This window comes from uncultured Flavobacterium sp., from assembly GCF_963975515.1.
Classification (GTDB): domain Bacteria; phylum Bacteroidota; class Bacteroidia; order Flavobacteriales; family Flavobacteriaceae; genus Flavobacterium.
In genome coordinates, this window is the sequence record NZ_CAXBGY010000017.1 from 1 (window position 1) to 40,976 (window position 40,976).

At 30.1% G+C, this 40,976-nt stretch carries 37 protein-coding genes; 21 read left to right on the top strand and 16 right to left on the bottom strand.

What is annotated here, in order from left to right:
• Positions 1-48: 48 nt before the first annotated feature.
• The 5 genes from AAC008_RS14230 to AAC008_RS14250 form a co-directional block, all read right to left on the bottom strand.
• Positions 49-624: a PhnA domain-containing protein gene (locus AAC008_RS14230; protein ID WP_339890115.1), complete on the bottom strand. Its 576-nt coding sequence runs from the start codon at positions 622-624 to the stop codon at positions 49-51.
• A 10-nt stretch (positions 625-634) separates the two neighbouring features.
• Complete coding sequence (locus AAC008_RS14235; RefSeq protein ID WP_339890117.1) at positions 635-1,132, bottom strand: DUF6646 family protein; 498 nt, start codon at positions 1,130-1,132, stop codon at positions 635-637.
• 47 nt (positions 1,133-1,179) lie between these two features.
• Positions 1,180-1,908, bottom strand: a complete 729-nt coding sequence (locus AAC008_RS14240) for a metallophosphoesterase family protein (protein WP_339890118.1) — start codon at positions 1,906-1,908, stop codon at positions 1,180-1,182.
• Positions 1,901-3,049 carry an ATP-binding protein gene (locus AAC008_RS14245; RefSeq protein WP_339890119.1) on the bottom strand — a complete coding sequence of 383 codons (1,149 nt, stop codon included), beginning with the start codon at positions 3,047-3,049 and terminating at the stop codon, positions 1,901-1,903. Before AAC008_RS14245 ends, AAC008_RS14240 begins: the two co-directional genes overlap by 8 nt.
• A gap of 88 nt (positions 3,050-3,137) precedes the next feature.
• Positions 3,138-4,007 (bottom strand): aldo/keto reductase, encoded by an 870-nt coding sequence (locus AAC008_RS14250; RefSeq protein ID WP_339890121.1) that lies wholly within the window; start codon positions 4,005-4,007, stop codon positions 3,138-3,140.
• A gap of 189 nt (positions 4,008-4,196) precedes the next feature.
• Here AAC008_RS14250 and AAC008_RS14255 point away from each other — a divergent pair, with 189 nt between their 5' ends.
• The 9 genes from AAC008_RS14255 to AAC008_RS14295 all read left to right on the top strand — a co-directional run bounded on the left by AAC008_RS14255 (position 4,197) and on the right by AAC008_RS14295 (position 13,616).
• A complete protein-coding gene (locus AAC008_RS14255) occupies positions 4,197-5,201 on the top strand; it encodes a MoxR family ATPase (protein ID WP_339890122.1) in 1,005 nt (334 codons plus the stop codon).
• An 80-nt stretch (positions 5,202-5,281) separates the two neighbouring features.
• Positions 5,282-6,145 (top strand): DUF58 domain-containing protein, encoded by an 864-nt coding sequence (locus AAC008_RS14260; protein ID WP_339890123.1) that lies wholly within the window; start codon positions 5,282-5,284, stop codon positions 6,143-6,145.
• Between the two features lie 46 nt (positions 6,146-6,191).
• A complete protein-coding gene (locus AAC008_RS14265; protein ID WP_339890125.1) occupies positions 6,192-7,802 on the top strand; it encodes a hypothetical protein in 1,611 nt (536 codons plus the stop codon).
• Positions 7,802-8,806 carry a VWA domain-containing protein gene (locus AAC008_RS14270; protein WP_339890127.1) on the top strand — a complete coding sequence of 335 codons (1,005 nt, stop codon included), beginning with the start codon at positions 7,802-7,804 and terminating at the stop codon, positions 8,804-8,806. Before AAC008_RS14265 ends, AAC008_RS14270 begins: the two co-directional genes overlap by 1 nt.
• A 1-nt stretch (position 8,807) precedes the next feature.
• Complete coding sequence (locus AAC008_RS14275) at positions 8,808-9,848, top strand: VWA domain-containing protein (protein WP_339890128.1); 1,041 nt, start codon at positions 8,808-8,810, stop codon at positions 9,846-9,848.
• Positions 9,841-10,536: a tetratricopeptide repeat protein gene (locus tag AAC008_RS14280; RefSeq protein WP_339890130.1), complete on the top strand. Its 696-nt coding sequence runs from the start codon at positions 9,841-9,843 to the stop codon at positions 10,534-10,536. Before AAC008_RS14275 ends, AAC008_RS14280 begins: the two co-directional genes overlap by 8 nt.
• Positions 10,537-10,590: 54 nt before the next feature.
• Complete coding sequence (locus AAC008_RS14285; RefSeq protein ID WP_339890132.1) at positions 10,591-12,372, top strand: BatD family protein; 1,782 nt, start codon at positions 10,591-10,593, stop codon at positions 12,370-12,372.
• 4 nt (positions 12,373-12,376) lie between these two features.
• Positions 12,377-13,144 carry a tetratricopeptide repeat protein gene (locus AAC008_RS14290; RefSeq protein WP_339890134.1) on the top strand — a complete coding sequence of 256 codons (768 nt, stop codon included), beginning with the start codon at positions 12,377-12,379 and terminating at the stop codon, positions 13,142-13,144.
• Positions 13,145-13,163: 19 nt separating this feature from the next.
• Entirely contained in the window at positions 13,164-13,616 is a 453-nt protein-coding gene (locus tag AAC008_RS14295; RefSeq protein WP_339890136.1) for a cytochrome c oxidase assembly factor Coa1 family protein, read from the top strand.
• Positions 13,617-13,639: 23 nt separating this feature from the next.
• On the opposite strand, the gene AAC008_RS14300 is transcribed toward AAC008_RS14295, so the two are convergent.
• A complete protein-coding gene (locus AAC008_RS14300; RefSeq protein WP_339890137.1) occupies positions 13,640-14,158 on the bottom strand; it encodes a CvpA family protein in 519 nt (172 codons plus the stop codon).
• Between the two features lie 151 nt (positions 14,159-14,309).
• Between AAC008_RS14300 and AAC008_RS14305 the strand changes: the two genes are divergently transcribed.
• The 5 genes from AAC008_RS14305 (at position 14,310) to AAC008_RS14325 (ending at position 20,065) form a co-directional block, all read left to right on the top strand.
• Positions 14,310-14,666 carry a hypothetical protein gene (locus tag AAC008_RS14305; RefSeq protein ID WP_339890139.1) on the top strand — a complete coding sequence of 119 codons (357 nt, stop codon included), beginning with the start codon at positions 14,310-14,312 and terminating at the stop codon, positions 14,664-14,666.
• Between the two features lie 97 nt (positions 14,667-14,763).
• Positions 14,764-15,783, top strand: coding sequence for a phenylalanine--tRNA ligase subunit alpha (pheS, locus tag AAC008_RS14310; RefSeq protein WP_339890141.1), 1,020 nt, complete (start codon positions 14,764-14,766; stop codon positions 15,781-15,783).
• A 54-nt stretch (positions 15,784-15,837) separates the two neighbouring features.
• Positions 15,838-16,245 carry a hypothetical protein gene (locus tag AAC008_RS14315; RefSeq protein WP_339890143.1) on the top strand — a complete coding sequence of 136 codons (408 nt, stop codon included), beginning with the start codon at positions 15,838-15,840 and terminating at the stop codon, positions 16,243-16,245.
• Between the two features lie 105 nt (positions 16,246-16,350).
• Positions 16,351-17,175 (top strand): hypothetical protein, encoded by an 825-nt coding sequence (locus AAC008_RS14320; protein WP_339890144.1) that lies wholly within the window; start codon positions 16,351-16,353, stop codon positions 17,173-17,175.
• Positions 17,176-17,275: 100 nt separating this feature from the next.
• Positions 17,276-20,065 carry a GH92 family glycosyl hydrolase gene (locus AAC008_RS14325; RefSeq protein WP_339890145.1) on the top strand — a complete coding sequence of 930 codons (2,790 nt, stop codon included), beginning with the start codon at positions 17,276-17,278 and terminating at the stop codon, positions 20,063-20,065.
• A gap of 70 nt (positions 20,066-20,135) precedes the next feature.
• On the opposite strand, the gene AAC008_RS14330 is transcribed toward AAC008_RS14325, so the two are convergent.
• The 3 genes from AAC008_RS14330 to AAC008_RS14340 form a co-directional block, all read right to left on the bottom strand.
• Positions 20,136-21,131 carry an NAD(P)H-dependent glycerol-3-phosphate dehydrogenase gene (locus tag AAC008_RS14330; RefSeq protein ID WP_339890146.1) on the bottom strand — a complete coding sequence of 332 codons (996 nt, stop codon included), beginning with the start codon at positions 21,129-21,131 and terminating at the stop codon, positions 20,136-20,138.
• Between the two features lie 283 nt (positions 21,132-21,414).
• Positions 21,415-22,593 carry an iron-containing alcohol dehydrogenase gene (locus AAC008_RS14335; RefSeq protein ID WP_339890148.1) on the bottom strand — a complete coding sequence of 393 codons (1,179 nt, stop codon included), beginning with the start codon at positions 22,591-22,593 and terminating at the stop codon, positions 21,415-21,417.
• A gap of 4 nt (positions 22,594-22,597) precedes the next feature.
• The gene (locus AAC008_RS14340) at positions 22,598-23,389 is read right to left on the bottom strand and encodes a type 1 glutamine amidotransferase domain-containing protein (RefSeq protein ID WP_339890149.1); all 792 of its coding nucleotides are present in this window, start codon (positions 23,387-23,389) and stop codon (positions 22,598-22,600) included.
• A gap of 87 nt (positions 23,390-23,476) precedes the next feature.
• On the opposite strand from AAC008_RS14340, the gene AAC008_RS14345 reads away from it, so the two are divergent.
• Entirely contained in the window at positions 23,477-24,376 is a 900-nt protein-coding gene (locus AAC008_RS14345) for a LysR family transcriptional regulator (protein WP_339890150.1), read from the top strand.
• Between the two features lies 1 nt (position 24,377).
• Here AAC008_RS14345 and nadD read toward each other — a convergent pair whose 3' ends face one another.
• The 5 genes from nadD to AAC008_RS14370 form a co-directional block, all read right to left on the bottom strand.
• Positions 24,378-24,959, bottom strand: coding sequence for a nicotinate (nicotinamide) nucleotide adenylyltransferase (gene nadD / locus AAC008_RS14350; protein ID WP_339890151.1), 582 nt, complete (start codon positions 24,957-24,959; stop codon positions 24,378-24,380).
• Between the two features lie 73 nt (positions 24,960-25,032).
• Positions 25,033-25,605, bottom strand: coding sequence for a guanylate kinase (gene gmk / locus AAC008_RS14355; RefSeq protein WP_339890152.1), 573 nt, complete (start codon positions 25,603-25,605; stop codon positions 25,033-25,035).
• 68 nt (positions 25,606-25,673) lie between these two features.
• Positions 25,674-26,534 carry a YicC/YloC family endoribonuclease gene (locus tag AAC008_RS14360; RefSeq protein ID WP_339890153.1) on the bottom strand — a complete coding sequence of 287 codons (861 nt, stop codon included), beginning with the start codon at positions 26,532-26,534 and terminating at the stop codon, positions 25,674-25,676.
• A gap of 59 nt (positions 26,535-26,593) precedes the next feature.
• Positions 26,594-27,484, bottom strand: coding sequence for a DMT family transporter (locus tag AAC008_RS14365; protein WP_339890154.1), 891 nt, complete (start codon positions 27,482-27,484; stop codon positions 26,594-26,596).
• Complete coding sequence (locus AAC008_RS14370; protein WP_339890156.1) at positions 27,477-27,833, bottom strand: ArsC/Spx/MgsR family protein; 357 nt, start codon at positions 27,831-27,833, stop codon at positions 27,477-27,479. The genes AAC008_RS14365 and AAC008_RS14370 overlap by 8 nt, the downstream gene beginning before the upstream one ends.
• A gap of 80 nt (positions 27,834-27,913) precedes the next feature.
• Here AAC008_RS14370 and AAC008_RS14375 point away from each other — a divergent pair, with 80 nt between their 5' ends.
• On the top strand, positions 27,914-29,059 hold the full coding sequence (locus AAC008_RS14375) for a cystathionine gamma-synthase (protein ID WP_339890157.1): 1,146 nt from the start codon (positions 27,914-27,916) through the stop codon (positions 29,057-29,059).
• Between the two features lie 25 nt (positions 29,060-29,084).
• Here the strand turns inward: AAC008_RS14375 and AAC008_RS14380 are convergent, their stop codons facing one another.
• Both AAC008_RS14380 and AAC008_RS14385 read right to left on the bottom strand, forming a co-directional pair.
• Complete coding sequence (locus AAC008_RS14380; RefSeq protein ID WP_339890159.1) at positions 29,085-30,053, bottom strand: DUF3078 domain-containing protein; 969 nt, start codon at positions 30,051-30,053, stop codon at positions 29,085-29,087.
• 2 nt (positions 30,054-30,055) lie between these two features.
• Positions 30,056-31,825, bottom strand: a complete 1,770-nt coding sequence (locus tag AAC008_RS14385; protein ID WP_339890160.1) for a 1-deoxy-D-xylulose-5-phosphate synthase — start codon at positions 31,823-31,825, stop codon at positions 30,056-30,058.
• 39 nt (positions 31,826-31,864) lie between these two features.
• Between AAC008_RS14385 and AAC008_RS14390 the strand changes: the two genes are divergently transcribed.
• From AAC008_RS14390 to pbpC, 5 genes are all read left to right on the top strand, one after another.
• Positions 31,865-32,305: a nucleoside deaminase gene (locus AAC008_RS14390; protein WP_339890161.1), complete on the top strand. Its 441-nt coding sequence runs from the start codon at positions 31,865-31,867 to the stop codon at positions 32,303-32,305.
• Between the two features lie 108 nt (positions 32,306-32,413).
• A complete protein-coding gene (locus AAC008_RS14395) occupies positions 32,414-37,909 on the top strand; it encodes an MG2 domain-containing protein (RefSeq protein WP_339890162.1) in 5,496 nt (1,831 codons plus the stop codon).
• A gap of 64 nt (positions 37,910-37,973) precedes the next feature.
• On the top strand, positions 37,974-38,222 hold the full coding sequence (locus AAC008_RS14400; protein WP_339890163.1) for a type II toxin-antitoxin system ParD family antitoxin: 249 nt from the start codon (positions 37,974-37,976) through the stop codon (positions 38,220-38,222).
• The gene (locus AAC008_RS14405; protein WP_339890164.1) at positions 38,215-38,514 is read left to right on the top strand and encodes a type II toxin-antitoxin system RelE/ParE family toxin; all 300 of its coding nucleotides are present in this window, start codon (positions 38,215-38,217) and stop codon (positions 38,512-38,514) included. Before AAC008_RS14400 ends, AAC008_RS14405 begins: the two co-directional genes overlap by 8 nt.
• 120 nt (positions 38,515-38,634) lie before the next feature.
• On the top strand, positions 38,635-40,923 hold the full coding sequence (gene pbpC / locus AAC008_RS14410) for a penicillin-binding protein 1C (protein WP_339890165.1): 2,289 nt from the start codon (positions 38,635-38,637) through the stop codon (positions 40,921-40,923).
• The last annotated feature ends 53 nt before the right edge of the window (positions 40,924-40,976 follow it).

Below are 40,976 nucleotides of genomic sequence, written 5' to 3' on the forward strand. Positions count from 1 at the left end.
CCCTAACTCAATTGAATTAGGGATTTTTTTATGGATATTAATTTGATATTATTTTGTCTTCTTTACATATTGTGTTAAAATAACAATGTGTTGGTTTTCAACTCTTCCTTCAATATGTTCTGGGTTGTCCCAAACCAATTTGATGTTGTGAACAGCTGCTCCACGTTTTGCAGTAAAATTAGCACCTTTCACATCTAAATCCTTGATTAAAACAACAGAATCACCATCATTTAGAATGTGTCCATTACTGTCTTTGTGAATTATTTTCTCTTCATCATCATCAGCTTCACCAGTAGCTTTTGCCCATTCTAAAGCATCTTCATCAAGATACATCATTTCTAACATATCTATGTTTTTTAACCTAGCGTGCATTCTCCAAGAAACGATTTGAACTGGAAGATTTTCATTCCACATGCTATCACTTAAACCTCTCCAATCATTTGAATCAGTTGTCTCAGGGTTTTCTATTTGGTCTTTTAATTTTTGAGAAATTAAAATGCAGTTTTCAGGAGTTTCTTCTGTTTTTGGTTCAATTAAATAAGCGACTAAATTCTCATCAGAACCACTAATTTCACATACAGAACCACTTCTGTCTTTTAATCTCTTTTCAGTAACTATGTCCATTATGTTTTTATTATTGTAAATTGAAACTAGCACCAATATTAAAAGTAAATTGATTGTTATATTTATCAAATCCTACTAAATCAGTTTTATAACTTGCAATTGGAAAACCTGCTTCAGAATAAACCCCAAATCCATCTGTAAAGAAATAACGTATACCAACATGACCACCAAAATTCCTTAACCCTAAACTTAATCCAGGGTATATGTCTACAGCATCGCTAATGTTTAATACATTTCCAATATTAGCATTAAAACGAACCTTAATGTCAGCTCTATCTTCAAAATCAGGTTTAACGTCAGCGATTTTTTCAGCATTTAATAAGTATACAGCTGCAAAACCAAAAGACATATTTTCTCCTAAGCCAAAATCAGTTGTGACGTTAACTCCTGTTCCGTTTTCTTGCATATTAGCACCTACTTGAAACTTTACGTCTCCTTTTCCTTTAAAAACTTGAGCGTTAGTAGTAAACGCAATTAAGATAATAATTAGAGTAGTGATTTTTTTCATTTGTTTTTTTATTTAAATAAATATAGTACAAAGATAACAAGTTAAATTTAATTACGACCGTTTTCATTAGTATACAAATCAACTAATGATTCACTTTGCCAAAATTCTTTAGAATCAACATCTAAAATAGTTAACGGACCAGTAAAAGCAGCACCAGTATCAATATTCCAAACACAAGCTTTATTAATTGGAATTGTTTGATTTATTTTTGTGGTTGGTGTGTGTCCAATGTATATTTCTTTATATAATTTTAATCGACTTGGATATAAATCACTATTAAAAGGAATATTTTCATCTAAAGCTAAAGCCATTTCCCATAAAGTTCTATCCCAATAAAATAAAGGTTTGAAAAACTCAAATTCAATTCCTTTCAAATTTGTAAATCCAGCATGAATAAATAATCTGTTTTTATCATCTAAATAATAAGGTTCTAAAGCTTCAAGGAAGTTAACATGAATTTGTTTAGTTGTTGAATCTATTGCTTCATAACCTTCAACAGTTGATCTTCCACCATGTAAAAACCATTCTTCTTTATAGGTGTTTGTTTTAAGGTAGTTTAACAATAAATCATCATGATTTCCTCTGATAAAATGACATTTTTGTTGTTGATTTAGTACGATTAAAAAATCTAAAACTTCAGGTGATTCACTCCAACCATCTACATAATCTCCTAAAAATATTAATGTATCATTTTGGGTAACATCTGCTCTTTCTAAAACTTGTTTTAAAGCTTTTAATCCACCATGAATGTCACCTATTACTAATTTTCTATTCATTTTTATTATATTTCATTTTTCTCAAAACGCGCAATGCTTCTTTAAAAGCGATGTAAACTTCGGGATTTTCATATTGTTTTAAAACTAATTTAGCATCTATTAACTTTTGTTTGGCTTCCTTAAAATCATTCAAATAACAAATCATTAAAATAGATGGAATATTTTCTACATCTCTTTTTTCTTGACTGTTTAATGAATTTTCATTTATCATTTTTTGAATCAAAACTAAAGTAGCATTATAAATGTGAAATAACATTTTTCGATTATATTGTGGTGGTTCAAACAAAAATTCGGAATCCATTTTGTAATAACCATTATCAAAAAAAGTGATTTTTAATTTTTCTAAAGGATAATAACTGGTTTTGTCATTCAGTCCTAATTGAACATATTCAGTTATTGTAAAAGACTCATTATCAAATGAAATACTGATTTCATCTAAAGCGGAATAAAACAATTTTACTTGCTCATTTACCAACTCAATATCAACTCTTGAATAATAAGTTTTATCTTTTATTTTCTTTTTATTTCCAGCCCAACAAACGACGAAAAGCTCTTTAAAAACTTTATATTCTGATGGTAAATCTTTGTGTGAAACATTTATAAAATGCAAAACACTTTCTAATGTATGTTCAATACTATTTCTCGAATTATTCTCAATGCTAATTACAGTTTCTGTATTTATTTTTGAAAAAGCTACTTTTTCATCAGTTGGCATTGTGTTGCTTCCAACTCTTATATAAGTTGAATTTGCTAGAATTGTATGAATGTTTTTCTTGAACTTTGAAACCTTTCCATTTGGCTTTATTGAAACTAAACCAACAACTTTATCAATTGGTAAATTAGGAAAAGGTACATTTTCATATTGAATTTTTGGAGGATTTTCTAAATAAGCATTTACCAGGTTTTGAATTCGACTATCATCAAAAAAATCATCACCAACAATTTCATTGGTTTCATCTTCAACTCCAACAACAATAAAGGAAGTGTTAGTAGGATTTGAATTAGATAAAGCACAAATATGTTTCAAAAATTTTGCTTTTCCTTCTTTAGAATGTAGGTTTAATTGACGCTTTTTGTCATAAAAACTGTTCTCATCATTGTGAGCTAGTAAATTTTTGACAAGTAAGCGTTTATTAATCATTTGAATTTAAGATTTAAGATTAACGAATTTTGATTGTAGAGTGTTGTATTTCTAAAATCAAAAATCTTTACTCTTCATTCATCAATCATTAAGGCACTCTATTTCCCATGCTTTCTGTCCAAATAGCAAACCAATCTTCTAAATCTAACTTTAAAGAAGATGCTTTATTTAATTGTGGAATTCTAGTCAAATTTGTTGTTCCAACTGCAGGAATAATATTGGAAGGATGTTGTAAAATCCAAGCTAATAAAATTAAATCTGAAGACACTTCGTATTTGCTGACTAAAGTTGTTAGTAATTTTTTTAACCTTCTTGTTTGTTCTGTATCTTCTTTAAACATTGAGCCTAATGGATTCCAAGCTAGTGGAGTTATATTATTTGATTGCATATAATCTAAACTTCCATCTAACATAGCTTCAAAATGCGTGGCCGAAAACTGAATTTGGTTAAATTCTACATTTACACTTTTTTGTAATAATTCTGTTTGAGAATTCGTAAAGTTTGAAACTCCAAAAGATAAAATTTTCCCTTGTGATTTTAACTGTTCAACTGCTTTTGCAACTTCATCAACTCGCATTAAAGGACTTGGTCTGTGTAATAAAAACACATCTAAATAATCTGATTGTAAATTTTTTAATGAATTTTCAGCACTCCAAATGATATATTCAGCACTATAATCATAATGTTTAATGCCATAAGCTCTACTTTCAGAAGGATATTTTATGCCACATTTTGAAATTAATTGGATAGATTTTCTGTCAATTTTTGATTGTGAAAACGCTTTTCCAAATGACGCTTCTGTTGTATAGCCACCATAAATATCTGCATGGTCAAAAGAAGTAATATTTTGTGCTAAAAAAGTATGTATTAAAGTGGTCATTTCTTGTGTATTTAGATTTTTATCCCAAACACCCCAATTCATAACTCCAGCTACTATTGAAGAAAGTTTAATGCTCATTTTTATTGATTTTTTTAATTTTTTCTTAAAAGTATAAAACTAAATCATAAATCATTGCCAAATATGGCTATTTCAAATTATTTTTAACGCAATGTTAACAACATAAAAGCAAAAAAAATTACAATTTTGAAATGTTAAAATAAATAACAAAGTTTTACCTCGAAATATCGGTACTAAATTAAGAATAAAATGGAAGAAAACACAATGACTTTGGACATTAGAGCCATCAATGAAAAGATTGAAAGAGAAAGTGCTTTTATAGATTTGCTTACAATGGAAATGAATAAAACTATTGTTGGACAAAAACATATGATAGAACGATTGTTAATTGGCCTTTTAGGACAAGGACATATTTTATTAGAAGGAGTCCCTGGTTTAGCAAAAACTTTAGCAATTAATACTTTGGCAAATGCTGTTGAAGGAAGTTTCAGTAGAATTCAGTTTACTCCAGATTTGTTGCCAGCAGACGTTGTTGGAACCATGATTTACAACATGAAAGACAATGCTTTCTCAATAAAAAAAGGACCAATTTTTGCTAATTTCGTTTTAGCCGATGAGATTAACCGTGCTCCAGCAAAAGTACAATCTGCTTTATTAGAAGCGATGCAAGAGAAACAAGTAACCATTGGAGATACAACTTTCAAATTAGACAAGCCATTTTTTGTATTAGCCACACAAAATCCTGTGGAACAAGAAGGAACTTATCCTTTACCAGAAGCTCAAGTTGACCGTTTTATGCTTAAAACCGTTATCGATTATCCAAAAATGGATGAAGAACGAATGATAATGAAACAAAGTTTAATGGGTAATTATGATAAAATTAATCCAGTTGTTTCTGTAGAACAAATCAAACGTGCTCAAGAAGCAGTTAAAGAAGTTTACATGGATGAAAAGATTGAAAAATATATCTTGGATATTATTTTTGCAACTCGTTATCCAGAAAAATATAAATTAGAAAGTCTTAAACCATTAATCAGTTTTGGAGCTTCTCCTCGTGGAAGTATCAATTTAGCCATGGCATCAAAATGCTATGCTTTTATCAAACGAAGAGGTTATGTAATACCAGAAGATGTTCGTGCGGTTGTACATGATGTATTGCGTCACAGAATTGGAATTACTTACGAAGCTGAAGCTGAAAATGTAACTTCAGTAGATATTATAAATAAAATTGTAAACGAAATTGAAGTACCATAGTAGTAATTAGTAACTAGTAGTTAGTAATTAGCCAATGCTTTTACCAATCACTATTCACTATTCACTAATCACTAAAAAAAATGGATACAAAGGAAATTCTCAAAAAAGTACGTAAAATAGAAATCAAAACCCGAAGATTGAGTGATCATATCTTTTCGGGAGAATACCATACGCAGTTTAAAGGTCGTGGAATGACCTTTTCTGAAGTTCGTCAATATCAATTTGGTGACGATGTTAGAAGTATTGATTGGAATGTTACAGCAAAATACAACGAGCCTTATGTAAAAGTTTTTGAAGAAGAGCGTGAACTAAACATGATGCTATTAGTAGATTGTTCTGGCTCTGAAAGTTTTGGAACTAAAAATCAATTAAAAAGTGAAGTGATTGCTGAAATAGGAGCGACATTAGCTTTTTCTGCAACAAACAACAATGATAAAATAGGTTTGATATTATTTTCAGATGAAATTGAATTATTCATTCCTCCAAAAAAAGGAAAGTCTCATGTACTAAGAATTATTAGAGAGTTAATCGAGTTTCAGCCAAAAAGCAAGAAAACCGATTTGTCTCAAGCCTTAAAATTCTTATCAAGCATCATGAAGAAAAAAGCCATTGTTTTTGTGATTTCAGACTTTATGGTGAAAGATTATGAATCAACTTTGAAAATTGTTTCTAAAAAGCATGACATCACTGGAATAAGAGTTTTCGACCAAAGAGAAGAAAGTATTCCAAATATTGGATTAGTTCAAATGCTTGATGCAGAAACGAACGAATTGATGTACGTTAACACTAATTCAAAAAGATTACGATTAGATTACGAAATTAATCATAGAGAAAATGTAGATTATTTTAAAACTACTTTCTCAAAATCTGGAGCTGGAGTAATTCACTCAAGAGTTGATGAAAATTACGTAAAAAAACTATTAAGCTATTTCAAAGCAAGATAATGATTGAAGATTGATGATATTTGAATTTAGATTTTAGAATAAAAAAATGACAAAAAGAGTATACATATTATTTTTATTGATTTCAACTTTTGGGTTTTCTCAATCGATGACTTCAACTGTTGATTCTACAGAAATAAAAATTGGTTCACAGTTAAATTTAATACTAAAAGCAAAAGTAACTTTAAAAGATCACGTGGTTTTTCCAGAGCGAAAATTCATTGGTCGTATGGAAGTTTTAGAATCCTATCCAATTGATACAATTAAAGATAATGATAAGTTAGAATTAATTAAAAAATATGGTTTAACACAATTTGATTCTGGAGTTTATAAAATTCCAAGTATTGCTGTACGAATTAATAATAAAGAATACTTTTCAGATTCAACGACAATAAGAGTTAATGATGTAAAGGTTGATACTATTGTGCAACCAATGTTTGATATTAAACCAATTATTGAAGTCAAAAAACCAGCAAGTGATTGGTGGAAATATGTGTTATTTGCTCTTTTAGTAGTTGGATTAGGAGTTTTAGCTTATTTCATCATAAAAAGAATTCAGAAATACAAAAAAGAAGATTTTAAAGGTTTCGCTTCTCCTATAGAAAAAGCTTTGGTACATTCTGAAAATTTAGAAAAAAAGAGTCTTTGGCAGAATGGAAATGTAAAAGAGTATTATTCTGAATTAACTGATATTGCTCGTGTCTATATAGAAGAATCGCTTTCTGTTCCTGCTATGGAAAGTACTTCAAGCGAATTGTATAAAGCATTAAGAGCTGAGACAGGAAAAAGAAATATAAAAATTAGTCCTTCTTTATTAAATCAATTTAATGAAGTATTAAAAAATGCCGATTTAGTAAAATTTGCTAAATCACAACCTATTGCTTCGGAAATTGAAGAAAGTAAAATAATAATAAATGAGTTTTTATTATCCTTAGATAAAGCAACACCAAGAACGCAAGAAGAACAAGACAATCTGTTTCAAGAAGAAATTAGAATCAAGAAAGCTAAAAAGGATAAAGTAATTCGTGTTGTACTTTCTATTGTAGTTGTAGTCGTGTTTTTATTTATATCATTAATTGTATTTGCTAGAACCATAGCTTATGATTATTTGAAGGATAATTATATCGGTCACACCTCAAAAGAATTGTTAGAAAAAGAATGGGTGACATCAGAATATGGTGATCCTGCAATAAAAATTGAAACACCAAGAGTTTTAAAACGTACTGTTGACGAAAGAGTGCAGCAAAATTTACCACCAACTGTTAAGTCTGTTGGAAGATTTACATATGGAAGTTTGATTGATAACTTCTCAATAACATTAAATACAACTACTTTTAAAGATTCTGTAGCTTTAGATAAAGATGTAGCTATAGAAGCAGATATAAAATACTTAGAATCTGTTGGTGCAAAAAATATCTTAGTAAAAGTTGGTGATTACGAACCAAAGAAAGGGCTTTCAGGTAAAAAGGCCTACGGAACATTTACAGTAAATAATCCAATAGATAAAAAAGAGTATAAAATGGCTTATGAAATTGTGATTTTTGCGCAACCTAACTCAGCTCAAGAGTTCTTTTTAATCTATAAAGATGGCGATAAAGATGCTGAGAAGATGATGGAACGCGTAAGAAATTCTATCGAACTTAAAAAAAGCAGTCTATAATGGAAAATATAACCTTTTTAAATCCGCATTTTTTCTGGTTGTTTTTAACAATTCCACTAGCTATTGCTTGGCATTTTTATAACAAAAACAATAGAGATGCAAGTTTAAAAATAAGCTCAACAAAATCGTTTAAGAACAATCATTCTCTATTGTCTAAAGTAAAACCACTATTGTTTTACGTGCGATTGTTAGCTTTATCATTAATCATTTTAGCATTAGCAAGACCAAGAACAGTGGATGTTTCAGTAAGGCAAAAATCAACAAGTGGAATTGATATTGTAATGGCTATTGACGTTTCTGGAAGTATGTTAGCCAAAGACTTAAAACCAAATCGTTTAGATGCTCTTAAAAAAGTAGCTTCAAAGTTTGCTAACGATAGAATAAATGACCGAATTGGAATTGTAGTTTATGCAGGAGAAAGTTATACAAAAACGCCAGTTACTTCAGACGCATTAATTGTGCAACAAGCTATAAAATCTATCGAATATGATGATTCAATCATACAAGATGGAACAGGAATTGGTGTTGGATTAGCAACTGCAGTAAATCGTTTAAGAGAAAGTAAAGCTAAAAGCAGAATTATTATTTTATTGACTGATGGTGTAAATAATTCAGGAACAATTGATCCAAGAATGGCTGCAGATATTGCTAAAAAATACGGAATAAAAGTATATACAATAGGATTAGGAACAAACGGAAGAGCTATGTTTCCTTATGCAAAAGATCCAAGCGGAAAATTTTTATACCAAATGATGGATGTAGAAATTGACGAAGGTTTAATGAAAGAAATAGCTAAAAAAACGGATGGAATCTATTACAGAGCAACAAGTAATGAAAAATTAGAGGCTATTTATGACAACATTAATAAGCTTGAAAAGACAGAGATAAAAGAAAAAAAATTTACTAATTATAACGAATTGTTTAGACCATTACTACTTGTAGCTTGTGGTTTATTGTTAATAGAAGTACTATTAAGAAACACAATTTTAAGAGGATTTATATAAAATGTTTCAACTAGAAGAATCAAAATATTTGTATTTGTTGCTGATAGTGCCAATTGTGGTAGTGTTTTTTGTATTCAATTTTTATTGGAAAACACAAAAGCAAAAAGAGTTTGGTGATTTAGATTTGGTAAAAAAACTGATTCCAGAATATTCTGGTTTTAAGTCAATTCTAAAATTTTTATTTGTTGTTTTAGGATTAAGTGCTGTGATAATTGCTTTAGCAAATCCTAGATTAGGAACTAAAATGGAAACCATAAAACGTGACGGAATTGATATTGTCTTTGCATTAGATGTTTCTAAAAGTATGTTAGCCGAAGATGTTGCGCCAAATCGTTTAGAAAAATCAAAACAAATCATCAACCAAATCATTAATAATTTACAAGGCGATAGAATTGGTTTGATAGCTTACGCTGGAAGTGCTTATCCGATTTTGCCAATGACATCTGATTATAGTATTGGAAAAATGTACTTGCAAAACGCGAATACTAATATGCTTTCATCGCAAGGGACAGCATTAAATCAAGCGATTAACCAAGCGATTAATTTCTTTGATGACGACCAACAAAGTAAGTTGCTGATTTTGATTTCTGATGGAGAAGATCATGGTGATGATTCAAAAGAAGCTTTAGAAATTGCTAAAGAAAAAGGCATAAAAATTGTAACTATAAGTGTTGGAACAACAAAAGGTGGACAAATTCCAATCAAAGAAAATGGCAAAATTTTAGGTTATAAAAAAGATTCAAACGGTGAAACAGTCATAACCAAAATGAATCCTGAAACTTTAAAACTTATTGCAGAAGCAACTAAAGGAAAATATCTAGACGGAAATAACACAAAATCAGTTGTAGATAATTTACAAATCGTTTTGAGTTCAATTGAGAAAAACGAATCAGAAACACAACAAATAGCAGAATTCAAAACACAATATCAGTGGTTTTTAGGTTTAGGATTTCTATTGTTATTTATAGATTTGCTGATGTTTGAAAGAAAAACAGCATGGTTTCAAAAATTAAATTTATTTAAAGAAAAAAGAGATGAATAGAATAATTGTTTATATAGTTTTACTAGTTTCTTCTTTTATTTTTGCACAAGAAGATCACAAAGATTTGTATAAAGGAAATGAATCTTTCAAAGGGAAGAAATACATTGCTTCTGAAGCAGATTATAGAGTTTCGGCTTCATCAGATAAAAATGTAAAAGCAGCTTCTTATTATAATTTGGGAAACAGTATTTATAGACTAAATCAACCAGGTGAAGCTAAATTTAATTTTTTTGAAGCAACTATTTCGGCTAAAACTAAAGAAGAAAAACACAAGGCATTTCACAATTTAGGAAACACTTTAATGCTCGAAAAAAATTATCAAGCAGCAGTTGAAACTTATAAAAATGCTTTACGCAATAATCCCTATGATGAACAAACACGTTACAATTATGCTTTGGCCAAAAAAATGCTAAAAGAAAATCCTCCAAAAAATAATGATGGAGGAAATGATAAGGAAAAAGATAAGGACAAAAATAAAGATCAGGATCAACAAGATAAAAAGGACAAAAAAGATCAAAATAAAGAAGGAGATAAAGAAGAAAAAGGAAACCCAAAACCTCAAGGAGAAGATAAACAGAAAATCGAAAATATCTTAGAAGCAGTTAATAACGCTGAAAAGAAAATTCAAGAAAAGGTTAATTCTCGCAAAGCAAAAGGAGTTCGTATTCAAACAGATAAAGACTGGTAATAAACAGATACTGAAATTCTGAAATAAATTCGGATCAAGTAAATTTAGCACATAATGAAAAAGATTTTTTTAATTTTCGCAATTTTAATCCAATACACTGCATTTGCTCAAGTAAAATTTGAAGCAGTTACAGACAAGGATATCTATGCTTTAAACGAAAAAATTTTATTAACCTACATCATTAATAATGACGGTGACAACTTTGATCCACCAAGACTTGATGGTTTTAGAGTAGAAGGTCCTTCAATTAGTAAAGGAAAGAATACTTCTATTACTATTGTTAATGGAAAAGTGAATAGTAGAAGAGAGATCTTTACTCAATTAAATTTTTTCCTTACACCAAAATCAAAAGGAACTTTCACCATTCAACCTGCAACGATTGAATACGAAGGAGTAATTTATAAATCAAATCCTGTTGTTGTTAAGATAGTTGACGCTATTCAAATGCCAGTTGATCCAAATGATCCTTTAGCTCAAGTTGGAGAAGGTGTCTTTTTAGTAGCAGATATTTCTAAACAAAACCCATATGTAAATGAACCTGTTACTGTGGTTTATAAAGTATATTTTGATCCAAGATATGGTGTAAATAATGTTCGTGAAACCGAAAATCCAGCCTATAACGGTTTTTGGAGTCAGTTTCAAGACATGAAAAACCTAAAAGCTGTTTTAGCAAAATACAATGGAAAAGATTATGCAATGGTAGAATGGAGAAAAGTAATACTATATCCATTAGAAGCAGGAAACAAAAACCTGGATCCTTTAACAATTACAATGGACGTAAATGTTCCAGTTAGAAGGACTTCTTACAGCGAAAGTCCCTATCAAACCGTAAGAAAAACTATTTCTGCAGGTGCAAGAGCTATAAATGTAAAGCCTTTACCAGAAGTTAATAAACCAATTGATTTTAAAGGAGCAGTTGGAGATTTTGCATTTAAAATTGTGCCGTCAAAAAAACAAGTAAAATATGGTGAATCATTAGATTTAGTTGTTGAAGTTTCAGGAAAAGGTAATTTAAAATTATTTGAATTACCAAAACTAGAATTACCATCAGCTTTTGATGTTTTCGAACCAAAACACAACGAAGAAGTTAATACACCTTTGTCTGGAATGATTGGAAAAATTTCAGATACGTACACAATTGTGCCTCAGACCAAAGGAAAATATCCAATAAAACCTTTAGTGTTTTCTTATTTTGACTTGAAATCTAATTCATACAAAACAATATCTTCAGAAGAATTTATAATTGATGTAATTGATGGGCCAGGTTTAGCAACAGTAGCTTCAAATGATCCAGAAAAACAAGACATCACAAAATCTGAAACTTTTCAATTTATTAATAGAAAAACCAATTTTGAACCTATAAACAAAAGCACACCTTTTGGTTCAAACATCTATTATTCATTACTACTATTACCTTTGTGTTTTATTCCGATTTTATTCATAGTGAAACGTAAAACTGACGAATATGTTAGCGATGAATATGGAAACAAAATTCGAATGAACAACAAATTAGCGAAGAAATATTTAGGAGAAGCGAAAAAACAATTAGGAAATAAAGTGCCTTTCTATTTAGCCATCGAAAAAGCATTACACAATTTCTTAAAAGCAAAACTGAATATAGAAACGTCTGAAATGGATAAAGAAAACATTCAACTATTGTTAGTACAGAAAAATGCTTCTCAAGAATCAGTTGCTAACTTTATCAATATAATGAAATCTGCTGAGTTTGCTAGATATGCACCTTCTTCAGACGATACTATGAAATTGGATTTTGAAAAAGCAGTAGAAAGTATATCTCTATTAGAAAAAGAATTAACTCAAACTAAATCAGTATAATAAAATGAAGAATTTAGTTTACATATTTATACTACTTATCCAATTTTCATTTGGACAAACAGCCGATGAATCTTCTCAAAAAGTGTTTGAGATTGCTAATGAAATGTATAAAAAAGGAGATTACGAAAATGCAATTCAGAAATACGAATACATTGAAAAAAGTCTAAAACAAGAATCTGCTGATTTGTATTTTAATTTAGGAAACTCCTATTACAAATTGAATAAAGTTGCTCCTTCTACTTATTATTATGAAAAAGCATTGTTGTTGGAACCTAATAATAAAGCCATAAAAACTAATTTAGCATTCGCCCAAAAAAGAACCATTGACAACATAAAAGTAATTGAGGAATTAGGATTTACTAGATTCATAAAAAGTGTAACTTCTGTATTTTCAATCAACACGTGGACATGGTTAAGTGTGATTTTTTCAGTGTTGACGTTGTTGAGTTTTGCTTTGTTTTTGTATAAAGAGGAATCAAACATCAAGCGTTTTTCTTTCGTCTCAATTTTCGTGGCTCTATTTTTAGTAATAGTTTCCTTTCTGTCGGCTAATTTCTTGACTAATTTTCAAAAAAAAGACAAACCAGCCATAATTTTTGAAGACACTGTTGAAGTAAAAGCCGAACCAAAAGAAGACGCAGACAACGCTTTCACACTTCATGAAGGAACAAAAGTCTTTGTGAAAGAAACATTAGACAATTACAAAAGAATTCAGCTTACTGATAAAACAGAAGGTTGGGTTTTGAGTAGTGCTATTAAAGAGGTAAGGTAGTTTAGTAAATTATTATGGGATGAATAATAACCTAATTGAGCATGAAAGTTGGTTTAAAAAGAATTGGAAATGGTTTGTTCCATTAACTGGAACGATGTTGATTCTAACGATTTCTTTGTTAATAATTGCATTTGGTTCAGTTTTAGGTAATTATTCAAAAGCTTACGCTGATCCGAAGCTTTATGAGTTAGCCTTGGAGAAAGTAAAACAAAATGAGAGAATAAATATTACTTTAGGAGAAATAGAGCCTATTAATAATATGTCAATTTTAAACGGTTCTGTAAATTATTCGGATGATAATAATTTAGTTAATTCAACAATAAAGATCACATGTGAAAAGGGAAAAGCTATGCTTGATATTTTAGCAGAGAGAAATAATAAAACATGGGATTACAAATTAATTACTGTGAGAATTAAAAGTCCGTTAGAAAAAAAAGAAACAATTGAAATTCTAAATTTAATAGAAGAATAATTTTTTCTGTTAACATTAAACTATTAATCACTGCCAACTGAAGACTGAACACTCTTCTCATACCATTCTTCAATTTGGGGATAAACAAACTCAGAAACTTTTTTTATAGGGTTATAAAACATAGAATTATCTAGTGTTTCTTGTTTTGCAATCATATTATTTACATTGATTTTTTCAAATAATAAAATTACAATACTTAATGCTAATATTGTTTTAATCATACTAAAAGCAGCACCAGCTAATTTATTAATCCAACCTAAAAAAGCAAAATCAGCAATCTTTGTTAAAACTTTAGCCAAAAGATGAATTCCAGCTACAACAGCAATAAAAGTCAGAGTAAAAGCTATAATTTCAACGTATTTTGGATCCCAAGAAAAATTATTTTCAATAATAGACTTTGCAAAGTCTGAAAATTTTAAGGCAACAAAAATTCCAGCTAATAAAGCTATTAAAGAAGCCAACTCAACAAAAAGTCCGTTTTTAATTCCTTTATATAAAGCATATCCTAGTAAAGCTGCAAAAACAATATCAATAAAACTCATAAATAGATAATAGTTGAATGAACAAAGATAAAAGAATTATCGAAAGTCAATTTACTAGTTACTATCTTTGCAGAAATTTGGTGATTGGTAAAAGTTAATGGATGAAAGGCAACCCATAACTCATAACCGATAACCTACAACCACAAAAAAAATGTCTAGAGACGAACAATTAAAAGAACGTTGGGAAAATGTAGTTTTACTATTATCAAACAAATTTGCTGATGGTGACACGCTAGATCTTGATGCCATTATATACCTAATAGGAGTTCAAGAATTAGGAAAATTCAACCAAGAATTCAAAAAAGATGAAAAAGTAAACCTAATGCACATAGCCATTTGTCGTTTGCTAGAACCTTATGGCTATTACGAATTTGATTATTTTGATGCTGAAGGTTGGCCTCACTTTACTGTAAAAGAAGAATTACCGACACTAAAAGCTGGTGAACAATCCGTATTAATGAAAGATGCTATTGTGAATTATTTTCTTGAAAAAGAAGTTATTAAGTAATTAGCTACTAGTAATTAGTGAATAGCAAAAAACTAATTACTAATCACTTTTCACTAATCACTAAAAAAACTTAACTTTGCCCTTTACAAAATGAACGATGATAGATAAGATTAAAATACACATTGAAGAAGCCAAAGCTTTCAATGCCGATAACAAAGAAAAACTTGAAGAATTTAGAATTAAATATCTAGGTAGTAAAGGTTTATTGAAAGAATTATTTGCCGAATTTAAAAATGTTCCTAACGAATTGAAAAAGGAATTCGGTCAAGTAATCAATCAATTGAAAACGACTGCCGAAGAAAAAGTAGCTTCTCTTCAAGAAGTTTTAGAGACTAAAGACGAAGCAAAAGGAACTTATGGCGATTTAACACGTCCAGGTGAACCAGTTGCTATTGGTTCCCGTCATCCTATTTCTATTGTAAAAAACCAAATCATTGATATTTTCTCAACTTTAGGATTCAATGTTTCCGAAGGACCAGAAATTGAAGATGATTGGCATAATTTCACAGCCTTAAATTTACCAGAATATCACCCAGCACGTGATATGCAAGATACTTTCTTTACACAAACGAATCCAGATTTGCTATTGCGTACACACACTTCATCAGTGCAAGTGCGTTATATGGAAAACAATAAACCGCCTATCAGAACTATTTCTCCAGGTCGTGTTTTTCGTAATGAAGCGGTTTCAGCTCGTTCTCATTGTATTTTCCATCAAGTGGAAGGATTGTACATCGACAAAGACGTGTCTTTTGCGGACTTAAAACAGACTTTGTTATACTTCACGAAAGAAATGTTCGGAAAATCAAAAATTCGTCTTAGACCTTCTTATTTTCCTTTTACTGAGCCTAGTGCAGAAATCGATATTTATTGGGGTTTAAAAACAGAAACAGACTACAGAATCACTAAAGGCACTGGTTGGTTAGAAATTGGTGGTTGTGGAATGGTTGATCCTAATGTTTTGAAAAACTGTGGAATTGATTCAGACGAATATTCAGGTTTCGCATTCGGAATGGGAGTGGAGCGTATAGCAATGCTTTTATACCAAATTGGTGACATCAGAATGTTTTATGAAAATGATGTTAGATTCTTAGAACAATTTAAAGCAACGATATAAAATTAATTACAACCCATCTAGGGTTTAAAACCCTAGATGGGTTAATTTTTAAATATGAAAGCAGACATAGAAATCCCAAAAGTAGAGAACGTATACATTGTTGCCATACAAGATTTTAGCGATGATTTTCAGGAAAATTGTTGGTATGCCTATTTATTAAATGCAACTGACGAAACACTAGAAATGGCGATGATTGTCTCAAAAGCTCACGGTTTAATTAATGGTGAAGAACGAAATACCATGCAACTACGTCATGCATTTGCAACACTTGCACCACAAACTGCTGTAAAAATGGAATTTTTAGAAAACAGCGTTTTACAATTGAATAACGAATTTTCATTGTCGTATTTTATTGGAAATAAGATGTATGATAAAAATTTTGTTTTTAAAGCCAACTCTATTAATACTAATGATCAAGTTGATTTACCAGCAATTAATAAACTTGGTGTAATTGGTGTTTAACTTTTTGGTTTCAATTTTATTCTTGTTTGTGTGTATGATAGATTAGAACAATTTGTTTAGGTGAGATTTTAAAAGTCTAGATATTTTAATTAATAAAAATTTAATATGAAGAAGATAATATTTTTATTAATTATTACTTTAAATGTTCAGTGCCAGAACAAAGAAATTATTATACCTCAACCTCCTCCTTACAGATTTTCTAATTTTAATGACACACCTGCTGAAGAATTAGCAAAAGCTGTTATGAATCAAGATTCAGTTTTAATCAAGTCAATTCTGGTTAAAGATAAAAGCTTAATTAACTATAAAGACCAAAAATATAATATGAATTTGTTTGCACTTGCAATTGTTAACAATAAAAGAATATCATTTGAAATTTTTTTAAAATACAATGTGAATGTTAATGAAATATATGGAATATATGATAAAAAAACTCCATTATTAATTGCAATTCAATATTTAGAGGATTGTAATTCATTTTTTATAGAAAGATTAGTAGTAAATGGATCAGATATAAATCAGAAAATTAAAGACTCAGATAATGATAAATTTTTACGAGAAAAAATTGCTTTATTTGAATTGACATCCATTCGTTCAGATTCAGGAGAGGCTTGTATAGATGTAGGTAAGTTTTTAATAACTAAAGGGGCGGATTTAAATATGTGTATTATAAATACTCCATTCACAAAGTGTTTTTCAATAATAGATATTTGTCTTAATAATAATAATATTGACTTACTTATTTATATATTTAAAGAAAATTTAGTAGAAATACCCAAAGAAATTGAATTAGAGTCTATTGATGGAATAGAGAAAGTTGATATTATAACTTATTTAAAAAGTGAAGAATTTGATTTTCCTTTTGCACCTGATTATAGAATAAAAAGAGATGAACTTATAAAGTTAATTCAGAACAAAAGAAAGCATTGATTTTGCAAGTTGAAACAAATATGATATTAGGTTTTTAAAAAATATAAATTGTATTCCTCATAAATTTTCCTCAATTTTATAGCAAATTAAAACCTATAAAATGAGGAATTTTCTTTTTTTAATACTTTTCATTACAAGCAGTGTATTTGCACAAGACTTTGCCAAACACGTAAACCCATTTATTGGAACTGGTGGTCACGGACATACTTTTCCTGGTGCGACAACACCTTATGGAATGGTTCAACTTTCTCCAGACACACGAATTGACGGAAGTTGGGACGGTTGTTCGGGCTATCATTATTCAGATAATGTTATTTATGGATTTTCACACACACATTTAAACGGAACTGGAGTTTCTGATTTTGGAGATATTATGTTAATGCCAACAATGGGTGAACCTTCTTTTGACAATAAAGAATATTCTTCTACATTTTCTCATGATAACGAAAAAGCATCAGCAGGATTTTATAGCGTAAAATTAGACAAACACAATATTGATGTAAGATTAACTGCATCAACAAGAGTGGGTTTTCATGAATATACTTTTAATGAAAAAGGTCAAGCAAATATCATTTTAGATTTAAATCATCGCGATAAATTATTGGAAGGTCATGTAAGGTATGTAAACGATAGGACTTGGGAAATTTTACGAAGAAGCGAAGCTTGGGCTCAAAATCAATACGTGTATGCAAGAATTGAGTTTGATAAACCAATGAAAATAAATAGTTTTAATTCTGAATTTAATGATAGAGAATTTCAATTTTTTGGAAATGAGGTTGCAGTATGTTTCTCTAAAAAAGTAAAAAAAGGAGAAAAAATAAATATAAAAGTGACTTTGTCTTCAACTAATTATTCAGGTACTTTATTAAACAGTTCTGAAATTAAACACTGGGATTTTGACAAAGTAAAGAAAGATGCTGAGGCATTATGGAACAAAGAATTATCTAAAATTGAAATCACTTCAAATGATAAAGAAAAATTAGCCATTTTCTATACAGCATTATATCACACGATGATGCAACCCAACATTGCACAAGATTTAGATGGAAAATATCGTGGTAGAGATAACGAAATTCACACTGCAGAAGGATTTGATTATTACACCGTTTTTTCACTTTGGGACACGTTTAGAGCAGCTCATCCTTTATATACTCTGATTGATAAAAAACGAACTTCAGATTATATCAATACTTTTATTAAACAATACGAACAAGGTGGAAGATTGCCTGTTTGGGAATTAGCTTCCAATGAAACCGATTGTATGATTGGATATCATTCTGTTTCTGTGATTGCAGATGCCATGGCAAAAGGAATTAAAGGTTATGATTACGAAAAAGCTTTTGAAGCAAGTAAAGCTTCAGCTATGAGAGATGTTTTAGGACTAAAAGCCTACAAAGAAAACGGCTTTATTTCTATGGATGATGATCATGAAAGTGTTTCAAAAACCGTTGAATATGCTTATGACGATTGGTGTATTGCTCAAATGGCTCAAATTTTAAATAAAAAAGAAGATTACGAATATTTCATGAAACGTTCTCAAAATTGGAAAAATATTTTCGATTGGAATACGGGTTTTATGCGTCCAAAGAAAAATGGTGGTTGGGACAAACCTTTTGATCCAAGAGAAGTCAATAATAATTTTACCGAAGGAAATTCATGGCAATATTCATTTTTTGTACCTCAAGATATTCCTGGAATGATAGAAGCTTATGGTGGAAATGAAAAATTTGAAGCCAAATTAGACGAAATGTTTAACAGTGAAAGCAAAACCACAGGAAGAGAACAAGTAGATGTGACAGGTTTAATTGGACAATATGCACATGGAAACGAACCTAGTCACCACATGGCTTATTTGTACAATTACGTGGGCAAACCCGAAAAAACAAAAGAAAAAGTACATTATATCTTAAACGAATTCTACAAAAACACACCAGATGGTTTAATAGGAAACGAAGATTGCGGACAAATGAGCGCTTGGTATGTTTTGAGTTCTATGGGAATTTATTCGATTACACCGGGACATCGTTTTAGTAATTGGACTGTAAGTAACCCTTTTTTCGATGAAATAAATGTAAAACTTGAAAATGGAAATAATGAAGTGATTAATAAAAAAATCAAACAGGATTATTCTATTTTTGGTTTTGAAGGAAGTTATTTAAGATTTTTTAAAAATTACAAGGATATAGTTCCTGTTCCAGTAATTGAAGCAGAAAGTAAATCTTTTAAAAGCATATTAAATATTTCCTTTGATTCTCAGAATAAGAAAACCGAATATTTTTACAGTATCAATGATTCTAACTTTAAAATATTTGATAAAAATTTAATTTTGGATAAATCAGCAATTATTAAATTTTATTCTGATGATGGTTTTGGAAAAATAAGCGACACCATTTCAGCTCAATTCTTCAAAAAACCAAATAATTACACAATTGACATCAAATCAAAATACAATCCACAATATCATGCTGGTGGTGATGCTGGTTTGTTAGACGGAATTTTTGGCAACGAAAACTGGAGAAAAGGTGAGTGGCAAGGATTTCAAAATCAAAACTTCGAATGTGTCGTAGACATGCAGTCGACTCATAAAATAACTTCAATTACATCAAATTACCTACAAGACACACGATCTTGGATTTTAATGCCAACCAAAGTAGATTACTATATTTCTGAAGATAATATCACATTTAAAAAAGTTGGAACAGTAGAAAATGTAGTTGATCCAAAAGAATATGAAACGGTTATAAAACCTTTTGAGCTTAAATTTAAAGCGCAAAAAGCTAGATATGTAAAAGTTGTTGCAACCAACTTTGGAAAATTACCAGAATGGCATCAAGGATTTCCATCCGATGGAGATGCTTTTATTTTTGTAGACGAAATAACAATTAAATAAATTTAAAAAACCCATTTAGAAATTAAGTTTTGTTTCTAAATGGGTTTTTTAAGTTCTGTGTTTTTTAAGCTTAATCTAATTTATCAGTCAATTTAGCAAATACTTTTTTAGCTTCTTTGCCTTCATATAGAATTTGGTAAACTGCATCAATAATTGGCGTTTTAGCTCCATATTCTTGATTCAATTTATAAGCACTGTTTGTTGCATAATACCCTTCAGCAACCATGCTCATTTCCATTTGTGCCGATTTAACCGTGTAGCCTTTTCCAATCATGTTTCCAAACATTCTATTTCTTGAGAATACGGAATAACCTGTAACCAATAAATCTCCTAAATAAGCAGAATCATTAATGTTACGTTTCATCTTGTGAACTTTTTTAATGAATTTCTTCATCTCACGAATTCCATTACTCATTAAAACCGATTGAAAATTATCTCCATAACCTAAACCATGAGCAATTCCGGCAGCGATAGCATAAATGTTTTTCAACATAGCTGCATATTCAGTTCCAATAATATCATCTGAAGTTTTTGCTTTGATATAATCTCCACTTAAGTTTTTTGCCATTGTTTTTGCTTTATCAACATCACCACAAGCAATAGTTAAATAAGACAAACGTTCTAGTGCAACTTCTTCAGCATGACAAGGACCAGTGATTACTCCAATATTTTCATAAGGAATATCATATTTTTTATGAAAATGTTCTCCAACAATCAAACTAGTTTCTGGAACAATTCCTTTAATGGCTGAAAAGATGACTTTGTCTTTTAAACTTTCGGTAAGGTTTTCTAATTCACCACTCAAAAAAGCAGAAGGAATAGCAAATATTACATAATCAGCAAATGCAACAGCTTCATTAATATCATTGGTTAGCCTAAGTTTTTTAATATCAAATTCAACTGAACTTAAATAATTAGGATTGTGTTTTTGATGTTTTAAGTGTTCAATAGCATAAACATTTCGCATATACCAAGCAATTTCTGATTGATTTTCACACAACATTTTGGCAATTGCCGTTGCCCAACTTCCACCACCAATAACTGCAAATTTTGGATTTGACTTCATTTCTAAATCGTTTAATTAATCAAAATTAGCAAATAAAAACGCATTATCAAACCTTATTGATAATACATGGAATTAAAGTTTAACAAAATTTTAAATTTCGTGGTGCAATTTAAAATACAACAAAGCGTTTTTAATGAAGTAATATGTTGAAAGTATTACGAATACATAAATTAAGTTGGGTTAAGTTAATTTTTGTTTTGGGGTTAGAAAAAAAGCGTTCAGGTATTGCCACTTGAACGCTTTTTGATTTTATAATCATCCAGCTAAAGCTGGACGTTATTCATTAATAACTCATCTCCACAATTTCTCTCACTTTTTCTGGAGTAATGTTTTGTTTTTCACCTAAAGCTTTCCAACCTCTTTCTTCAAAACGATTTACAATAAAGTCAGCCGTTTTTGCATAGTCTTCTGTGTTTTCAGATAATTTGGTTTTCATTCCCATAGTATGGAAAAATTCAACTGTTTTTTCAAGAGCTTTTTCAGCAATTTCTTCAGTTGAACCTTCTTGAATATTCCAAACACGTTTTCCGAATTGTGCTAATTTGTCTTTTTTAGTTTCAAACATTACCTTATATAAGTTTGGACCAATGATAGCTAATGTTCTAGCATGATCAATTTCGTATAAAGCTGTTAATTCGTGACCAATCATATGCGTTGCCCAATCTGACGGAACACCTTTTTGGATTAATCCGTTTAAAGCCATTGTAGCTGACCAAACGAAATTAGATGCTAATTTATAATCCGTTGGATTTTCAACAACATCTGGTCCAATTTCTACTAATGTTTGTAAAATTCCTTCTGCAATTCTGTCTTGTAAAAGAGCATCATGAGTATACGTTAAATATTGTTCCATTACGTGTGTAAATGCATCTACAACACCATTTTGTAACTGTCTTTTTGGTAAAGAAGTAATCACCATTGGATCAACAATAGAGAATTTTGGAAATAAAGCACTTCCACCTAAAGTTAATTTTTCTTGTGTTTCATTAATAGTTACTACTGCTCCTGAATTCATTTCTGAACCTGTTGCTGGTAACGTTAATACAGTTCCAAAAGGAATTACTTCAGATAAATCAGTGAATAATATTCTGTTTCTTAAAATTTCAGCAGCATCACCTTTATAGTTCACAGCTGCAGAAATGAATTTTGTTCCATCAATAACACTTCCACCACCAACTGCTAAAACGAATCCGATTTTTTGTTCGCGAACGATTTCAACAGCTTTCATTAAAGTTTCATATCTCGGATTTGGTTCTATTCCACCAAACTCTACGATATTATTTTCTTCAAACTGTGTTCCTAAAGCAGCTTTTACTTGGTCATAAACACCATTTTTAAAAATACTTCCACCACCATAAGTGATAAGAATTTTTGTATTTGCAGGTACTAAGTCTTTTAATTTTTCAATTTGTCCTTTTCCAAAGACATAATTTACTGGATTGTATAATTCGAAATTGTTCATTTTTTTATTTATTTAATTGTTCTAATAATTTTTGAGCTACTAATTTAGAAGAAGCAGGATTTTGACCTGTGATTAATAAACCATCTTCAACTGCATAAGGTGCCCAATTTTCACCTTTACTGTATGTTGCTCCATTAGCTTTTAAAGCATCTTCTAATAAGAACGGAACCACTTTAGTTAATCCAACAGCTTCTTCTTCTTCATTGGTAAAACCTGTTACTTTTTTACCTTTTACTAAATATTCACCATTCACTTTTACATCTTTTAATACTCCTGGAGCATGACATACAAAAGCAACTGGTTTATTGTTTGTGTAAAATGATTCAATTAATGATTTTGAGACATCACTTGAAGCTAAATCCCATAATGGTCCGTGTCCACCTGGATAAAATACAGCGTCATATTCTGCTTCATTAATATCAGCTAATTTAACTGAATTTGCTAATTTTTGTTGTAATGCAGCATCACCATCAAATCTTTTAGTGTCTTCTGTTGCTGAACTTGGATCAGCACTTTTTGGGTCAATTGGAGGTTGTCCACCATTTGGTGATGCAATTGTTATTTCAACTCCTTTATCTGCTAATTCATAATAAGGTGCTGCAAATTCTTCTATCCAAAATCCTGTTTTTTCTCCTGTGTTTCCTAGTTTGTCATGACTAGTTAAAACAAATAATACCTTTTTCATAGTTTCTTTTTTTGTTATTTGATTTTCTTGTGTTGTTGTCTCAGTTGTATTTTCTTTGTCTTTACAACTTGTTGACAAAATTACTAATAGTGCTAGTGCTATACGTTTCATGTTTTATTATTTTTTTTACAAAACTACGACTTATATGATATTAGTAAAAATAATTTAAGTTATGTTTGTGATAAATATATTTATGTCATGGTAAATTTGGAATGGTACAGAACTTTTAAATCCGTTTATAAAATTGGAAATTTTTCACAAGCTGCAAAAGAATTATTTATTAGTCAACCTGCAGTTAGTCAGCAGATAGCTATGTTGGAAGCACATGTGGGTTATAAATTATTCAATCGAAAATCAAAAGGAGTAGAACCAACCGAGTATGCAAAATTACTAAACAATCTAATCATTGAAGCTTTAGACCGTTTGGAAAGTGTGGAAAATGGTTTTCGTGAAAAAGCATTTAGTTCGAATCGATTGGTTTCTGTCGGAATTTCAAAGCATTTGTTTGCTAGTATTGGCACAAAATTGATTTCAAAATTCGATTTTATTGATTTTACTTATGCAGAAAATGAAGAGTTATTCAGTTTGGTAAATGATAAAAAAATTGATTTTGCAATTGTAACCCAAAAATTCGACACTTTTGACACTATTCAAAAAGAGTTAGGTAAAATAAAACAAATCGTCGTTGCGAGTAACGATTTAGATTTAAAAGAAGTTAAGAAAGAAATCAAAAATGAAAATTATACGACCATCGAAAATTGGTTAAACCAACAAAAGTGGTACAATTTTGATGCACGAATTCCTCATGTAAAATTATTTTGGTTGCATGTATTTGATAAAAAAAGACCTTCAATGGTTTCTAATTATATTATTCCGTCTGAATCAGAAATGTTGGCTACTTTGGCTGAAAATTCTGGTGTTTCAATAGTTTGGAATATTAATGCAAAACACTATTTAAAAGCTAATAAGTTGCAATTGCTTTGGGATAGCCCAAAAATGCCTAAAACTGAAATTTATTTACTAGCTCGAAAAAATGACACTTTGAATACTGTTTTGAATGAAGTTAAAGAAGAAATTAGTGCTTTTATATTAGAATAAATTACTTTTTATAAAATAAATTATGTTCCACATATTCCCAAACTTCTTTCGGTAACATAGGAACAATGTTTTTATCATTTTTAATACTTTCGCGAATAAAAGTAGAAGATAATTCAACTATTGGAGCGCCAATTCTATGAATTTTTGGATGATTTATAAATTGATCATCCATTTCACCAGAATTCAATCTTGGATAAACATAAACGTCATGATTCTTTAAAATGACTTCATAGTTTTTCCATTTATGAAGTGAGTTTAAATTGTCTTCACCCATGATTAAAGAAAATTTGTGTTGTGGAAATTTCTCAAATAAATGAGCTAAAGTATTTACCGTGTAATTTGGTTGAGGTAACTTAAATTCAATATCTGAAGGTTGAATTTTTGGAAAATCTTTGGTTGCCAAATGCACCATTTCTAAACGATGATAATCATCTAAAAGTGTGTTCTTCTTCTTGTGTGGATTATGGGGTGTTACAACCATCCAAATTTGGTCTAAATCAGAATGTTCAGCCATATGATTGGCAATAATCAAATGACCCACGTGAATTGGATTGAATGTTCCGAAATATAAACCGATTTTCATTTTTTTAATTAAAAGATTGAAAAATTGAATGATTGAAATAATTTTTAAATTCTTAAATCTTTCAATCATTAAATTATTTAGAAATAAATTCTTTAACCAACTGATATGCTTCTTCCTTAGCAGTGTCTAAATCGTAATTCTTAATTATTTTATCAAATTGTGGTGCTGTTGCTAATTCAACCGAAGCCTTTGCAACTCGCATATTGATTTTGTCTTCACTTTCTGTAGAACGTAATTTTAATCTTCGTTTTAATTCATCTACACTTGGTGGTTTTACAAAAACAGCTAAAGTTTCTTCTGGAAATTTATGTTTAATTCTTAATCCACCAACAACATCAATATCAAAAATGACGTGTTTTCCTAAAGCCCAAATTCTTTCAATTTCGTTTTTTAAAGTTCCGTAGAAGTTATCAGTGTAAACTTCTTCCCATTCTACAAATTCTTCAGCTTTAATGTGATTTTTAAATTCTTCCCAAGAAATAAAATAATAATCTGTTCCGTGAATTTCTGTTCCTCTTGGCTCACGAGTAGTGCATGAGATTGAGAATTCTAAATTTAAATCTTCTTTTTCTAATAAGTGTCTTACTATTGTAGTTTTTCCAGAACCTGATGGCGCTGAGAATACAAATAATTTTCCTTTAGTCATTTTATGCTGAACTTGTTTCAGCATCTTTCCATGCTGAAAATTTATATTTTTAATCTTTATATGTGCTTTTAAAGAACATTCAAAACTTGTTCCTTAATTTTCTCCAATTCATCTTTCATTTGCACCACTAATTTTTGCATTTCAGTGTGGTTTGATTTTGAACCCATTGTGTTAATTTCTCTTCCAATTTCTTGAGTGATGAATCCAAGTTTTCTTCCTAAAGCTTCTTCATTTTTCATCGTTTCTAAGAAATATTTTAAATGATTTCCTAAACGAACTCTTTCTTCGGTAATATCATATTTCTCTAAATAAAAAATCAACTCTTGTTCAAAACGATTTTCGTCAATAGTTGCTTTTAACTCTTCCAAAGCAGTTCGAAGCCTTGTTTTTACTGTTTCAACTCTTTCTGCATCATACGAAACAGCTTCATTCATTAAGTTTTCAATGTTTGAAATTCTTAACTCAAATTCTTTTTCTAATGAAAGACCTTCATCACTTCTGAATGTTGAAATATTATCTAAAGCTTCATTAATAACTTTTTCAATTTGAAGCCATTCTGTTTTGTCTAATTCTTCACGCTCTGTTTTTAAGGAATCAGGCATTCTTACAGCCATTTTCATCAATTCAGTTTCATCAGCATTTGGAATAACTTCTTTCATTTGATTGATGTAACCTTTTACAATAGGTACATTAATTTTAGCAGAAGTTTCTTCGCCAGTTACTTCTATATATAACGAAAAATCAATTTTTCCACGTTCTAATCGTTGAGCGATTGTGTTGCGAATTTGCAATTCCATTTCTCTGTAAACAGAAGGAGTTCTAACGTTTAAGTCTAATCCTTTACTGTTTAATGATTTAATTTCTACGGTTATTTTTTTGTTTGATAATTGCATAAATGCTTTACCAAAACCTGTCATTGATTGTATCATATTGTATTTTAAAAGATTTCAAAGATAAGAAATAGTGATTAGTGAAGAGTAATAAGTGATTAGTTATTTACTGTTTTCTTGTGAGTAACTAAAAAAACACCTGTAAATATCAGAATCGCTGAAAAAACTTTAATCATATTAAGTTCATCTTTTTCAAGACTAATTGCAATTATGGAAGCAAACAAAGGTTGTAAATAGATAAAAACTGATAAAGTTGTAGGCTTAAGTTCTTTCATAGCCATTAGGTTAATTAAATAAGCTAAGAATGTTGTAAACAAAACCACAAAACCAATATTGTAATAAATAGTAGTTGGAATGCTTTCCCAATTAATTTCCATAAATTCTTGATAGCCAAAAGGAAGTACAAACAATAATCCGAAAGTGTAAATCCATTTAATAAACGTAAAAGCATGGTATTTAGTAATCAGTTTTTTAATAATAATCAAATAAACGGCATAAGCTGAAGCATTAATGAAAACCAAAAAATTTCCATAACCTGCATTTGGACTATTCTCAATATCTTTTCCATAAAGGATTAAAATTGAAGTTCCTGTAAGTCCAATAAATATTCCAATGACTTTTTTGAGTTTAATTTTTTCTTTTAGTAGAATTGCCGATAAAATCAAAACCAAAATAGGAGCAGTAACCATAATTACTGATGCACTAATCGGTGAAGTCATGCTTAATCCCTTAAAAAATGTCAATTGATTTATGGCAACGCCAAATAATGCAGCCGCAATAATTCTAGGAAAATCATTTAAAGCAATTTTTTCTTTCGGACCAAAAAAAGTTAAGAGCCAAAATAAAAAAGCACCACCAATAGCTCTTATTAAAATAAAGCCATAAGGTTTTACATAAGTGGGCATAACATCTTTTGCAACTATAAAAGTTGTACCATAAATTAAAGCAACAAAAGTTGCACCAATTAAGGCTAATATTCTTTTAGACATTTTTTAAAGTCTTCATTAATTTTAAAATATTAGGTTGTGTGTTTCCTATGAATATTTCATTTTTAATTATAAAAACTGGTCTGCTTAAAAAGGTATAATGTTCTAAAATTAAAGCTTTGTAATCGTCTTCAGTTAGTTTTTGATTTTTTAAACCTCGTTCTTTATACAATTGAGCTCTTTTACTAAATAATGCTTCATAACTACCTGCTAATTCTCGCATTTGTTCTAGTTCTTCAACTGTAATTTTATCTTGTCTGATGTCGTGAAATTCTAATTCAATTCCTTTTGGTAAAGATTTAATGATTTTTCTACAAGTATCACATGAAGCTAAGTAGTATATTTTATCCATTTGGTCTAAAATTTTAATTTGAATGCAAAAATACGGTAGTTATTGTCTTTAAAATAATTATTTTTAACAAAATTCTACAAATGAAATTCAATACTAAAACCATACACGGTGGACAACACCATGAAAAAACAACAGGTGCAGTTATGACTCCTATTTTTCAAACATCAACTTTTGCACAAACAAGTCCGGGAAAACCTATTGGTGATTATGAGTATGCAAGATCAGCAAACCCAACTAGAACAGCGTTAGAAGATTCATTAGCAAGTTTAGAAAACGGAACTAGAGGTTTAGCTTTTGCTTCTGGTTTAGCGGCTACTGATGCTGTAATGAAAATTCTAAAACCCGGTGATGAGGTTATAGCAATAGATAATTTGTATGGAGGAAGTTATAGAATGTTTACGAAAGTATATCAGGATTTTGGAATCAAATTTCATTTTGTAGACATGACTGATTTAGAAAAATTTGAATCTTTAATTAATGAAAATACAAAATTAATTTGGTTGGAAACCCCAACAAATCCTTTAATGAAATTAGCAGATATAGCTGAGATTTCAAAAATTACTAAAAGGCATAACTTACTTTTAGCTGTAGATAATACTTTTGCAACTCCTTATTTACAAAAGCCTTTAGATTTAGGTGCTGATATTGTAATGCATTCGGCAACAAAATATTTAGGAGGTCATTCAGATGTTATGGCTGGTGCTTTGATTGTAAATAATAAAGAACTTGGCGAAAAATTACATTTTGCTCAATTTGCAACGGGTGGAATCTTAGGGCCAATGGATAGTTATTTAGTTTTAAGAGGAATTAAAACCTTACACTTAAGAATGCAACGTCATTGTGAAAATGGAATGAAAGTCGCAGAATACTTAAGCTCACATTCAGCCGTTAAAAGAGTTTATTATCCTGGATTAGAAAGCCATCCAAATCATGATATTGCTAAAAAACAAATGATTGGTGGTTTCGGTGGAATGGTTTCCTTTACGTTCAATTCGGGAAAAATGGAAGATGCTGTTGCCTTTTTTGAAAAATTAAAAGTATTCACTTTAGCTGAATCTTTAGGTGGTGTAGAATCTTTGGCAAATCATTCAGCCACTATGACTCACGGTTCTTTAACCAAAGAAGAAAGAGCAGGAATTGGAATTACGGATGATTTAGTCCGCTTAAGTGTTGGAGTAGAAGATATTGATGATTTAATTGATGATTTGACACATGCTTTAGCTTAATAAAAAAACATTTTTTAAACCATCATTACCCAGTAGTGATGGTTTTTTTCTTGAATTCGTATACTATTCCTATTCCCATAATTTGTTTTAGTTGAATTTTTGGGCCAGAAATAACTTGAATGTTATCTACTTGTTTTTTGGTTTTTATGTCGTCATCATAAATCAACTGTGTTCCGATACTTGCTTTTACATATTCATTTACTGTCATTTCAAATTGTATTTGCCAATTAACATCTATGTTTCCAAAATGGTTTAAATAATCAGAATATAAAGAAATGCGATTCTCAAACATTATGTTTTTATAAATTTCGGTTTCCCATTCATTAGTAACTAAAACACCTAATTCAGTTCTTGATTTTTTTCCTAAAGAAACTATATTTCCATTTTCATCATAAATTGCTTTGTCTACACCAAAAGCACCTTCATTTGCTAGCCTTTGATTAAGAACTAAAGTTGTTTTGTGGGTTAAAGGAGATAAATAAAATCTAAGATGTTCTTTTTTGTTAAAGTATTCCGCTCCAATTCCTAAGAAAAAATAAGCAGGTGCAAAAGGAGCAGAAATAGAAACATCGGTATTTGGATAAGAATATCCATTGTAAAATTGTGTGTTAAAATTAAATTTTCCGGCATAAAACCATTTTGAAATAGTGTCATTTCTAAAAGCAACTGTTGAATTGATTTGAAGTTGATCATCTGTCTTTCTCAACTCTTGCCCTTCTTGTTTGTTTATACCATATCTAAAAATCAATTCGTTATCCCAATTGAGTTTATCAATGCTATAATTTCTTTTAAAATTCCCTTTCAATAATCCTGAAATCGAATTATTTCCACCTGCATTCCAGTTTACAAATGAAATTTGTGAAATATCAAAACCGACTTTGTTTTTTGACTTCCAATTTGATATTGTATCAGGTATTTTTGTTCTTATAACTTGAGAAAAGCCATTTTGTAATAGTAATAATGAAGCTATGAGGAATATACTTTTTTTAAACATGTTTATATAGTAGAAATAGTTTTTATTATAGATGTAACGTCAATTTTGCAAATGTGTTGTAATTCATCAATACTTCCTTGTTCAATAAAAGTATCAGAAATGCCTAGATTAACAATTTTGTTTGTGTAATTGTTTGAAGCAGCCAACAAATTTATTAAACTTCCAAATCCACCAATAATAACGCCATCTTCAATAGTAATTATTTTAGAATAAGTTTTGAAAATTTCATTTAACTGACTTTCGTCCATTGGTTTAATAAATGGGAAATGATAATGTGATATTTTTTTGGTTTGATTCAATTCAGCTAAAGCTTTTTCAACATTTGATGCTATAGTTCCAGTTGAAAGAATTGCAATTTCAGAACCTTTTTGCAAGCATTTAGATTTTCCAATTTCAATAATCTCAAAAGGTTTTTTCCAATCCACAATTTTTCCTCTTCCTCTTGGATAACGAATAGCTATCGGATGATCTAATCCTAAAGAAGCAGTATACATGATGTTTCTTAATTCAATAGCGTCTTTTGGAGCGTATATTATTAAATTCGGAATACAGTTTAAATAAGAAATGTCAAAAACTCCGTGATGTGTTGCTCCATCTTCACCAACCAAGCCAGCTCTGTCTAAACAAAAAACAACTGGTAAGTTTTGTAAAGCTACATCATGAATAATTTGATCATAAGCACGTTGCATAAAAGTGGAATAAATATTGCAAAAAACTACCATTCCTTGCGTTGCCATTCCTGCTGCTAAAGTTACAGCATGTTGTTCGGCAATTCCAACATCAAAAGCTCTTTCTGGAAAAGCTTCCATCATATATTTCATAGAACTTCCACTGGGCATTGCCGGTGTTATTCCGATTATTTTATCATTTTTTTCCGCTAATTCAACTAAAGTTAAGCCAAATACATCTTGAAACTTTGGAGGTAAATTTTCTTCATTTTTTGGATGAATTTTTCCTGTTTTGGCTTCAAATTTTCCTGGTGCGTGATATTTTACTTGATTTTTTTCGGCTAATTCTAAACCTTTTCCTTTAGTAGTAATAACGTGAAGAAATTTTGGACCTTTTACTTTCTTCAATCGTTCTAATTCAGCTAATAATTTAGGTAAATCGTGACCGTCAATTGGTCCGGAATAATCAAAATTTAAAGATTTTATTATGTTATTTTGTTTTGGGTTTTTTCCTTCTTTAACAGCGGTTAAATAATTTTTTAAGGCACCAACACTTGGATCAATTCCAATAGCATTGTCATTTAGAATTACTAATAAATTAGCATCAGTAACTCCAGCATGATTTAAACCTTCAAAAGCCATTCCTGAAGCAATTGAAGCATCACCAATAACAGCAATGTGTTGTTTGTCAAAATCACCATTTAATTTAGAAGCAATTGCCATTCCTAAAGCAGCAGAAATTGAAGTCGAAGAATGTCCAACACCAAAAGTATCATAAACACTTTCACTTCTTTTAGGAAAACCCGAAATTCCGTTTAAAGTTCTATTGGTTTCAAAAACGTCACGTCGTTCAGTTAAAATTTTATGACCATAAGCTTGATGACCAACATCCCAAACCAATAAATCAGCTGGAGTATTGAAAACGTAATGAAGTGCAATAGTCAATTCAACAACTCCAAGACTTGCTCCCAAATGGCCTTCTCTTTGAGAAATAACATCAATGATAAATTCACGCAATTCTTTAGCTAATTGTGGAAGTTGATTTGGAGAAAGTTTCTTCAAATCGTTTGGATTGTTTATATGTGAAAGTAAATTTTCCTTCATTTGACAAAAGTACTAACTTGAAATTGTATTTTTGCTATTATGATAGATATTTTCACCGACGAATATTTTATGAAGAAAGCTTTGCAAGAAGCTGAAGCTGCTTTCGAAAAAGGAGAAATTCCTGTAGGAGCTGTAATTGTTATTGATAATAAAGTCATCGCAAGAAGTCATAACCTAACAGAATTACTTAACGACGTTACGGCTCATGCAGAAATGCAAGCCATAACTAGTGCAGCAAATTTCATTGGAGGAAAATATTTGAAAGATTGTACACTTTATGTAACCTTAGAACCTTGTCAAATGTGTGCTGGTGCTTTGTATTGGAGTCAAATTTCAAAAATTGTTTACGGAGCTTCCGATGAAAATAGAGGTTTCATTAAAATGGGAACTCAATTGCATCCAAAAACAGAAGTTGTGGGTGGAATTATGGAAAAAGATTGCTCCTTATTGATGCGTGCTTTTTTTAGAATGAGAAGATAATTTTTGTAAGTTAAACTTTAAATTTATTTTATATCTTTATGCAATAATAAACTTTAAAATGAAGTTTTGTTATTGTTGCTTTTTTATTAATCCTTTAAAAATCAGTTTATGAAACTTAATCGTAGTTTGCAGTTAATCTTGTTGTTAATTGTGAGTTTTTCTTGTGGAAAAAAATCAGAAAATTTTAACTCAGATTTTAATTTATATAAGGATTATATTCTTAATTTTAGTTCTGGATTAGTTTCTTCAGAATCCGATTTTAGAGTTGTGTTAGCTTTTGATAATAAAGAATGGACTGCAAACCAGGAATTAGACAGTGATTTGTTTTCAATAAATCCAAGTGTTTCAGGTAAAGTTATGGCGCTTTCTACAAATACTGTTGCGTTTATTCCTTCAGAAAAATTAAAACAAGACACAGAATATCAAATTACTTTTCATTTAGACGAAGTTAAAAACGTACCAGACAAATTAGAAGAATTTAATTTCACTATAAAGACAATTAAGCAAGATTTTTTAATTAAAACATTAGATTTACAGTCTTACAGTAAAGAATATCAATACCTTAATGCAACGATTTCTTTTAGTGATGATATAGATGTTGAATCTGTTTTAAAGATAATTAAAGCTAATCAAGGTAGTGATGATTTAAAAATAAAAATTGATAAAGATGTTTCAAATCCAAGAGAATTCAAATTTGTTATTGACAGCATCAAACGTAAAATTGAAGACAGTAAAATAGATATTGTTTGGGATGGTTCTGTACTAGATATTGACCAACAAGGTTTATTGGATTTTGAAATTCCTGGAAAAAATAATTTTAAAGTAATTTCTTCTAAAATTCAAGAAGATAATGCTCAAGTATTGTTGATTAATTTTTCTGATCCTTTAAAAATAGGTCAAAATTTAGAAGGCTTAATCCAAGTTGAATCTGCAACGAATCTAAAATTTGCAACTGCAGGAAATCTTTTAAAAGTATTTTTTAATGAATCTTTAAAAGGAGAGTTATTAGTTGAAGTCTTTCAAGGAATTGAAAATGAAGAGGGAAATAAAATGAAATATGACTTTGCAGAAAAAGTTACATTTGATCAAGTAAAACCTGAAATTAGATTCATAAAAAGCGGAACAATTCTGCCAAGTTCAAACAACTTAAAAATCAATTTTGAAGCAGTTAACTTAAAAGCCGTTGATGTCAAAATATATCAAATCTATAAAAACAACATCTTACAATTTTTACAGTATAATGATTTAAATGGAAGTCAAAATTTAAGAAATGTTGCTCAACCAATTGTAAAACAAACGATAACATTAAAGACAAATAATCTTGCAAATTATGGAGAATGGAATGCTTATGCTTTAGATTTATCTAAAATTATTTCAGTAGATCCAGGTGCTATTTATAGAGTTGAGTTGAATTTTAAAAAGAAACATTCACTTTATAAATGTGCAACAACAACTGTTGATGAAGATGAAGAGGAAAATGACGATAAAGACGAAGTACGTTCTAATCAATATTATTATGACGATTATGATTATTATGACGATTATAATTGGAATGAAGTGGATGATCCTTGTACAAATTCCTACTATTACAATAAATCTATTTCTACAAATGTAATTGCAACCGATTTAGGAGTAATTGCAAAAAGAGGTGAAAATGGTTCTTACTTTTTTGCTGTAAATAATATTGTTACAACTGAACCTGTTGCTGGAGCAGTTATTGATTTATATAACTTTCAACAACAAAAACTAGCTACTATAAAAACTGATGTTGAAGGGATTGTAAATGCAGATGTAACTAAATATGCTTATTTCGCAATTGTAACCAAAGACAATAACACAACTTATGTTAAACTTGATGAAGGTCAATCATTATCAGTAAGTAATTTTGATGTGGGTGGCGAACAATTACAAAAAGGACTGAAAGGCTATATTTATGGTGAAAGAGGAGTTTGGCGTCCTGGTGATACATTACACATAGCTTTTATGTTGAATGATAATGAAAGTAAATTAGAAAAAACACATCCTATAAAGTTCAAATTATCAAATCCGCAAGGAAAAGCAATGTATGTTGCCGTTCAAAAATATAATGAAAACAATCACTATAAATTTAAAGTTGTTACCAAAGATTCAGACATTACAGGAAATTGGGAAGCTAAAATATCAATTGGTGGAGTTCATTTTTACAAAAGCATTAAGATTGAAACCATTAAACCCAATCGTCTAAAAATCAAAAACAGTTTTGCTGATGGAAATTTATCAGGCAATAAACCAAACAACGGAACTATTGAAGTGGCTTGGTTGCATGGTGCGATTGCAAAAAATTTAAAGGTTGATATGCAAGCCAAATTCATGCAACAAGTAACTGCATTTAAAGGTTTTTCAACTTATGATTTTGATGACGAAGTACGTAAATTTTCAACGGAAGAAGTAAATGTGTTTTCAGGAAAAGTGGATGATTATGGAAGAACAAATGTTTCCATTCAGCCAAAAATCACCAATCAAGCACCGGGAAAATTAAAAGTAGTTTTTCAAACTAAAGCTTATGAAACTGGCGGAGATTTTAGTACAGATGTTGTAACTGCAACTTATTCTCCGTTTAAAACTTACGTCGGAATAAAAAGTCCAGAACCTAATAAATACGGAATGTTGGAAACCGAAAAAATGAATCGTTTCGATATCGTTTCTGTAGATGAGAACGGAAATCCAAAAGCAGTAAAAAACTTGGAAGTTCGCGTTTATAAAGTAGATTGGCGTTGGTGGTGGAATAGTAATGGTGATGATTTATCAAGATATAATTCATCAGAAGTTACAACGGCTTACAAGAATTTTAATGTAAGTACAAACGCATCTGGAAAAGCAAGCGTTCAATTTAAAGTTTCAGAAAATGAATGGGGAAGATATTTAATTAGAGTTGTAGATAATAATGGAGGTCATGCATCAAGTAAGACTGAAATTATCGATTGGCCAATTTGGTCTGGAAAAACAAAATCAGGTGACGCCTCGACAGCAAATATGTTGGTCTTTACTTCTGATAAAACAAAATATGCAGTAGGCGAAAAAGCAACAGTTTCATTTCCTTCAAGTGAAGGAGGAAGAGCTTTAATTTCGATTGAAAACGGTTCAAAAGTAATCAAATCATTTTGGGCAATGACTCAAAAAGGTGAAACCAAAGTCGAAATTCCTGTTACAGCAGAAATGGCTCCAAATGTTTACATAAATATTTCGTTATTAAAACCTCATGCTTCAACGTTAAATGATACACCAATTAGAATGTATGGAATTTTACCAATTGAAGTTGTTGATAAAAACACTGTATTACAACCTCAAATTGCAATGGCAAGTGTCTTAAAACCTGAAACAAAAACTACTATAAAAGTAAGTGAAAAATCAGGTAAAGAAATGACTTACACATTAGCAATCGTTGATGATGGTTTATTAGACTTAACAAGATTCAAAACGCCAAATGCTTGGGATAAATTTTATGCAAGACAGGCTCTTGGAGTAAAAACTTGGGATGTTTATGATGATGTAATTGGAGCTTATGGTGGAAAAATAAATCAAATTTTCAGCATTGGTGGTGATGAAGATTTAGGTGGAGGAAATGCCAAAAAGGCAAACCGATTTAAACCAGTTGTTATTTATTTAGGACCTTATAAATTAGAAAAAGGACAAACAAAATCGCATACGGTTACATTACCAAATTACATAGGTTCAGTAAGAACAATGGTTGTAGCAGGAAATGCAAAATTAAATGCTTACGGAAGTGTAGAAAAAACAACTCCAGTAAGAAAGCCTTTGATGGTTCTAGCTTCTGTGCCAAGAAAAATTTCTCCAAATGAAAAAGTTACGTTGCCAATTACAGTTTTCGCTATGGAAAATCATGTGAAAAATGTAACCGTTCAAATAAAAACAAATAATGCTGTTCGTGTAGTTTCTGCTTCAAAACAAAATGTAAGTTTCAGTTCACCTGATGAAAAAAAGGTGTATTTTGATTTAGAAGTTGGAAATGTTCTCGGAATAGGAAAAATTGAAATCATTGCCACATCAGGAAATGAAAAAGCAACTTATGAAGTCGAATTAGATGTGACAAATCCAAATCCAGTTACAAATGATTTTGTGGATGTTGTTGTGGAACCAAATTCAAGTCAGACTATAAGTTGGGATACATTTGGTGTAAATGGAAGTAACAAAGCCAATATTGAAATCTCATCATTTCCAACAATTGATTTTAATGGTCGAATTCAGTATTTGATTCAATATCCTCATGGTTGTGTAGAACAGACTACGTCAAGTGTTTTCCCTCAATTGTATTTGGGTGATGTAATGGATTTAGACAGCAATAGAAAAGCTGAGATGCAGAAAAATATCAATGCTGGAATTCAAAAATTAGGTGGTTTTCAACAAACAAACGGTGGATTATCTTATTGGCCAGGAAATAGTGGATCAGATGATTGGGGAACTTCTTATGCCGGACATTTCTTGATTGAAGCTGAGAAAAAAGGATATGTTTTACCAATTTCTTTCAAACAAAAATGGATTTCTTACCAACAATCAGAAGCCAAAAAATGGAGATATTATCAGCAATATCATAATGACTTTGCACAAGCTTATCGTTTATACACATTAGCTTTAGCGGGTGTTCCAGATATGGGTTCTATGAATCGTTTAAGAGAAACATCCGGAATTTCAAATGAATCAAAAACACGATTAGCAGCAACTTATGCCTTAACGGGACAAAAGAAAACGGCTTTGGCTCTATTAAATGCGACTTCTGTCGATGATTCAAACAACAACTATTACTATTATTATGGTTCTCAAGAAAGAAATCAAGCAATGCTTTTAGAAACGTATTTGTTAGTAAATGACAATCAAAAAGCATTTGGATTAGCAACTAAAATAGCCAATTCACTTTCTTCTAAAAATTACATGAGTACGCAAACTACAGCTTATTGTTTGTATGCAATGTCAAAATTTGCGATTAAAAATGGTGGAAAAGGAATCAATGCTTCTTTCACTAATAATGGAAAATCGGAAACTATAAATTCTACCAAATCTATTGCTGATAGAAAATTGGTTGTAAAAAACGGCTCAAATAGTGTGACTATCAAGAATAATAAAGACAACACAATTTATGTTCGAGTTTTAAACAGCGGAATTTTACCTGTTGGTGAAGAAAAAGTAATGCAGAATAATTTCTTTGGAAACATCACATTTAAAACTAGAAATGGCAATACAATTTCTTTAAATGAAATCAAACAAGGAACCGAAATTGTAGCACAAGTTACAATCAGAAATCAATCGAATGATAATATTGAGAATGTTGCTTTATCACAAATAATTCCTTCCGGATTTGAAATCATGAATTCACGTTATACAGATTTTGGTAATTTTGCTCAAAATAAAGCGGATTACATCGATATTCGTGATGACAGAACACAATTCTATTTTGGACTTCGTGCCAATGAATCTAGAACTTTTACAGTTTTATTAAACGCTACTTATTTAGGAGATTATTATTTTCCAGGTATTCAATGTGAAGCTATGTATGACAACAATTATATAGTAAGAACAAAAGGAGAATGGGTTAAAATTGTGAAGGATTAAAAAAAAAGAGTTTTTCTTTTTAAAAATTACCAAAATTAGGTAACTTTATAAAAAATATATAATTATGGGACGAAATACATCTGTATCTTTAGGGGATTATTTTGAAGACTTTGTCGATAACAGAATAACAGAAGGTAGATTTAAAAATGCAAGTGAAGTTATTCGTGCAGGTTTAAGGTTGCTAGAAGAGGAAGAAAACAAAATTATTTCGCTAAAAAAAGCAATTAATGAAGGAATTGAAAGCGGAATTGCTTTAGACTTTGATTCAGCAAAACACCTTAAGTCATTAAAAGCAAATAAAAAAAATGGCTAAGTACTTTTTGACAAACAAAGCAATTGAAGATTTGACGGCTATTTGGAATTATACTTATGAAGTTTGGTCTGAAAATCAGGCTGACAAATATTATAGGGAACTTCTTAGTGTTTGCAATGAATTAGCAAATAATCCTAGTTTAGGAAAAAACTATGAAGAGTTAAGAAATGATATTTTTGGGTTCAAATCAGGACAACATATTATATTTTTTAGAATACTTAATGAAAGTGAAATTGAAATAACACGTTTTCTTCATTCTCGTATGGATTTAAAAAATAAAATGAAAGAATAATATTGCCTACTTGTATTTTATAAGTAAAATACTTTGATTAAAAATTAAGTGAATAAGTTAGATAAAATCAAAAAATTTTTCAAAAACAATAAAATAAAAACTACCATCATCCTTATTTTGATGGTAGTTTATTACTTTTCATTACCCAGAAAATTATTTGAAAACAATTATGCAACAGTAATTGAAAGCAACGAAGGTCAGTTGTTAGGAACCAAAATTGCAAAAGATGGGCAATGGCGTTTTCCTGAAAGTGATAGTATTCCCAATAAGTTTAGAGAATGTATCATTGCTTTTGAAGACCAACATTTTTACCAACATTTCGGATTTAATCCTGTTTCCATGTATCATGCTTTTTTGCAAAATAGAAAAGCCAATAAAGTGGTTCGTGGTGGAAGTACCTTAACCCAACAAGTAATCAGATTACACCGAAACGGAAAAAGTAGAAGTTATTTCGAAAAAATAATTGAACTTGTTTTGTCTACACGATTAGAATTTAGACATTCAAAAGATGATATTCTACAATTATATGCAGCTCATGCACCCTTTGGAAGTAATGTTGTAGGATTAGAAATGGCTTCATGGAAATATTTTGGTTTGCAACCTAATCAATTGTCTTGGGCAGAAGCAGCAACTTTGGCAGTTTTACCAAATGCACCAAGTTTAATTTATCCAGGAAAAAATCAAGAACGATTGCTTAAAAAACGAAATATATTACTCAAAAAACTATTTTCAAACGAAATAATTGACAAGGAAACTTATGAATTAGCCCTTCAAGAAAAGTTACCTCAAAAACCTTTTGATGTACCACAAAGTGCTCCTCATTTACTAGAAAAAATTGCCAAAACAAATCGTGGTGAAAAAATTAAAACAACAATTAACACGCATGTTCAAGAACAAGCGAATGAAATTGTAAGACAATATTATAATTTGTACAAGCAAAACCAAGTTTACAATATTTCGGTATTAGTTGTTGAGGTAAAAACTAGAAACGTTGTAGCTTATGTAGGAAATAGTCCAACGGATAAAAACCATCAAAAAGATGTGGATATTATTTCAGCACCTAGAAGCACAGGTAGTATTTTAAAACCTTTTTTGTATGCTTCTATGTTAGATGATGGCGATATTTTGCCCAATACTTTAATTCCAGATATTCCTACACAAATTTCAGGCTATTCTCCACAAAATTATAATATGACTTATGACGGAGCTGTTCCTGCAAGTAGAGCATTGTCTCGTTCTTTGAATATTCCAGCAGTTTTGATGTTGCAGAATTATTCCGTGAATAAATTTTATGAGCAATTGCAAAAATTAAAATTGAAAGATGTAAACAGACAACCCAGTAATTATGGTTTGTCCTTAATTTTAGGTGGTGCAGAATCAAACTTGTGGGATTTATGCAATTCTTATGCGTATATGTCAAGCACGTTGAATTATTTCAATAAAAACAATGACAAATATAGAACCAATGAATTAAGTAGTTTAAACCTAAATTTCAATACAAAAATAGATTTTGGAAAACCAACCAAGCAAAAAAACGTATTTGGAGCTGGAGCTATTTGGCAAACTTTCAATGCCATGAAAGAAGTCAATAGACCAGAAGGTGATGAAGCTTGGCGTTTTTATGATTCTTCACTAGAAATTGCTTGGAAAACAGGAACAAGTTTTGGAAGTAGAGATGCATGGGCAATTGGTGTAACCAAAGAATATGTAGTTGGAGTTTGGGTTGGAAATGCAACAGGTGAAGGAAGACCATTATTAACTGGAGTAGAAAGTGCAGCTCCAATTTTGTTTGATGTTTTTCATTTGTTACCAAAATCCAAATGGTTTGAAACTCCTTTTAATGATTTAGAAGAAGTTGAGGTTTGTACTCTTTCGGGTTATTTGGCTCAAGAAAATTGTCAATCCAAAAAACAATGGATTCCAAAAACTGCTAAAAAAACAGAAAATTGTCCTTATCACAAATTAATACATTTGGATAAAAATGAACAGTTTAGAGTGAATTCAACTTGTGAAAGTGTGGATAACATAGTTTCAAAATCGTGGTTTGTTTTGCCACCAGTTATGGAATGGTATTATAAAAGTAATAATCCAAATTATCAAATGTTGCCAGCTTTTCGTTCTGACTGTATTTCAAATACTGATGATAAAGTGATGGATTTTATTTATCCAAAAGCGAAAACTAAAATCATTCTAACTAAGAATTTTGAAAGTAAATTACAACCTGCAATCTTCAAAATTGCTCATACAAATAGAGAAACTGAACTTTTTTGGTATTTAGATGACACCTATTTAGGAAGTACAAAAACATTCCATGAAATGCCAATTATAGCAAAAACGGGTTTTCATATTGTTACGGTTGTGGATGAATTGGGTAATGAAATTAGAAGAAGAGTTGAGTTTGAGCAATAAAAAAACCGCTACTCAATTAAGAATAACGGTTTTTATTTTTTTACTTGATTGCC

Excerpts from the sequence above, each read along its gene's own strand:
- AAC008_RS14295 (WP_339890136.1), top strand. The coding sequence starts at position 13,164 with ATGAATAATAACCTAATTGAGCATGAAAGTTGGTTTAAAAAGAATTGG.
- AAC008_RS14340 (WP_339890149.1), bottom strand. The coding sequence starts at position 23,389 with ATGAAACGTATAGCACTAGCACTATTAGTAATTTTGTCAACAAGTTGT.
- AAC008_RS14255 (WP_339890122.1), top strand. The coding sequence starts at position 4,197 with ATGGAAGAAAACACAATGACTTTGGACATTAGAGCCATCAATGAAAAG.
- nadD (WP_339890151.1), bottom strand. The coding sequence starts at position 24,959 with ATGAAAATCGGTTTATATTTCGGAACATTCAATCCAATTCACGTGGGT.
- AAC008_RS14360 (WP_339890153.1), bottom strand. The coding sequence starts at position 26,534 with ATGATACAATCAATGACAGGTTTTGGTAAAGCATTTATGCAATTATCA.
- pbpC (WP_339890165.1), top strand. The coding sequence starts at position 38,635 with ATGGTAGTTTATTACTTTTCATTACCCAGAAAATTATTTGAAAACAAT.
- AAC008_RS14250 (WP_339890121.1), bottom strand. The coding sequence starts at position 4,007 with ATGAGCATTAAACTTTCTTCAATAGTAGCTGGAGTTATGAATTGGGGT.
- AAC008_RS14335 (WP_339890148.1), bottom strand. The coding sequence starts at position 22,593 with ATGAACAATTTCGAATTATACAATCCAGTAAATTATGTCTTTGGAAAA.
- AAC008_RS14265 (WP_339890125.1), top strand. The coding sequence starts at position 6,192 with ATGACAAAAAGAGTATACATATTATTTTTATTGATTTCAACTTTTGGG.
- AAC008_RS14395 (WP_339890162.1), top strand. The coding sequence starts at position 32,414 with ATGAAACTTAATCGTAGTTTGCAGTTAATCTTGTTGTTAATTGTGAGT.
- AAC008_RS14235 (WP_339890117.1), bottom strand. The coding sequence starts at position 1,132 with ATGAAAAAAATCACTACTCTAATTATTATCTTAATTGCGTTTACTACT.
- AAC008_RS14260 (WP_339890123.1), top strand. The coding sequence starts at position 5,282 with ATGGATACAAAGGAAATTCTCAAAAAAGTACGTAAAATAGAAATCAAA.
- AAC008_RS14380 (WP_339890159.1), bottom strand. The coding sequence starts at position 30,053 with ATGTTTAAAAAAAGTATATTCCTCATAGCTTCATTATTACTATTACAA.
- AAC008_RS14375 (WP_339890157.1), top strand. The coding sequence starts at position 27,914 with ATGAAATTCAATACTAAAACCATACACGGTGGACAACACCATGAAAAA.
- AAC008_RS14305 (WP_339890139.1), top strand. The coding sequence starts at position 14,310 with ATGTCTAGAGACGAACAATTAAAAGAACGTTGGGAAAATGTAGTTTTA.
- AAC008_RS14330 (WP_339890146.1), bottom strand. The coding sequence starts at position 21,131 with ATGAAGTCAAATCCAAAATTTGCAGTTATTGGTGGTGGAAGTTGGGCA.
- AAC008_RS14325 (WP_339890145.1), top strand. The coding sequence starts at position 17,276 with ATGAGGAATTTTCTTTTTTTAATACTTTTCATTACAAGCAGTGTATTT.
- AAC008_RS14320 (WP_339890144.1), top strand. The coding sequence starts at position 16,351 with ATGAAGAAGATAATATTTTTATTAATTATTACTTTAAATGTTCAGTGC.
- pheS (WP_339890141.1), top strand. The coding sequence starts at position 14,764 with ATGATAGATAAGATTAAAATACACATTGAAGAAGCCAAAGCTTTCAAT.
- AAC008_RS14230 (WP_339890115.1), bottom strand. The coding sequence starts at position 624 with ATGGACATAGTTACTGAAAAGAGATTAAAAGACAGAAGTGGTTCTGTA.
- AAC008_RS14405 (WP_339890164.1), top strand. The coding sequence starts at position 38,215 with ATGGCTAAGTACTTTTTGACAAACAAAGCAATTGAAGATTTGACGGCT.
- AAC008_RS14400 (WP_339890163.1), top strand. The coding sequence starts at position 37,974 with ATGGGACGAAATACATCTGTATCTTTAGGGGATTATTTTGAAGACTTT.
- AAC008_RS14315 (WP_339890143.1), top strand. The coding sequence starts at position 15,838 with ATGAAAGCAGACATAGAAATCCCAAAAGTAGAGAACGTATACATTGTT.
- AAC008_RS14290 (WP_339890134.1), top strand. The coding sequence starts at position 12,377 with ATGAAGAATTTAGTTTACATATTTATACTACTTATCCAATTTTCATTT.
- AAC008_RS14300 (WP_339890137.1), bottom strand. The coding sequence starts at position 14,158 with ATGAGTTTTATTGATATTGTTTTTGCAGCTTTACTAGGATATGCTTTA.
- AAC008_RS14280 (WP_339890130.1), top strand. The coding sequence starts at position 9,841 with ATGAATAGAATAATTGTTTATATAGTTTTACTAGTTTCTTCTTTTATT.
- AAC008_RS14245 (WP_339890119.1), bottom strand. The coding sequence starts at position 3,049 with ATGATTAATAAACGCTTACTTGTCAAAAATTTACTAGCTCACAATGAT.
- AAC008_RS14270 (WP_339890127.1), top strand. The coding sequence starts at position 7,802 with ATGGAAAATATAACCTTTTTAAATCCGCATTTTTTCTGGTTGTTTTTA.
- AAC008_RS14390 (WP_339890161.1), top strand. The coding sequence starts at position 31,865 with ATGATAGATATTTTCACCGACGAATATTTTATGAAGAAAGCTTTGCAA.
- AAC008_RS14365 (WP_339890154.1), bottom strand. The coding sequence starts at position 27,484 with ATGTCTAAAAGAATATTAGCCTTAATTGGTGCAACTTTTGTTGCTTTA.
- AAC008_RS14275 (WP_339890128.1), top strand. The coding sequence starts at position 8,808 with ATGTTTCAACTAGAAGAATCAAAATATTTGTATTTGTTGCTGATAGTG.
- AAC008_RS14370 (WP_339890156.1), bottom strand. The coding sequence starts at position 27,833 with ATGGATAAAATATACTACTTAGCTTCATGTGATACTTGTAGAAAAATC.
- AAC008_RS14285 (WP_339890132.1), top strand. The coding sequence starts at position 10,591 with ATGAAAAAGATTTTTTTAATTTTCGCAATTTTAATCCAATACACTGCA.
- AAC008_RS14385 (WP_339890160.1), bottom strand. The coding sequence starts at position 31,825 with ATGAAGGAAAATTTACTTTCACATATAAACAATCCAAACGATTTGAAG.
- AAC008_RS14240 (WP_339890118.1), bottom strand. The coding sequence starts at position 1,908 with ATGAATAGAAAATTAGTAATAGGTGACATTCATGGTGGATTAAAAGCT.
- AAC008_RS14345 (WP_339890150.1), top strand. The coding sequence starts at position 23,477 with ATGGTAAATTTGGAATGGTACAGAACTTTTAAATCCGTTTATAAAATT.
- gmk (WP_339890152.1), bottom strand. The coding sequence starts at position 25,605 with ATGACTAAAGGAAAATTATTTGTATTCTCAGCGCCATCAGGTTCTGGA.